This window comes from Tenacibaculum sp. M1.3A (genome assembly GCF_057732375.1).
In genome coordinates this window covers 288,358-346,028 of sequence record NZ_JBYJEF010000003.1, presented here as the reverse complement: position 1 = coordinate 346,028, position 57,671 = coordinate 288,358, and the positions used below count along the sequence as shown (strand labels likewise).

The 57,671-nt window shown below is 32.1% G+C and carries 51 protein-coding genes (2 of these 51 only partly in view); 27 read left to right on the top strand and 24 right to left on the bottom strand.

The features are described 5' to 3' along the window. Positions 1–1,322: the 3' portion of a TonB-dependent receptor gene (locus AC28QF_RS06990; RefSeq protein WP_488200997.1), read on the top strand. It extends 1,276 nt beyond the left edge of the window; only the last 1,322 of its 2,598 coding nucleotides appear in the window; the start codon falls outside the window, past its left edge; it ends in the stop codon at positions 1,320–1,322. A gap of 49 nt (positions 1,323–1,371) precedes the next feature. Here the strand turns inward: AC28QF_RS06990 and AC28QF_RS06985 are convergent, their stop codons facing one another. After that, positions 1,372–2,139, bottom strand: a complete 768-nt coding sequence (locus tag AC28QF_RS06985; protein ID WP_488200998.1) for a UDP-2,3-diacylglucosamine diphosphatase — start codon at positions 2,137–2,139, stop codon at positions 1,372–1,374. 63 nt (positions 2,140–2,202) lie between these two features. Between AC28QF_RS06985 and AC28QF_RS06980 the strand changes: the two genes are divergently transcribed. Continuing rightward, positions 2,203–2,655 (top strand): nucleoside deaminase, encoded by a 453-nt coding sequence (locus AC28QF_RS06980; RefSeq protein ID WP_488200999.1) that lies wholly within the window; start codon positions 2,203–2,205, stop codon positions 2,653–2,655. Positions 2,656–2,692: 37 nt separating this feature from the next. Here the strand turns inward: AC28QF_RS06980 and AC28QF_RS06975 are convergent, their stop codons facing one another. Both AC28QF_RS06975 and AC28QF_RS06970 read right to left on the bottom strand, forming a co-directional pair. Beyond that, positions 2,693–3,193: a methylated-DNA--[protein]-cysteine S-methyltransferase gene (locus tag AC28QF_RS06975; RefSeq protein ID WP_488201000.1), complete on the bottom strand. Its 501-nt coding sequence runs from the start codon at positions 3,191–3,193 to the stop codon at positions 2,693–2,695. After that, the gene (locus AC28QF_RS06970) at positions 3,186–3,950 is read right to left on the bottom strand and encodes a TatD family hydrolase (protein ID WP_488201001.1); all 765 of its coding nucleotides are present in this window, start codon (positions 3,948–3,950) and stop codon (positions 3,186–3,188) included. The genes AC28QF_RS06975 and AC28QF_RS06970 overlap by 8 nt, the downstream gene beginning before the upstream one ends. 110 nt (positions 3,951–4,060) lie before the next feature. Here AC28QF_RS06970 and AC28QF_RS06965 point away from each other — a divergent pair, with 110 nt between their 5' ends. Beyond that, a complete protein-coding gene (locus tag AC28QF_RS06965) occupies positions 4,061–4,543 on the top strand; it encodes a retropepsin-like aspartic protease (RefSeq protein WP_488201002.1) in 483 nt (160 codons plus the stop codon). 209 nt (positions 4,544–4,752) lie between these two features. Further along, complete coding sequence (locus AC28QF_RS06960; RefSeq protein WP_488201003.1) at positions 4,753–4,968, top strand: hypothetical protein; 216 nt, start codon at positions 4,753–4,755, stop codon at positions 4,966–4,968. Between the two features lie 88 nt (positions 4,969–5,056). Here AC28QF_RS06960 and AC28QF_RS06955 read toward each other — a convergent pair whose 3' ends face one another. Together AC28QF_RS06955 and AC28QF_RS06950 are read right to left on the bottom strand one after the other, a co-directional pair. Then, positions 5,057–6,244 (bottom strand): pyridoxal phosphate-dependent aminotransferase, encoded by a 1,188-nt coding sequence (locus AC28QF_RS06955; RefSeq protein ID WP_488201004.1) that lies wholly within the window; start codon positions 6,242–6,244, stop codon positions 5,057–5,059. A 22-nt stretch (positions 6,245–6,266) separates the two neighbouring features. Beyond that, complete coding sequence (locus AC28QF_RS06950) at positions 6,267–7,358, bottom strand: fatty acid desaturase family protein (RefSeq protein WP_488201005.1); 1,092 nt, start codon at positions 7,356–7,358, stop codon at positions 6,267–6,269. A 146-nt stretch (positions 7,359–7,504) separates the two neighbouring features. On the opposite strand from AC28QF_RS06950, the gene rsmG reads away from it, so the two are divergent. After that, entirely contained in the window at positions 7,505–8,134 is a 630-nt protein-coding gene (gene rsmG / locus AC28QF_RS06945; protein WP_488201006.1) for a 16S rRNA (guanine(527)-N(7))-methyltransferase RsmG, read from the top strand. On the opposite strand, the gene AC28QF_RS06940 is transcribed toward rsmG, so the two are convergent. The 10 genes from AC28QF_RS06940 to pruA all read right to left on the bottom strand — a co-directional run bounded on the left by AC28QF_RS06940 (position 8,135) and on the right by pruA (position 22,939). Beyond that, a complete protein-coding gene (locus tag AC28QF_RS06940) occupies positions 8,135–8,737 on the bottom strand; it encodes an arsenate-mycothiol transferase ArsC (RefSeq protein ID WP_488201007.1) in 603 nt (200 codons plus the stop codon). A gap of 18 nt (positions 8,738–8,755) precedes the next feature. Continuing rightward, positions 8,756–9,223, bottom strand: a complete 468-nt coding sequence (locus AC28QF_RS06935) for a DUF6428 family protein (RefSeq protein ID WP_488201008.1) — start codon at positions 9,221–9,223, stop codon at positions 8,756–8,758. A 48-nt stretch (positions 9,224–9,271) separates the two neighbouring features. Next, positions 9,272–9,601, bottom strand: coding sequence for an ArsR/SmtB family transcription factor (locus AC28QF_RS06930; RefSeq protein WP_218772078.1), 330 nt, complete (start codon positions 9,599–9,601; stop codon positions 9,272–9,274). 265 nt (positions 9,602–9,866) lie between these two features. Then, positions 9,867–11,105: a DEAD/DEAH box helicase gene (locus AC28QF_RS06925; RefSeq protein ID WP_488201009.1), complete on the bottom strand. Its 1,239-nt coding sequence runs from the start codon at positions 11,103–11,105 to the stop codon at positions 9,867–9,869. 68 nt (positions 11,106–11,173) lie between these two features. Next, complete coding sequence (gene chrA, locus AC28QF_RS06920; RefSeq protein ID WP_488201010.1) at positions 11,174–12,295, bottom strand: chromate efflux transporter; 1,122 nt, start codon at positions 12,293–12,295, stop codon at positions 11,174–11,176. Positions 12,296–12,330: 35 nt separating this feature from the next. After that, positions 12,331–14,634, bottom strand: coding sequence for a DUF2357 domain-containing protein (locus tag AC28QF_RS06915; protein ID WP_488201011.1), 2,304 nt, complete (start codon positions 14,632–14,634; stop codon positions 12,331–12,333). Positions 14,635–14,637: 3 nt separating this feature from the next. Continuing rightward, positions 14,638–16,932, bottom strand: coding sequence for an MrcB family domain-containing protein (locus AC28QF_RS06910; RefSeq protein WP_488201012.1), 2,295 nt, complete (start codon positions 16,930–16,932; stop codon positions 14,638–14,640). Between the two features lie 196 nt (positions 16,933–17,128). Next, positions 17,129–18,043, bottom strand: coding sequence for a glutaminase (locus AC28QF_RS06905; RefSeq protein ID WP_488201013.1), 915 nt, complete (start codon positions 18,041–18,043; stop codon positions 17,129–17,131). A gap of 294 nt (positions 18,044–18,337) precedes the next feature. Continuing rightward, positions 18,338–21,172 carry a M16 family metallopeptidase gene (locus tag AC28QF_RS06900; protein WP_488201014.1) on the bottom strand — a complete coding sequence of 945 codons (2,835 nt, stop codon included), beginning with the start codon at positions 21,170–21,172 and terminating at the stop codon, positions 18,338–18,340. Between the two features lie 141 nt (positions 21,173–21,313). Next, positions 21,314–22,939, bottom strand: coding sequence for an L-glutamate gamma-semialdehyde dehydrogenase (gene pruA / locus AC28QF_RS06895; RefSeq protein ID WP_488201015.1), 1,626 nt, complete (start codon positions 22,937–22,939; stop codon positions 21,314–21,316). Between the two features lie 196 nt (positions 22,940–23,135). On the opposite strand from pruA, the gene AC28QF_RS06890 reads away from it, so the two are divergent. Further along, positions 23,136–23,846 (top strand): NRDE family protein, encoded by a 711-nt coding sequence (locus AC28QF_RS06890; protein ID WP_488201016.1) that lies wholly within the window; start codon positions 23,136–23,138, stop codon positions 23,844–23,846. On the opposite strand, the gene AC28QF_RS06885 is transcribed toward AC28QF_RS06890, so the two are convergent. The 3 genes from AC28QF_RS06885 to AC28QF_RS06875 are packed head-to-tail and all read right to left on the bottom strand — an operon-like array spanning position 23,824 to position 26,597. Next, entirely contained in the window at positions 23,824–24,939 is a 1,116-nt protein-coding gene (locus AC28QF_RS06885; RefSeq protein ID WP_488201017.1) for a DUF3667 domain-containing protein, read from the bottom strand. The two genes, AC28QF_RS06890 and AC28QF_RS06885, sit on opposite strands and share 23 nt — an antisense overlap. Beyond that, the gene (gene apaG, locus AC28QF_RS06880) at positions 24,939–25,325 is read right to left on the bottom strand and encodes a Co2+/Mg2+ efflux protein ApaG (RefSeq protein WP_488201018.1); all 387 of its coding nucleotides are present in this window, start codon (positions 25,323–25,325) and stop codon (positions 24,939–24,941) included. Before apaG ends, AC28QF_RS06885 begins: the two co-directional genes overlap by 1 nt. A 51-nt stretch (positions 25,326–25,376) precedes the next feature. Next, complete coding sequence (locus AC28QF_RS06875; protein WP_488201019.1) at positions 25,377–26,597, bottom strand: type IX secretion system plug protein; 1,221 nt, start codon at positions 26,595–26,597, stop codon at positions 25,377–25,379. Between the two features lie 157 nt (positions 26,598–26,754). On the opposite strand from AC28QF_RS06875, the gene AC28QF_RS06870 reads away from it, so the two are divergent. The 12 genes from AC28QF_RS06870 (at position 26,755) to AC28QF_RS06815 (ending at position 41,196) form a co-directional block, all read left to right on the top strand. Next, positions 26,755–28,107: a Na(+)-translocating NADH-quinone reductase subunit A gene (locus AC28QF_RS06870; RefSeq protein WP_488201020.1), complete on the top strand. Its 1,353-nt coding sequence runs from the start codon at positions 26,755–26,757 to the stop codon at positions 28,105–28,107. Positions 28,108–28,110: 3 nt separating this feature from the next. Continuing rightward, the gene (locus AC28QF_RS06865) at positions 28,111–29,316 is read left to right on the top strand and encodes an NADH:ubiquinone reductase (Na(+)-transporting) subunit B (protein WP_488201021.1); all 1,206 of its coding nucleotides are present in this window, start codon (positions 28,111–28,113) and stop codon (positions 29,314–29,316) included. Between the two features lie 2 nt (positions 29,317–29,318). Beyond that, positions 29,319–30,059: a Na(+)-translocating NADH-quinone reductase subunit C gene (locus AC28QF_RS06860; RefSeq protein WP_488201022.1), complete on the top strand. Its 741-nt coding sequence runs from the start codon at positions 29,319–29,321 to the stop codon at positions 30,057–30,059. A gap of 2 nt (positions 30,060–30,061) precedes the next feature. Then, positions 30,062–30,706: an NADH:ubiquinone reductase (Na(+)-transporting) subunit D gene (locus tag AC28QF_RS06855; RefSeq protein WP_488201023.1), complete on the top strand. Its 645-nt coding sequence runs from the start codon at positions 30,062–30,064 to the stop codon at positions 30,704–30,706. 31 nt (positions 30,707–30,737) lie between these two features. Next, a complete protein-coding gene (nqrE, locus tag AC28QF_RS06850; RefSeq protein ID WP_488201024.1) occupies positions 30,738–31,496 on the top strand; it encodes an NADH:ubiquinone reductase (Na(+)-transporting) subunit E in 759 nt (252 codons plus the stop codon). After that, a complete protein-coding gene (gene nqrF / locus AC28QF_RS06845) occupies positions 31,496–32,809 on the top strand; it encodes an NADH:ubiquinone reductase (Na(+)-transporting) subunit F (protein ID WP_488201025.1) in 1,314 nt (437 codons plus the stop codon). Before nqrE ends, nqrF begins: the two co-directional genes overlap by 1 nt. Positions 32,810–33,069: 260 nt before the next feature. Beyond that, entirely contained in the window at positions 33,070–34,422 is a 1,353-nt protein-coding gene (locus tag AC28QF_RS06840) for a DEAD/DEAH box helicase (RefSeq protein WP_488201236.1), read from the top strand. Continuing rightward, positions 34,422–34,781, top strand: coding sequence for a Na(+)-translocating NADH-quinone reductase subunit F (locus AC28QF_RS06835; RefSeq protein ID WP_488201026.1), 360 nt, complete (start codon positions 34,422–34,424; stop codon positions 34,779–34,781). Before AC28QF_RS06840 ends, AC28QF_RS06835 begins: the two co-directional genes overlap by 1 nt. Before the next feature lie 624 nt (positions 34,782–35,405). Continuing rightward, positions 35,406–36,611 (top strand): GTPase HflX, encoded by a 1,206-nt coding sequence (gene hflX / locus AC28QF_RS06830; RefSeq protein WP_488201027.1) that lies wholly within the window; start codon positions 35,406–35,408, stop codon positions 36,609–36,611. Between the two features lie 302 nt (positions 36,612–36,913). Further along, positions 36,914–37,594, top strand: a complete 681-nt coding sequence (locus tag AC28QF_RS06825) for an energy transducer TonB (protein ID WP_488201028.1) — start codon at positions 36,914–36,916, stop codon at positions 37,592–37,594. 151 nt (positions 37,595–37,745) lie between these two features. Further along, complete coding sequence (locus tag AC28QF_RS06820; RefSeq protein WP_488201029.1) at positions 37,746–38,477, top strand: energy transducer TonB; 732 nt, start codon at positions 37,746–37,748, stop codon at positions 38,475–38,477. Positions 38,478–38,514: 37 nt separating this feature from the next. Further along, positions 38,515–41,196, top strand: a complete 2,682-nt coding sequence (locus tag AC28QF_RS06815) for a TonB-dependent receptor (protein WP_488201030.1) — start codon at positions 38,515–38,517, stop codon at positions 41,194–41,196. A gap of 321 nt (positions 41,197–41,517) precedes the next feature. Here AC28QF_RS06815 and AC28QF_RS06810 read toward each other — a convergent pair whose 3' ends face one another. From AC28QF_RS06810 to AC28QF_RS06790, 5 genes are all read right to left on the bottom strand, one after another. Next, the gene (locus AC28QF_RS06810) at positions 41,518–42,585 is read right to left on the bottom strand and encodes a CNNM domain-containing protein (protein ID WP_488201031.1); all 1,068 of its coding nucleotides are present in this window, start codon (positions 42,583–42,585) and stop codon (positions 41,518–41,520) included. 89 nt (positions 42,586–42,674) lie between these two features. Next, positions 42,675–43,514, bottom strand: a complete 840-nt coding sequence (locus tag AC28QF_RS06805) for a DUF3078 domain-containing protein (protein ID WP_488201032.1) — start codon at positions 43,512–43,514, stop codon at positions 42,675–42,677. Between the two features lie 92 nt (positions 43,515–43,606). Further along, on the bottom strand, positions 43,607–44,113 hold the full coding sequence (locus tag AC28QF_RS06800; protein ID WP_488201033.1) for a DUF2480 family protein: 507 nt from the start codon (positions 44,111–44,113) through the stop codon (positions 43,607–43,609). A gap of 82 nt (positions 44,114–44,195) precedes the next feature. Continuing rightward, positions 44,196–44,516 carry an iron-sulfur cluster assembly protein gene (locus AC28QF_RS06795; RefSeq protein WP_218772106.1) on the bottom strand — a complete coding sequence of 107 codons (321 nt, stop codon included), beginning with the start codon at positions 44,514–44,516 and terminating at the stop codon, positions 44,196–44,198. Between the two features lie 11 nt (positions 44,517–44,527). Further along, positions 44,528–44,953: a SufE family protein gene (locus AC28QF_RS06790; RefSeq protein ID WP_488201034.1), complete on the bottom strand. Its 426-nt coding sequence runs from the start codon at positions 44,951–44,953 to the stop codon at positions 44,528–44,530. 73 nt (positions 44,954–45,026) lie between these two features. Here AC28QF_RS06790 and AC28QF_RS06785 point away from each other — a divergent pair, with 73 nt between their 5' ends. Continuing rightward, positions 45,027–45,953, top strand: a complete 927-nt coding sequence (locus AC28QF_RS06785; protein WP_488201035.1) for a PfkB family carbohydrate kinase — start codon at positions 45,027–45,029, stop codon at positions 45,951–45,953. Positions 45,954–46,029: 76 nt separating this feature from the next. Continuing rightward, positions 46,030–47,928, top strand: a complete 1,899-nt coding sequence (locus AC28QF_RS06780; protein ID WP_488201036.1) for an amidophosphoribosyltransferase — start codon at positions 46,030–46,032, stop codon at positions 47,926–47,928. 75 nt (positions 47,929–48,003) lie between these two features. Here the strand turns inward: AC28QF_RS06780 and AC28QF_RS06775 are convergent, their stop codons facing one another. Further along, positions 48,004–48,366, bottom strand: coding sequence for an SPOR domain-containing protein (locus tag AC28QF_RS06775; RefSeq protein ID WP_488201037.1), 363 nt, complete (start codon positions 48,364–48,366; stop codon positions 48,004–48,006). Positions 48,367–48,582: 216 nt separating this feature from the next. Between AC28QF_RS06775 and AC28QF_RS06770 the strand changes: the two genes are divergently transcribed. The 7 genes in view from AC28QF_RS06770 to AC28QF_RS06740 are tightly spaced (at most 34 nt apart) and all read left to right on the top strand, a layout consistent with a single transcriptional unit that may run on beyond the window. Beyond that, the gene (locus tag AC28QF_RS06770) at positions 48,583–49,872 is read left to right on the top strand and encodes a c-type cytochrome (RefSeq protein ID WP_488201038.1); all 1,290 of its coding nucleotides are present in this window, start codon (positions 48,583–48,585) and stop codon (positions 49,870–49,872) included. Between the two features lie 31 nt (positions 49,873–49,903). Next, positions 49,904–53,044 (top strand): TAT-variant-translocated molybdopterin oxidoreductase, encoded by a 3,141-nt coding sequence (locus tag AC28QF_RS06765; protein WP_488201039.1) that lies wholly within the window; start codon positions 49,904–49,906, stop codon positions 53,042–53,044. Between the two features lie 27 nt (positions 53,045–53,071). Beyond that, on the top strand, positions 53,072–54,472 hold the full coding sequence (gene nrfD / locus AC28QF_RS06760) for an NrfD/PsrC family molybdoenzyme membrane anchor subunit (RefSeq protein ID WP_488201040.1): 1,401 nt from the start codon (positions 53,072–53,074) through the stop codon (positions 54,470–54,472). After that, on the top strand, positions 54,462–54,992 hold the full coding sequence (locus AC28QF_RS06755; RefSeq protein ID WP_488201041.1) for a DUF3341 domain-containing protein: 531 nt from the start codon (positions 54,462–54,464) through the stop codon (positions 54,990–54,992). The genes nrfD and AC28QF_RS06755 overlap by 11 nt, the downstream gene beginning before the upstream one ends. 9 nt (positions 54,993–55,001) lie before the next feature. Beyond that, positions 55,002–55,550: a c-type cytochrome gene (locus AC28QF_RS06750; protein WP_488201042.1), complete on the top strand. Its 549-nt coding sequence runs from the start codon at positions 55,002–55,004 to the stop codon at positions 55,548–55,550. Positions 55,551–55,572: 22 nt separating this feature from the next. Beyond that, positions 55,573–57,135 (top strand): quinol:cytochrome C oxidoreductase, encoded by a 1,563-nt coding sequence (locus tag AC28QF_RS06745; protein WP_488201043.1) that lies wholly within the window; start codon positions 55,573–55,575, stop codon positions 57,133–57,135. A 34-nt stretch (positions 57,136–57,169) separates the two neighbouring features. Further along, positions 57,170–57,671 carry the 5' portion of a cytochrome c oxidase subunit II gene (locus AC28QF_RS06740; protein WP_488201044.1) on the top strand. 506 nt of this gene lie beyond the right edge of the window, so 502 of the gene's 1,008 nt are visible here — the first part of the coding sequence; the start codon lies at positions 57,170–57,172; the stop codon falls past the right edge of the window.

Genomic DNA, 57,671 nt, shown 5'->3' with positions numbered 1-57,671 from the left:
TAGGAAATACAATAAACCCAAGCTTAGGCGCAAATAGCCCTACTTCTTTTGATGCAGGAGCATATGCATTTAGCAATATTATAGGTAATTTTGATGTAAGCCGTTCATTTGGAGAGGTAAGTGTAGGTTTTGGTTTAGAAGGACGTCAAGAACAATTTGATGTAACTGCTGGACAAGTGGAATCTTATATCAACGGAGGAGCTCAATCTTTTCCAGGGCTACAGCCAGGTAATGCTTTAAGTGAAACAAGAACAAACATTGGAGGATATGCTACTTTAGATTGGGATATTTCTGAAAAGTTCTTAATTGCAGGTGCTGCTCGTCATGAAAATTATTCTGACTTTGGGGGCAATACTTCTTGGAAAGTAAGCTCAAGATATAAATTAGGAGAGGCAGGTGTGTTGCGTGCTTCATATGGTACAGGGTTTAGAGCACCTTCATTACATCAAGTGTATTTAAGTAATGTGCAAACATTGGTTTCTGGAAGTACAATTTCTAATCAAGGAACATTTAACAATGTAAGTCCAGTAATTAAAGACTTAGGAGTTGCTTCATTATTTGCTGAAACATCTAAAAGTTTCTCTGCCGGTTTAACAGTAAAAGCATCTAGAGATTTTACAATTTCGTTAGATTATTATAATATTATAGTTGAAGATAGAGTTGTGTTTTCTGGTGAAATTGGAGGAACAGATGATAATGGAAACCCGAATGCAGCAGTACAACAAATACTAGATGACAATAGTGTAACAAGTATTAAGTTTTTTATTAATGCAGCAGACACTAAAACTCAAGGTTTTGATTATTCTATGCGTTATAAAAATATTGATTTTGCTTCAGGGAAATTGGGAGTTAATTTAGCGGTAAACATAAATAGTACAAAATTAGAAGGGGAGGTAAAAACACCGACTAAATTATCAGGATACAAAAATGCTATTTTTAACAGAAAAGAGCAATCAAGAATTATTAGTGCTAGACCAAGCACAAAGTTTTTATTCGGAGCAGATTATAAAATTAATAAGTTTACTGCGAATTTAAATAACACGTATTTTGGAGAAGTAACATGGCAACATGCTGTTGACCCTGGAAAAGATCAAACATTTGGAGGAAAAATTGTAACTGATTTATCTTTCGGGTATGAGTTCTCAGATATGATTTCTTTCACAGCACAAGTAAATAATTTATTTGATGTTTATCCAGATGAGATAGATACCAAAGGAGATGTTGTTACTGATTTAGGTGGGCGTTTTAGATATCCATGGGAAGTGAATCAATTTGGATTTAGCGGAACAATTTTTAAAGCTGGATTAACTTTTAAATTCTAAAAGAAAATTATTTTTTAACTAAAAAGACACCTTTTAAAGGTGTCTTTTTTTATGAGTTATATTCTTTTAAAGAGAGTTTTTTATTTTCAAAAACACCATAGGTAAAATATTGTACCCAATCACCAGTGTTTATGTATGTACTGTTTTCTTTTAGTTTAATTTCTAAAGGAAGATGACGGTGACCGAAAATAAAATAATCATAATGTTTCGTTTTTAATTTGCGTTTGCAATATTGAACTAACCATTCTTTATCTTCTCCTAAAAACTTAAAATCATCATCGCCAGAAATCATTTTGTTTTTAACCGACATGTATTGTCCTAATCGAACTCCTAAATCTGGATGTAACCAACGAAATAACCATTTAAAAGGTTTAAAAGTAAATACTTTTTTCATGCGCTTGTAGCCCTTGTCTTCAGGTCCCAAACCATCGCCATGCCCAATTAAGAGTGTTTTTTTGTTTATAGAAAACTCTTGTGGACTATGAAATACAGGGATGTTTAATTCCTTTTCAAAATAATCTGCCATCCATAAATCGTGATTTCCTACGAAGAAATAAATCGGAATTCCGCTATCTTTAATTTCTGCTAACTTCCCTAAAACACGTACAAATCCTTTTGGGACTACGGTTTTATATTCAAACCAAAAATCAAATAAATCACCTAACAAAAAAATAGCTTCAGCATCTTCTTTAACCTCATTTAACCAACGAACAAATTTTTGCTCTCTAGGAAAACTAGCTTCGGCAGTTGGTGCGCCTAAATGTTGATCAGAAGCGAAATAAACTTTTTTATTTTTGGTGGTGTTGATAGAAATCAAAATTGTAATTTTTGGTAAAAATAACTAATTTGAGCTACTTTTGTAGAAAACACTAGTAATACCATGGAAATAAATCCGTTTGACGATACTTATTTTATGAAAAAAGCGTTGCAAGAAGCTGAAACTGCTTTTGATAAAGGAGAAGTTCCTGTAGGTGCCGTGGTGGTTTTTAAAGATCAAATAATAGCAAGAGCTCATAACTTAACAGAAATGTTAAATGATGTAACTGCGCATGCCGAAATGCAAGCTTTTACTGCAGCTGCGGATTTTTTAGGAGGTAAATATTTAAAAGATTGTGTACTATACGTTACGTTAGAACCTTGCCAGATGTGCGCAGGCGCAAGTTATTGGACACAAATAGGTAAGATAGTATACGGTGCTAGTGAGCCAAAATTAGGTTTTAGTGTATTGCAAACAAAACTACATCCGAAAACGAAAGTAGTAACAGGTGTTCTAGAAGATGAGTGTAGTTTGTTGTTAAAGAAATTCTTTGTTGAAAAGCGTAACTTGAATTAACAGATAACTTCACTACGTTCGTAATGACAATTGTAATTTAAAACAAGGATTGTTGTTTGCAACCGCTTTCATGTTCTAATAACCATTTTTTACGCCATATTCCGCCAGCATATCCTGTTAAAGAGCCATCTGAGCCAATAACTCGGTGACAGGGAATGATAATCCAAATTGGATTTTTGCCGTTGGCAGACGCTACGGCTCTAATAGCTTTTGGGTCACCAATTTGTTTGGTTTGCTTTAAATAAGTAGTGCTTTTATTAAAAGGAATATTTAATAATTCATTCCAAACCTTTTGTTGAAACTCTGTGCCTTGCGGATTCAATTTTAGATTAAAATTAGTTCTTGTTCCTGCAAAATATTCTTCTAATTGTGTTACGCAATTTTGCAAACAAGTTGGAGTGTTTTTAGTTTCTGTCATTTCGAGCAGAGTCGATAATTCATTATCTAAAACAGAAATACTTTGAATTCCGTTTTCGTTCCCCACAATTTTTGCGGTTCCTATAGGTGTTTTATAATATGTTGTTTGTAAATCAGACACCAAAAATATCTTTTGAATTCTGAGTGGTAATTTCAGCAATTTCATTGAAAGTTAACCCGTAAATATCAACCAACTTGTCAACTATATTTGTAATGTATGAAGTTTCGTTACGTTTTCCTCGGTAGGGAGTTGGCGCTAAATACGGTGAGTCGGTTTCTAAAACGATATGTTTAATGTCAATTTCATTTAAAAATTTATCTATTTTTCCGTTTTTAAAAGTTGCAACTCCGCCAATTCCTAATTTCATGTTGTATGAAATGGCTTTTTTAGCTTGCTCTAAATTTCCTGTAAAACAGTGAAAAATACCGAATAAATCAGCACCTTTTTCACTTTCTAACACTTCAAAAATTTCATCAAAGGCATCACGGCAATGAATTACAATAGGTGATTTTTTTTCTTTTGCCCATTGAATTTGAGTCCTGAAAACTTCTTGCTGTTGGGTTAAAAATGTTTTATCCCAAAATAAATCGATTCCGATTTCGCCAATGGCATAAAAATTACGTTTATCAATCCATTCTCTTACATGTGCCAGTTCCTCTTTATAATTTTCTTTAACAGAAGTAGGATGTAGGCCCATCATTAAAAACACTTCTTTCGGGTAGTTTTTTTCTAAATCGAGCATTCGCGCTGTATAAGAACTATCTATGGCAGGAATAAAAAAGCGAGAAACACCAGCTTCTTTTGCACGCTGCATCATTTCGTTTCTGTCTTCGTCGAACTGTTCTGAATATAAATGAGTGTGAGTATCGGTAATCATTTTTGTTTTTATTTGCTATTGCGATTGAAACGAAGCAATCTGAATATTGAGATTACTTCACTTTGTTCGTAATGACGTATGTTTGTATATATGTTACAAAAGTACAAGAAATGGCAAGTCTGAAAAAAATATTAAAGAAAAAGAAATACATTAAAATAAAACTTAAAAAAATAGTCACCAATCATTTAGAACTCAAGGCTGAAATAAATGGTGTTAAGGGGAAGTTTATTTTAGATACTGGCGCATCAAATTCGTGTGTTGGACTAGATTTAATTGAGCGTTTTAAGTTAATATCCGAAGATAGTGAAGTGAAAGCTGCTGGAGCAGGAGCAACTGATATGGAAACAAGAAAATCGGAAAATAACTCGTTGAAAATCGGAAAATGGAAAACGAATCAATGTAATTTGGTTTTGTTTGATTTAACACATGTAAACACAGCCTTAACATTACATAAAGCTAAAAAGGTAGACGGAATTATTGGTGCAGATATTTTAGAAAGTGGAAAAGCCTTTATTGATTATGATGATAAAGTATTGTACTTAAAAAAGTTAAAGAAATCGAAAGAAGAGGCGTTATTTAAGATTCCGTTTTAGAATTAAATTAGTTAAAAAGTGTTAAAATTTAAAAACGTAATTTGAATATTTAAATTGCGTTTATTGGTTTATGTAAACCATCATTATTGATTTTTTTGTTCAGAAATGTGGTTTTTTAAGTGTTGTTTTTATAAGTTAGATGAAACTGTAGCTGTAACATTTTATCCTGACTTCCGTCGAATTAGTGTAGTCAATTAAAATCAACAACCATGAAATCAATAGCAAGTAATTTAGTCGTAGAAAGAGGAATTTTAACATCAGTTTATAAACAAGAAATAAGAGCTAATATAAATTCGATGAAGATAGAATCTTTATTTAGAATTAAAAATAAATTAAGAACTAGTAACACTAACTTGTATAGTGAAACGGCTACTATTTTAAAGGTTGCTATGTTTGTAGTAGCTTTAGTTGTAATTGTTTTTTAAAAGTAAAAATCTCACAACGTGATGTTATGAGATTTTTAAAATTTATAGCATACTATAAAGAAATTAGGTCACTTTGTTCGTAATGATGTTACGATAATACTTCTTTAATTCTCTTTACAGCTTCGCGTAATTGTAATTCAGAAGCAGCATACGATAAACGAACACAGTTTGGTGCGCCAAAAGCTTCACCAGTAACGGTTGCAACATTTGCTTCTTCTAATAATAACATAGAAAAATCGTTTGCATTTTTAATTTCGGTTTCTTTGATAGTTTTTCCGAAGAAAGCAGAAATATCTGGAAAAACATAAAAAGCACCTTCAGGTACGTTTAGTTTAAATCCGTCTATTTCTCCTAATAAACCTAAAATCATATCTCTACGAGTTTTAAATTCATCAACCATATATTGTACTTTAACAGGCTCTGCTAAAACAGCTGTAATTGCAGCACGTTGCGCGATACAGTTTGTTCCTGATGTAATTTGACCTTGCATTTTAGTACACGCCTTAGCAATCCACTCAGGAGCGCCAATAAAACCAATTCTCCATCCTGTCATAGCAAATGCTTTTGCCAAACCGTTCACGGTAATAGTACGATCGAACATGTTTTCGATAGCTGCAAAACTAAATGGTTTTGTTCCGTAATTAATATGTTCGTAAATTTCGTCAGATAAAATATATATCTGCGGATATTTCTCTAAGACTAGGGCTAAAGCACGGTATTCTGCCTCACTATAAATAGTTCCACTTGGATTATTTGGTGAGTTAAAGAAAATCATTTTTGTTTTAGGAGTAATCGCTGCTTCTAATTGTGCCGGAGTAATTTTAAAATCACTATCGATAGAAGAAGGAATTTCAACAAATTTAGCTTCACATAAAGTTGCAATTGCTGAATAACTTACCCAATACGGAGCAGGTAATAAAACCTCGTCACCCGGGTTTAATAAAACCTGTGCAATATTTGCAATAGATTGTTTTGCACCTGTTGATACTACAATTTGGTTTGGGTTATATGTTAAATCATTGTCTCGCTTAAATTTTACACAGATAGCTTCCTTTAGCTCTACATATCCATCAACTGGCGTATACGAGTTGTAATTTTGATTGATAGCTTCAATAGCTGCATCTTTAATAAAATCAGGAGTGTTAAAATCAGGTTCTCCTAAACTTAAACTAATAATATCTCTACCAGCTGCTTTTAATTCTCTTGCTTTAGCAGCCATTGCTAAAGTTTGTGATATTGGTAAGCTGTTAATTCTGTTTGATAATGCGTTTGACATTGTGTTGTTAGTTGTGTGTTGTTTATGCTAGTTGAGGTTCTTTACCTAAATAACTTAATTGTTTAAAGTGCTCGGCAAGCGCTTTTGTCATTGTTTTATATTCGTTGTAAGGTAAGTTAAACTCTTGCGCTGTTTCTTTTACAATTTTAGCTAATTTGTTATAATGAACATGCGAAATATGTGGAAAAATATGATGTTCTACCTGATGATTTAATCCGCCAGTATAAAAGTTAACTAACCAGTTTTTAGGTGCAAAATTAGAGGTTGTATATAGTTGGTGAACTGCCCAAGTATGTTCTAAATTTCCTTCTTTATCAGGTAAAGGCATTTTTGTATTTGGTACAACGTGTGCTAATTGAAAAACAACACTTAAAATCATACCAGCTGTATAATGCATAATAAAAAAACCAAGTAAAACTTTCCACCAAGCAATATTTACCACCACTAAAGGCAATACAATCCATAGAGAATAATACACTACTTTAGAGATCACTAACTTTGTCCATTCTACTTTAGGGTTCGGGAATTTACCGTACGATAATTTACGTTTTAAATAGCTACTCATTTGTTTAAAATCGGTAGTTATAGCCCAGTTAATAGTTAATAATCCATATAAAAATATAGAATAAAATTTTTGAAACTTATGTATTGGTAACCATTTTGAGTGTTTAGAAAAACGGATAATTCTTCCTGCATCAATATCTTCATCATGCCCTTTAACGTTGGTAAACGTATGGTGTAATACATTGTGTTGTACTTTCCAGTTATACACATTTCCTGCTAAAATGTAAATACTACTTCCCATTAATTTATTCAACCATTTTTTGCTCGAAAATGATTCGTGATTAGCATCGTGCATTACATTCATACCAACACCAGCCATACCAATACCGGTAATTGTTATAAGTAATAGCATTACCCATTGTGGCATTGTTACAGTTAAAATTAAAATAAAAGGGATTAAAAAGGTTGCAAACATGATAATTGCTTTAGAATATAACTTCCAATTACCTGTACGCTTAATGTTATTTTCTTTAAAATACGAGTTAACACGCTTATTTAGAGTTCTAAAAAACTTAGCGTTATCTATTCTCGAGAAGTTTACTGTCTTCATTTATTGTATATTAGGGATCGCAAAAATAAACGTTTTTACCCGATGGTTATTGCTTAGTGGCAAATTTTTAACAATAAACATATCTTTTGATAGATAATTAACTATTACGAATTAGTTTTTTACTTTTGCAACGAAAAAAATAATCAATGGAACTTATAAAAAAATACTTTACCGATTTAACTGAAACACAGTTAGAACAGTTCTCTAAACTACAAGAATTGTACGAGGATTGGAACTTAAAAATTAACGTGGTTTCGCGTAAAGATATTGATGAATTGTACTTACGACACGTATTACATTCATTAGGAATAGCAAAGGTTATGCAGTTTAAGCCAGGTTCTAAAGTGATGGATGTTGGTACAGGTGGAGGTTTCCCCGGTATTCCGTTGGCAATTTTATTTCCTGAAACGCAGTTTCATTTAGTAGATTCTATTGGTAAGAAAATAAAAGTAGTAAACGAAGTAGCTGAAGGTTTAGGTTTGCAAAACGTTAAAACTACAAATGGTCGTGTTGAGGAAGTAAAAGACACGTATGATTTTATTGTAAGTAGAGCAGTAGCGCAAATGGAAACTTTTGTTGGATGGACGAAAGGAAAAATTTCTAAAAAACAAAACCACGATTTAAAAAACGGTATTCTGTATTTAAAAGGTGGTGATTTAACTGAAGAGTTAGAGAAATATACATCTGCAACTACTTATGATTTACCAGATTTCTTTGAAGAAGAGTTCTTTGAAACTAAAAAAGTTGTCCATTTAGGAATGAAATTTAAAGCATAATTACTTTATAGCAGAAAAAACATAATACATTTCTGCAGCAATTTGTAGACTACGCTCTAAATATTTTTCTTTTTCTTGCGGAGTATTATCATATATTTTAGGGTCTTCAAAAGTAATTGGGACCCTTTTTTCTGCTCCAGAAATAAACGGACAACCATCATCTGCTTGTGAACATGTCATGATTGCACAAAACGCTGAAACTGGATTAAAGTCATTATCATATTTTTTAGAAAAACCGATTATAGCAGGCAAGTTATCACTGTATTTAATAGCATAAACAGGGTTTGTGTTTGCTGATAAAGATTCTATTTTAAATCCGTTATCTCTTAATGTTGCAACAATTGTACTATTTAGGTTTGTAGCTTCGGTACCGCCCGAATAACTATTTACAAAAGAAACCGTATAATAATGCGCCATAGTTTGCGCCCAAACTTGCGCTAAATGACTTCGCCTTGAGTTATGAGTACATATAAAATTAAGATTTATAGGCTCTTTCTTAGTCGCTTTTTCTTGAATGTATTGTAGTAAAGGATTCAATATTTCTTTTCTTTCTTCGGAAACAAAAGGTAAATCCAATATTGTTTTATTTATCGATGGATACATTTTTATCAATTTATAAAATTAACAACAACCTGATTCTGATGAGCAAGCGTTTTGTTCTTGAATTTCTGATAATTTCATTTTAGGCTTTTCTTGAGGAATACCACAATTATCTTTTGCCAAGCAATCTGTTTTTGTTGCTGTTAATACGAAGTTTGTTCCGTTAAAATCTAATCCGTATTTACCAATTGTAGCTCCTTGATATTCTACTTCAATATCTAAATCAGCAATATTTAATACTTTTTCAGACAGCTCAATAATATGTGTTAATTTTTCTGGATGCAATCTGTGGTCATAATCATCTGCTTCCCATAACTGAAAGTTTGCTACTTCTTCGTTTCTTACAGTTCCGCCACAATCGATAAAATTTTTAGTTACACGCCCAACTTCTGTTACGTGAAAATGGTTTGGAACTAAATCGCCATTTGGTAATTGAAAAGCAATTGTTTTTAAGGATGCTAAATGTTTTTTAATTTCTGATAATTTCATGTCTTTTTATTTTAATTGTAATATTACGATGGATTAATGTAAATTTTTTTAACAGCAATTATTCGATTCGCTATCGAGGTTTAAAAAGTTGTTTAATAAAGATTTTATGGTTGTCCAATTCTCTTGATCAATACAATAACAAACACTGGTTCCTTCAATATTACCTTTTATCAACTTTAAATTTTTCAACTCTTTTAAATGCTGAGAAATGGTAGGTTGCGCCAAACCGATTTCATTTACTAAATCGCCACAAACACACGAATTAATTTTAAATAAGTGTTGTAAAATAGCAATACGAGCAGGATGGCCTAGCACTTTAGCTATTTTAGCAAGATCGTTTTGCTGTGGTGTAAATTTTTCTGATTTGGTAACTCCCATTGCTTAATTATTATATTGCAATATTACGATTAATAATTGATTTAAAACAAAATGCTCCGATAATATTTTGTTATCGGAGCATTTTGTTACTTTATAAACAGCAATTATAAGTATACAATTACTGCTAAATATTTAGTTAATCTTGTCAATTCGAGCAGAGTTTAGAATGTATCGAGACTAAGAATAGTTCTCGACTTCGCTCGAACAGACATCATAATATAAAACTATAGCTGTTTAGCGTAATATATTTTTAACTCTTAAGATATTAATACCAACGCTTTTTCTTCTTTTTAGAAGCGTCAGACTTTCGTCCTTTTTTATTTTTACTTATGGTATTCGGTTGTTTTATGTGTTTTGGTTTTACTAAAAGAAACGGGTGATCTTCAATGATTTTTATTGGTCTCTTTAAAAATTCCTGAATTCCTTTTATGTAGCTAGTTTCATCGGCACTACAAAAAGAAAATGCGATACCCGATTTTCCTGCTCTACCAGTTCTACCAATTCGGTGAACGTAGGTTTCAGGTACATTTGGTATATCTACATTAATAACAGCATCAATTTTATGAATATCAATACCACGAGCGGCAACATCCGTAGCAATTAAAATATTAGCTTTATTGTTTTTAAAATCTTCAATAGCTTGGTTACGTAAAATTTGTGTTTTATCTCCGTGAACACTCGTTACTTTGTAGCCGTTTTTTATAAGTGTTTGCTCTAATTTATCAACACCAAATTTGGTACGTCTAAAAATAAGAATACGACCTTGAATCGTGTTGCGTAATAAATGCAAACATAAATCTACCTTATGTTTTTTAGGCGTGTAGTATAATAACTGCCCAATTTTGTTAACCGTATTATCAGTAGGAATCACGTTAACTGTTTCTGGCTTATATAACATTTGTTTAGCCAAATCACTCACTTTTTCGGGCATGGTTGCCGAGCATAAAAGTGTTTGTTTTTTACGCGGACATAAGGCTTCAATCTTTTTTACATCTTGAATAAAACCCATGTCTAACATTAAATCAGCTTCATCTAAAACAAAAGTTTTTAAGGTCGTTAAATCTACACTTCCTTGTTCATGTAAATCGATTAAACGACCAGGAGTTGCTACTAATACATCTACTCCTTTTACTAAAGTCTCTTTTTGTGCTTTTGTTGATATTCCTCCGTATACAACGCCAGTAAGTATATTTGTATGTTTCGCGTAGGTGTTAAAGCTTTCTTCAATTTGTATGGCCAATTCTCTGGTAGGACTTACAACTAAGGCTTTTATTTTTTTAGGACCTCTTTCAGGAACTAAAGCTAATTCTTGCGCTAAATTATGAATAATAGGCAATGCAAAAGCTGCGGTTTTACCCGATCCTGTTTGCGAACCAACAATTACATCTTTTTTATCTATCACTAACGGAATCACTTTTTGCTGTACTAAGGTAGCTGTGTGATATTTTTCTTCGCTTAATGCTTTTAAAATAGATGGATTAAGATGTAAGTCTGAAAATTGCATTGATTATTTTTTTTGCAAAGATACTCTAAATCAAACAATATAAGTTCGATTAATGTGCTAGCAAAAATCTAAAAAAAAGTTAATGCAAAACCAAGTATAGATCCTCCTAAAACGATAAAAGCACTGTTTAGTTTTTTAAAACCAAAAACAACAATTAAACTCACAATAGCAATAACAATTGTTCGCCAATCTATTAAAGTGTCTTTAGCCATGTTTATACAAACAGCTATAATTAAAGCTACAGCAGCAACATTTACAGCATCTAAAATAGCGCGAATAATAGTAGATTTTCTCATTTTTGGCATTAGTGGATTCAACACCAAAACAAAAACGAAAGAAGGTAAAAATATACCCAAAGTTGCTACAATTGCGCCCGTTATTCCGTTTAATTGCCATCCGATAAAAGTAGCGGTAGATAAAACAGGCCCGGGAGTAATTTGCCCCACAGCAACAGCATCAATTAAAGCTTGGCGCGTTAACCAACCATTAGCCACTAATTCGGAGTCTAAAAAGGCAAATAATACATAACCACTACCGTATAATATCGCTCCGATTTTTAAGAAAGTTAAAAGAATTTTTATATTGCTTAAGTTGGCAAATTCGCTTGCTTGAAATAGTAATAGCGGAACAAAACTATTTAAATTATTTTTGTTTTGCTTAAAAAAGTACAAGCCTAAACCTAAAAGACCACAACCAAAAAGCGTTATGATTTCATTGACTCCTAATAGGCAAACCACTAAAGCAATGGCTCCTAAAACAGCCAATTCGGTATTTTTAATTGCTTTTTTACCGAGCCTGTAACCTGCCATTATAATAATAGCAATTACTGCTGGTTTTATACCGTAAATAAAAGGCTCCACTTTTGGTAACTGCCCATATTCTTGATACAACCAGGCAAAAACGGAGGTAATAACTACCGCCGGAAAAATAAATGAAAAGCCTGCAACAATTAATCCTTTCCAACCAGCTTTTTCATGACCGCAATGCATGGTCATTTCTGTAGAGTTTGGCCCAGGAATTAAATTAGTAGCTCCTATAAGATCTAAAAAATGCTCTTGCGTCATCCATTTTCTCTTCTTTACCACTTCATCTTCCATCATGGCAATATGTGCGGCAGGACCACCAAAAGCGATGCTCCCTAATTTAAAAAAGAGTTTTGCTATTTCTTTTAAATCGTTTTTTTGAGACATTTTTGGGTTGTTGTAGGTTTAGATTATATGCGAAATTAATCATTGTATTTTACTTGCATTAATTCAGTTAGAGATACTGTAAAAGGCTCTCCGGCAGCTGAGCGAATGTTTTTACCTTCAATTGTTTTTTTATATTGCTCTAAATTTTTAAAATTCCATTTCATGTTCTTGAAAATTTCTAAGTCTTTAGAGTTTTGTTCAAATTCATATATCAAGTAATGCTCTTTTTTAGCTTCAGGATGTCCTAATTCAGCTAAGTGTTCTCTTGAAAAAACACGAATTCCTTCTTTTAGTTGATACAAAATAGTCGCTTTTGATTTACCACTTTCACGTAATAGTAAAAATTTAGCATTAACTACTTTGGGTAAAAAAACTAAAGAGCCTCTTTCGTCATTCATTCTAAAATTATATTTAGAATTGTCTTTATACCAATTTAAACGCTTATTATTTTTTGCAAAACCAACTAACACATAAGTATCATCAGGTATTAGCTTTTTGCCTTTAATATATTCAGGTATCGGTTCATTTATAATATTTGGAGAGTCATTTTTATGAATGTTGTATGATTTTGAAGCAATGTTTTCACGCTGGGAAGCATTGTTTAAAAAGTGACTCAATACTTCTTTTAAAAAGTTTTCTAAATGAATAGTTTCACTACTGTTCTCTGATGGTTTAATAGGGAAAGCACCTAGCCCTGGTAAAACTTCGTGAAAACCTTTTAAACGCTTGTTCGTGTCTCCAGGATAAAGAACATAAGCACCGCTAGTTCTTCTTATGGCATCTTTATAAGCGTGCATTTTTAATAAATCTGCATTTTTATAAATACCTTTTAAATTGGCTTTCTTTTCATTGTTTAGATGTTCTTCATCTTGGTTGCCTTCAATTATTTGGTTTATGTTGGCAATTTTGTATTTCGCATCAAAATGAATATGAACTATTTGTTCTTTTTCTTCCGCTTCATTTTCATTTAAGTTGGTTGGCCAAATAGATAAAGTATAATCTGGTCTTAACGTAGTTGTCCAACTTCCTGCTTTCGAAATGTTATCGTTTCCAACAAAACTTCTATTGTAATTAAAACGAATATTTAAATCTCTGTGTTCTTTTGTGTAATTTCCTTTAAGAGCTGTAAACTTGCCTTGTTTTAATTGTAGGTTTAAATTATTCGAGTTTGAAACAATTAATTTTTCTAATTCTTTTGGTTCAATTTCAAAGATTGATTTTAATACATCTAAAAGTTTGAAAAATAACCAATATTCATAAAGTGTAGCAATGTCTTTTTTGCCTCCACTATAAACATCTTCTCCGCCATCCCAAATTAACTTAGCTGCTAAATCAAATTTTAACCAAACTTTTAATATTTCTCTATAACCTTCTTTTTTTTGTAAAGTAGGACTATTTAGTTTTAAAGTAGTTGGTCTTGATATTTCTTTAAAAAGAGAATGTTGTAGGTGGTTTTCTAATTTTTCAGTTACAACATTCGCTTCATATTTTAATCTTTCACCTGCATTTGGATGATTGCCAATGTCCATGCAGAATTTAGAAAAAGTTTCGAGCGCATGTTTAATAAAACGGTTCTCGGAAGTGTCTACACTTTCTATTTTCTTATAAGAGCTAATTTTAGTAGCTACAGATTTTAATTTAGATGAATAAAGTGAATGGTTAGATGATAATTTAGTTCTATTGTTAGAATTAATTAGTTGTTTAATTTCATTGTTTCTAAAACGTTTTATCTTTCTTACATCAGTTTCTTCTGCTTCTTCTGTCCACTTTGTAGTAGGAGAGCTGATAATTCTGTGAATAGCATCTTCAAATTCTTCCGAATTGATAATTGATTTTACAAAAGCAAACCTTTGGTATAAAGTTTTATTATCCGCATTGAAGTCTGTTTCAAAAGAATGACTAACAGGAGAATTAGCTTGTAATATTAGGTCGGTACATTTTTCTGTAATAGAATTTAACATGTACTGATAGTCCTTTCTATAACCTGTTTTGGTTGATTGAACTTCTAATTTTTGCTCCCACTTTTTATTTGGTTCATTTGTGTTGAAAATTTCAAGAGAAAGTGTCCCCACAAAAATATTAGGAGAAATACGACCAATATGTTCGTTTCTAGCTCGTTTTTGAACAATGTTTTCTTGGTCATTACAAGTTAAACGATAGTCTTTATTCGAGAATTCATAATCATAAAAACAACCTTCTTTTAACTGAAATAGGGGTTCATTCGTATATTGATTGTTTTCATCAATTTCAATATCTGTTTCTTTTTTAGCATCAATGTAAAGAATAAGATTCTTTTCTATATGTGCTAAATCAATCTCTATGTTTTTTACTTTTTGCATAAATTAAGCTTCGGCATAACTAGCAAAACCGTTATCAATAGCACCCTTATACATTCTTGTTATTTTTTCTAAGGATAATGGATATAAAACACCTTCTTTTAAAACTAATTCACCATGAACTTCTTGATATAATTTAAAATCTTCATTTTCAAAGATGTCTTTTTTAACATCTATATCCTTAACACAAATATTACCTAATGTTTCTAAAATCGGGCACAGTTTTCGTCTTGAGCCATGTAGTTTTGGTAATAATTTCTGCATTACAGCAATGTCTATTTTTTCATTTTCTGAAATTTCTTCATTTATTACAGTTAATTGTTGGTATAATCTATGAATCTCCATTCCTGTTCTATAGCCAAATTCAGCACCTGTTTTCTGTAATTGACCAAAGAAATTAACCAAAGTATCATTTAAATCATCAGTATTAATTTCTTCAAATTCGTTGTTTTTTGTAGTTTTAATAAAATCAGCAGCCATATTAGCTCCTTTAGACTCTAATTTCCTTATGTCAATTTGGTTGGGTGATTTTAAAAAATTACTAATCTCTTCTTCTGTTACTCTAAATTCTATAGCATTAGCTCTATCCAGTACTTTTGGGCTAAACATATAGGTTGTTTCATCTATATTAACCGTACCGACTACAAATAAATTTTTTGGCCAACTTAACTCAAAAGGAACGCCTGTCTTTTCTTGTTCTTTGTCAGAATGTAGTTTGAACTTATCTTTAGATTCCATTAAACTTAAAAAATCAGCAAAATAACGTTCTACATGACTCAAATTCATTTCGTCTAATATTAAGAAGTAAGGCTTGTTTTTATTTTCTTCTTTATTAGCTTCAATAATTAACTGTAAAGCACCATTTTCTGGTAAAATATATTCCTCTGGGTTTAGTGCATTTACATAACCTAGTAAAGGTTCTCTGTTTGTCCAATCTGCCCCAACGGGTACAATACAATATTGTGTTGAGTCTTCACATATCCATTGAGCAAAGCTTTGTGCTAATTTAGTTTTACCAGAACCAGATAAACCACTTAATAATACAAATGGTTTGGTAACGAGGGATGAAATATACCTTGTAACTAGTTGATTGGAGTATTTTAGGTTGGCGGTTGTACAATCTTGGTGTAAGGTTGAAATATTGAAATTTGTTTGAGAAATTACCTGTAAACCTTTTTTTAAATCTATAGATTGATATTGTTCTATAATCTGATTCAAATCAGTATTCAAAATTTTATCATCAGGAAGGTTATTAGTGTCGTAAGTTTTGAAAATAAATGAATCTCCGTATCTATCAGGTTTGCTTAACGAATTTTCACTAAAAAACTCTTTAATCATGACTGGGTTATTTATTTTCCATTCGACTTGTGGTTTTTTTGTTTCGCTAATTCCGTATGCTAAAATAAGTTTATTCTCATTTTTATAATATAAATAAACAGGATAGATACCTTCACTAGTGGTGAATGGCTTCTTTAAGAAGGAAATCCAAGGAATTCTAGCAGATACACCTTGTCCAAAACTTACTTTGACCTTTGTACCAAGATAATCTTTTTTGTAATGTTTTGTTTTTAAATCATTTGTTTTTGCTTGTGATAAAAAATCGATTAATTGCCCAGAATACACGGTAGAATTATTTTTTTTAGTACTATCTGTCCATTCCCAGGCTTTGTAAGATAATTCATAGAAAGGAACATCAGTTTTAAATTTAATTTTTTCAAGTAAGTTTATATATTCTGAATATGTATTGAAGCTAGGATCAATTTTTAGAACTTCATGAATATAAGGTTTTGTTGGCCCATTAATGGGTAAGTATTTGATAGGGTCAATGTAGAAAAGTGCCTCTGTTAATTTGGTTTTACCAACACTTCTAATTTTTAAAACATCTTCAAAATCAATATTGTCTATCTTTTTATTTAACGCTTTATTAAAAAACGCCCATAATCTAGAGACTTCGTTATTAACTCTTTGATATTTATAAGGAAACAACCATACTTTTTGTGCTTGAGCAGAAGGTAATCCTTTTTCGTCAGAAGGTATTTTTGCGCCTATTTTTTTTGCGATTTCTTGTAAATAATTAAGTCTTCTATCAGTACCATATTTATAAATGTAGCAGAAGAATGTAAATGGATCAATTTCACTTAATTCAATATCATGTTCTCCATCAAGTTCTTTATCATTAAATGGAGTTATTCCAACTGATTTAAGTAAATCAATTAATTCAGTTTGAGAGTCTTCTTTTTGTTTTAAAAACTCAGTTATTTGTTTGTGTGTTTCTACCCAACTAAATTTATTTTTACTCATTCTCTTTCTTCTTTGTGGCTTGTCTCTTTTTTTTTAAACGGCTTATGTTTAACTATTATTTAATAATCTGTCAGCAATTTACAAAAGTTCACTGAATAGTAGTGGAAATAGTCATTGTTATATCTTAAAATTTATATGGTATTATAAAAGGTTAAGCATGGTGTTTGATTGTTAAGTTCTAATAATACCTTCTCTACTAAAAAATAGATTCCTCGGTCATGGTTGTAAAGCGTTCTAAAAAGTTCATTCCTTTGTAAGAATTTCCTTTTTCGTTTAATTTCGGGCTCCAAACCACGATGCTATATTCGTTTGGTAGTATGGCTATAATACCACCACCAACACCACTTTTACCGGCTAAGCCAACTTTAAAAGCAAACTCACCAGATTCGTCGTAAAAACCGCAGGTTTGCATCAATGCATTTATTCTTTTCGATTGAGATTTTGTTAATATCTGTTTGTTGTTATGTGGCGCTTTTCCGTTGTTGGCTAAAAACAAAAACAAGTCAGAAAGATGCTCGCAACTTAACTCTAAAGAACATAAATCGAAATAAAAGTCGAGCACCTCATTGGGGTCGTTTTTAATATTCCCAAGAGATTTAATGAAGTTACAGAGCGCAATATTTCTATAACCTACAGATTTTTCTGAAGCAGCTATTTTAGCGGAATAACTAATGTCGTTATTCGCAGAGAGACTTTTAATAAAGGCAAGCAAATCTTCTTTTGGGTTTTTTAGATTACTAATAAGAATATCACAAATAACCATGGCACCAGCATTTATAAAAGGATTTCTTGGTATTCCGTTATCGCTTTCTAATTGCACAAGCGAATTAAATGCTGTACCAGAAGGCTCAACATCTAAGCGTTCCCAAATGTTACCATCAAATATTTTATAAGCTAAACAGAGCGACAGTACTTTAGCCATACTTTGTATAGAAAACTTTTCTTTATAATCTCCTAAACCATATTTTAAAGAAGATGTTGTAGAGATATGAACGCCAAACTTATCGGCATCTATAGTTGCTAATTCAGGAATATAGGAAGCTAGTTCTCCTTGATCATCAATAGTATTAACCTTTAAGAAAACTTCTTGGATTATTTTTTTATAATTCATTTTATGAAAATAGGTGGTTTACAAAGCTAGTAGAAAATAATGGCAATTAAAGAAAAAAGCAACCTCAAATGAGATTGCTTTTTTTATAATGTAGTATAATTTACACGCTGTTTTTAATAGCTCTTTGTAATGTCAGTTCGAGTGATTTTTGAGAAAAAATAATATCGAGAACTAATTTAGAAACTAAAAGGATGTTTCTCGATATAAATCCTACTCATTTTAATCGTTAAATTTACTCGAATTGACAAAAATTCATCAAAAGGAACAACGATTTTTAAATAGCGCTATTTATTCTTAAAGTTTAATTTCTTCTTTGGTTTTGTTTAGTAAAACAGGTTTTCCGAAACCTAGTTCATTTAAACGGTCTAATTGCGTTTCTGCATCTCCTACAAATAACCAAATCATTTTATTAGGATTCACATATTTTTTTGCCAATTCCTGTACTTTTTCAATAGTCATTTCATTTACAATTTTCTCTCTGTCTTTAACATAGTCGGCACTTAAATTGTATGTGCTAATGTTTTCTAACATGTTTAGTTTTGCACCCATGGTTTCAAAACGACGAGCGTTACTTTTAATTAAAAAACCTTTGGTTGTTGCTAAATCTTTCTCTGAGAAATTAGTTGGGTATTCGGTAACAATTTTTTTAACTGCTTGCGCCGATTCTAAGGTAACATTGGTTCTTACTCTACTAAAAATTGTAAAAGGACCGGCCTCTTTTGTTCCAGAAAATTGAGAGTAAATACCGTATGTATAACCTTTTCCTTCTCTTAACTCTTGTGTTAATTGAGATGCAAAACCACCACCACCAAGAATGTAATTCATAACCGTTGCTGGATAATAATCTTCATCGGTTACTGCTAAAGCTGGTGCGCCAAAACTAATTACCGATTGTTTTGCTTTTGGTACGTCGTAAAAATAAACAGTTGGCTTATTAGGAGCTTCTGGAGTTTTAAAAACCGGAATAGTTACTTCTTTCGCAGCCCATTTAGTGGTTAAGTTATTTAAAGAAGCTACTGCTTTTTCTTGATTTACATCACCAACAATATGCATTTTTGCTACAGAAGGAGAAATGTAATTTGAATAGTATGATTTTAAATCATCTAAGGCAATTTTCTCTACTGAAGCAATAGTTCCTAAGGTGTTTTTAGAACGGATATTCTCTTTTCCGTAAATCAATTCATTATATACATTTCGTGTTACCGTAGTTGGGTTTGCTTCTTGCTGACGTAAATTACCTACAACCGATTTTTTAATCAATTCAAATTCTGTTACATCCCAACGTGGCTCTAGCAACATTTCTTCAACCAAGTTGATAGTTTCCGTATAGTTTTTAGCCAATGTAGTACCGCTCATGGTAATGTTTTCTTTAGATGAATACACACTAATAGAAGCACCTAATTCTTGAATAGCTTCTTCTAACTGCGCCACGGTTTTGTTTTTTGTACCACGGTTCATTATACGAGCAGTTAAGTTGGCAACACCTAATTTATCCATTTTTTCTAATAACTGACCACCATCAATTACCAAGTTAAAACGAACTAAAGGAACCTCACTGTTTTCAATTCCGAAAACTTTAATTCCGTTTGCTAATTCATCATTCCAAACATTTGGTACACTTAAAGCAGGCGATTTACCATAAACAGGTTCGGTTGCTCTAGCTATTTTAGAAGGTGTTTTTTCGTATTCAGCAGCAATTTTAGCATCGAAGTTTTCTTCAGCTCCAGTAATGATTTTTTCTTCTTTTATAATTGCTTCTTTAGCACCTTTTAATGCAAGTTTTGCCATTCCTTTAGGTACAAAACTAGTTGCGATGAAGTTTTTATCTTTAATATAGGTATTGTAAACACGCATTACATCTTCTTTGGTAACGTTTAAGGTTAAATCAATTTCTTTATTGATGAACCCAGGATCACCCGCATAGGTGTTGTAAGAAGCTAAGTTTGTTCCTTTTCCTAATACGCTAGATAAGCTATTGTAAAAACTAGTTTCTAAACCTGCCTTAATTCTGCTTAAATCCTTATCAGAAATACCTGTTTCTTCAAAGTTTTTAAACGCTGTGTTAATTCCGTCATTAATAGCATTTAAATCAACATTATTAAACCCACGGATACTTAATTGCGATTGTCCTGCTAATTCAGATGACCAGTTCCACATACTTGTGTTTGCGGTAAGTTTTAAATCATCTACTAAAACCTTATTTAAAGGTGCTTTTTTTCCTTGTGATAAATAGTCTGTTAAAATATCTAGGGCATACGAATCTTTATGGTATAATTCAACTGTTGGCCAAGCAAGTGTTAGCATTGGTAATCGTGCAAAATTATCTTCAAAATATAAAGATTTTGTTTCTGCAACATTTCCTGATTTTTTAGCTAAAGGCGTAATTTCTTCACCTCTAGGAATCTCGTTAAAATATTTACGAACCCATTCTTTTGCTTTCGCAGGATCAAAATCTCCTGATAAAACTAAAGTAGCATTGTTAGGAACGTACCATTTCTTAAAAAAGGTTTTTACATCGCTTAAAGTAGCATTTTGTAAATGTTCTAACGAGCCAATTACTTGCCAGTTGTAAGGATGATCTTTCGCGTATAAATTACGATCGATAATTTGCTGATTAAATCCGTACGGACGGTTATCAACACTTTGTCTTTTTTCGTTTTTAACGACTTGTTTTTCTTTTGCTAAAACAGGTTCTGTAACGGTGTTTATAAACCAACCTAATTTATCGGCTTCTGCCCAAATCATTTTTTCTAAGGCATCATTTGGTACGGTTTGTAAATAATTTGTTCTATCTCTTGATGTTGATCCGTTTGCTCCAGAACCACCAATTCGTGCGCTCATTTTATCTAAACCACCTTTACCAAGGTTTTCGGATTCTAAGAATAGTAAGTGTTCAAATAAATGTGCAAAACCAGTTCTTCCTTCAATTTCTCTGGCAGAACCAACGTGAACCATCAATTCTACGGCAACCACAGGATCCGATTTATCGGTATGTAAAACTACTTGAAGACCGTTTTCTAATTCAAATTTTTCAAAAGGAACATTTAAGGAAGTTTTCTTCTCTTTTTGTTCTGTATTACAGGCAATAAAGAATATTGCAGCTGTAAATAGTAGCACTTTTTTTATCATTGTTTATATGTGTTGATTTTTGATGCTGATAAAGATACATAATAATGAAAATGCATATTGTTAAATTAATGCTAGAATTTATGGCAAAGAAAAACCTCACCAGAATCTGATGAGGTTTTAAAACACTATATATTTATTTTCTTATCCTAAGAAAGGGTATTTATAATCTGTAGGCGATACTAATGTTTCTTTTATTAAGCGAACAGATGTCCAACGTAATAAGTTTTGTGCAGAACCTGCTTTGTCATTTGTTCCTGATGCTCTTGCACCACCAAATGGTTGCTGACCAACAACTGCACCTGAAGGCTTGTCGTTAATGTAAAAGTTTCCAGCAGCATTTTCTAATGCTTTAGATGCTTTTTCAACAATATATCTGTCTGTAGAAAAGATAGCTCCAGTTAATGCATATTCAGAAGTTTCATCTACTAATTTTAAGGAAGCTTCCCACTCAGCATCTTCGTAAACATAAACTGTCATTACAGGACCAAATAATTCTGTATGCATGGTTGCATATTTAGGCGATGTAGTAACAATTACAGTAGGCTCAATAAAGTAACCTACAGATTTATCGTAGTTTCCACCAATAATAATTTCTGCATCTTTATCAGCTTTGGCTGCATCTATATAGCTTGCAATTTTATCAAAAGAACCTTCGTGAATAACAGCATTTACAAAGTTAGAGGTGTCTTCTGGAGAACCCATTTTTAATTCACCTACTTGTGCCGTTAAATGTTTTTTAACATCTGGCCAAAGTGAAGCAGGAATGTAAGAACGAGAAGCCGCAGAACATTTTTGACCTTGGTATTCGAAAGCACCTCTTGTCATTGCTGTCGCAACTTGTAATGGGTTAGAAGAGTTGTGAACCCAAATGAAATCTTTTCCACCAGTTTCTCCAACAATTCTTGGGTATGTTTTATAAGTATGAATATTGTTACCAATTTGTTTCCATAATTCTTTAAAAACATGTGTAGATCCTGTAAAATGTAATCCAGAGAAATCTGGAGACGCTAAAACAGTATCAGAAATCATAACAGGATCTCCGTACACTACGTTAATTACACCATCAGGTAAACCAGCTTCTTTAAATAAATCTACAATTACTTGTGCAGAATATGCTTGGTGGTCAGATGGTTTCCAAACAACAACATTACCCATTAAGGCAGCTGATGCTGGTAAGTTTGCAGCAATAGACGTAAAGTTAAATGGAGAAATTGCATAGATAAAACCTTCTAAAGGTCTGTATTCAACCCTGTTCCATACTCCTGGAGACGATGTTGGCTGATCTTTAAAAATATCAGTCATATATTCTACGTTAAAACGGAAGAAATCAATCATTTCACAAGCAGCATCAATTTCTGCTTGAAACACGTTTTTAGATTGTGCAATCATTGTGGCAGCATTCATTCTTGCTCTATAAGGTCCTGCTAATAATTCAGCAGCCTTCAAGAAAATAGAAGCTCTTTCCATCCAACTAACGTTAGACCATGCTTCTCTTGCTGCTAATGCAGTTGAAATTGCAGTATCTACGTTTGATTTATCTGCGGTATGATATTGACCAACTACATGTTTATGATCATGTGGTGGTGTGATGTTTTTTGTATTACCGGTTCTAACTTCTTTACCGTTAATGTACATAGGTACATCAAGGTTGCTGTTAAACATCGATTTGTATGTTGCTAATAATTCTTCTCTTTCTGGAGATCCAGGAGCATACCCTTTTACAGGTTCGTTTACTGCTTTTGGAACATTAAAAAATCCTCTTGTCATTTTAGTATGTTGTTTGTATGTTTAAAAAATATTTTTAATTAAAAGCTAAAAAACAAAATCTAATGCCATTAATTTGCAATGATTATATTGTTGCTTTAATCAAAAAAGCTATAATTATTATAAGGAACAAAGTTAGCATTTATTTTAAGAATTACTAAGTTGTTTTTACATCTCATTTATCAAAAAATAATACAATATGTGTACGGTAACTTATTTGCCTTTAGGTGGTCAGGATTTTATATTAACATCAAATAGAGATGAAGACCCAAAAAGAAAAACGATTGCTCCAAAAGAATATGATGAAGAGGGAGTAAAATTAACATATCCAAAAGATGAACTTGCTGGGGGAACGTGGATTGGCTTATCTGATAAAAAACGATTAATTTGTTTGCTAAACGGTGGTTTTGAAAAGCACAAACGAGCAGATAGTTATAGGTTAAGTAGAGGTGTAATTGTAAAACAACTATTAAAGGTTGATAACCCTGTGGAAATTATAAATCATTTTAATTTTGAAGGAATTGAGCCTTTTACGATTGTTTTAGTTGATTGGGAAAAGAACTTAAATGCTTATGAGTTGGTTTGGGATGGTGAGAAAAAGCATTTTCAGAAATTAGATAATGCCCCAAAAATATGGTCGTCATCTACATTATATACTGAAGAGGTGAAGGAATTACGACGTGATTGGTTTGTTGATTGGCAAACGGAAAATCCTGTTTTTAAGCAAGAAAGTATAATTGCTTTTCATAAAGATGAAACCAAAGGAAATAAAGAGATTTCATTAAAAATGAAACGCCCTCAGGTAGAAACGGTAAGTGTTACTTCTGTACAAAAAACAGCAGAAGAAGTTACGGTTAGTTATATGGATGTTTTAAATAAAAAGATTTCTAATACAACGCAAAAGCAATAAATGAAATTATAATAGAGCCTATTAAAGCAAGCGTAAAAAACACAAAGTTTGCCATAATATATTTCACAAAAGTTTTAAAATAGCCCTGACCATAAAACTTTTTCATTGCCATAAATAAATAGATGGTAAATAGCAATAAGAAAAGACCTAATAAAAATTCAGCTTCTTTAAAATAACCGATTAAATAAAATGCTGAAGAGAGTAAAAAGAAGACTGTTTGGGTGTGAAAAACAAAAACTAAATGTTCTACATAGGTAAATTTTCTTCGGATGTAAATGATTCTTAAGAACAGTGTAAAAAGTGGTAGTAAGATAAACAAGGCTATCGACGCATACGATAATATCTGACGATAAAATTTATCTGTTTCTCCTCTTTTTGATAAAAATGAGCTTAAAACTTCGGTGCGTGAATAGAAGAATCTATTGGTGAAAGTTTTTTCCATTTCTAAACTATCCAATGCTTTATTTATCTCAATTTCTGGATGTTTTTTTTGAAATTTAATAATTTTAGAAAGTTGGTTAGAGTTGTCAAATCCAATATTTACTATTGGTTGTTTAGCATTTCCGTCAATTTTTAAAGAATCAATTTTTTGCTTAACTAAATTAACTTTAATAGAGTCTTGCTCGTTAATTTCTTTAAATATTTCTTTTTGAATCGAGTCTAAATCTACCTCTAATGCTTTTATGCCGTTTTCATCAAATTTTATTTGTGATGTGGTGTTTTCAGAAACAGTACCGCTTTGCAATTCGTTAAATTTATCATAGCTTTCGGTAATTCCTATAATTAAAAAGAACAAAACAGAAACGGTTAAGTAAAATCGAAAAGGATTAGAATAACGATCTCTTTTTCCGTTGATATAATCTTTAGATACTTTTCCGGGTTTTATTAAAAGTGGAACCAATGTTCTCCAAAATTTAGCATCCCAAGAAAAGAAACCCGCAAATACTTCGCGAATAAAACTGGCTAATGTAATTTTTTTACCTTTATTTTTTTGTCCACATTCTGGGCAAAATTTTTCGTTTTGAGAAAAAGGATATCCGCAATTTAAGCAATTAGGTTCTCTTATAATTGCAATCTTGGTTTTCTTAGCCATTAGTTTAAAGTAGGAGTAGTAGTTAGTTGAAATGTTGGTATAATTACCAGAAATTCTTCTAAAGTATCTGGGTTAATCATTTTGTAATTTCCTTTCATAGCGCCTGCTGTAGAAAGTAAAAAACAGTTAGATCGGTAATTGTAGGTTTCGTTAGGTTTAAGAACAGGAGTTTCTCCAATAACGCCTTCGCCTTCTACATATTCGGTGTTGTTAAGAGAATCGAAAATTATCCAAAAACGTTCTAAAAGTTTTACGGTGTCTTTTGAGTTGTTTTCAATAAAAACATAATAGCTAAAAGAATAATATTGTTGATAGCCACGATAAATTAAACCATTAAATGTGGTCTTGATAGATATTTTTATGCCTTTTGTTATTTGTTGAAACATCGTATAAATATAAACTTTTTTAGGTTTTTAGTCAATTATTTTAAAGGTAAATTACCTGTTTTGATTTAAATAACCGTTTCCTACGCCTATAACTCTGTCGTAAATTCCGCCAAAAGGTTTGTAGTAAACGATCACAGTGTATTCATTTTCTGTCTGATAAAAAGAGCCGTCTACTTCATTTAAATCAATCATATTATTTTTATCTAAAGTAGCATAACTGTAATTGTAAAATCCTTGTTTGAATTTAATTTCGGCGTAATATCTTTCGTCAACAGCATTGTATTTCATTTTGTTTTCGTTTGATAATTGATAGTTGTTAAAAGCTCCGTATACAAATACTTCTTTGTTATCAAAAGGCTCAAAAGCATCTAAAGAAAAATGAAGCATTGAGTAATCGGCTTCAGTTTTAGGGTCATTTGCTTCTAAAGTTCTAACAACAAACTGTCCGTTAATATCAGGATTGTAAGTGTAAATCTTATCAACTCTTTGTTCATCAGTATATAAATAACTGTGGTAGATGTCTTTTCTCTCGGTTTTCGCAATGTTTAAACTTGTACTGCGAATGTGTTTGCTATCAAAATTTAAAAATTCATTTCCTCCCCAGAAATCTGTTTTAAGAGTGTGATTGTATAATAATTGTTGAGGTTTTATAAATTGAGGTTGAATATTGTTAATAACGGTTGCCCAATTATGATTTTGAAATAAAGAAATATTAATTTCTTGGTTTGGATTGTTAATTACCAATTCTGGATGATTTATAGAGAATTGAACTGTTTGTTTTTGCATGTTGTGTTTGGTATCTCTACTTCTAAAAACAGCCACACCAACAGCAGTAATATCTTCATAAAAAACACAACGTCTAGAAAATACTACTTCGTAATCATCATTTAAAACAGAAAGTAGATAGTTGCCACTTTTCGTAATAATGGTATTCTGATTTGGTATTTCAACAGTGTAATGCGTGTAAGGCTGCAAAGTGTTAAAAGAGTTGGAAATATTAATGATCTCATTTTCATTAAATCCGTTTATATACTGATTGGAAGTTAGATTGCTTGGTTTCCAATCATGCGTCATATGCTCAACCTTATACTTATATTCTTTGTTATCGGCATCTAAATCATCAAAAGATAATTTTAAAACCTCACCTAATCTCACAATTGCAGAATACTGATTTGTATTGTGCTTAGGTTGTAATTGAATTGTTTTAATATTTTGGGCATTTACATTTATGTATAACGCACTGAATAGGAAGATTACAAGATGTTTTATCATAAATGCAAAGGTATCAAAATGTAGACCAAAGACAAATATTTATTTAGAATAGATATAAATAAAGAACTATCGAAAAGATAAAAATGTAAATACTTACCCGAAAAAATGAAAATCTGTAAATTTGCTTGTTTTTAGAAAATCAATTTAATCAGTTCCTATGTCAAAAGACATCCGTATTAAGAAAGGCTTGGACATCAAGCTCGTTGGCGACGCAGAGCAAATCACTACTGAACTTTCGTTGGGTAGCGTATTTGTAATTAAGCCTAGCGATTTTCATGGCGTTATTCCAAAAATTTTAGCAAAAGAAGGTACCGAAGTAAAAGCAGGTGAAGCACTTTTTTATTCAAAAAGTGATGAGCGTATTTTATTTCCTAGTCCGGTAAGTGGTAAAGTTACAGAAATCGTTCGTGGAGACAGAAGAAAAGTTTTAGCATTTAAAATCACTGCTGATGCACAGCAGCAATACAAAGATTTTGGTAAAAAAGATATTGATGCAATGTCTGGTGAAGAAGTGAAAAATCACTTATTTGCTTCAGGTTGTTGGCCATTTGTAAAGCAACGTCCTTACGATGTTGTTGCAAATCCGAATCAAGCTCCAAAAGCAATTTTTGTATCTGCATACGCAAGTGCACCTTTAGCAGCAGATTATGATTATGCACTAAAAGGTAAAGAAGCTGAATTACAGGCTGCTTTAACTGCGTTAACAAAGTTAACAGCGGGTAAAGTACATGTTTCAATTGCAAAAGACTCAATGTTATCTCCGTTTAAAGAGCTAAAAGGGGTTGAATTGCACCATGTTTCTGGTCCGCATCCTGTTGGTAATGTAAGTACTCAAATAGCACAAATTAATCCTATTAATAAAGGAGAAGTTGTGTGGGTGGTTACTCCGCAAGATTTAGTGGTAATCGGAGAATTATTGTTAACAGGTAAGTTTAACGCAAAGCGCACAATTGCTTTAGCAGGAGCTAAATTTAACAAGCCACAATACGTTACTGCATTAGCGGGAGCAAGTATTGCTGATTTGGTAAAAGGAAATTTAGATGCTGATAATGCGCGTGTAATTAGTGGTAACGTGTTAAGCGGAACGCAGGTTGGCGAAGAAGGGTATTTAGGATACTACGAAAATATAGTAACTGCAATTCCTGAAGGAGACGATTATGAATTTTTTGGATGGAATAAGCCAGTTTTTGATAAGGTTTCTACTTCTAGAGCATTTACGTTCTCTTGGTTAACACCAAAGAAAAAATACGACTTAAATACGAATACAAACGGTGAGCACAGAGCATTTGTGGTTACAGGATCGTACGAAGAAGTATTTCCGTTAGATATCTATCCGATGCAATTATTAAAAGCGAGTATGTACAAAGATCTTGACGAAATGGAAGGATTAGGAGCTTACGAAGTTGCACCAGAAGATTTCGCTTTAACAGAATTTATTTGTGTATCTAAACAACCTCACCAGAAGATAATTCGTGAAGGATTAGATTTAATGAGAGAAGAACTAGGATAAGATATGGGCTTAAAACAAAACTTACATAATTTAAAAGAAAAATATAAAGGTACTAAGATGGCACCTGCGTTTAACGCAATCCACACCTTTTTATATTTACCTAATGAGACAACTCACGGAGGAACTCATATAAAGGCGGCCGATGATTTAAAACGTACAATGAACATAGTTATTATGGCATTAGTACCGTGTTTAATCTTCGGGATGTTCAATGCAGGTTATCAACATAACGCTGCTATTAACGGATTTACAGAAGGAATGTCTTTCTTTAGTGGAGACTTCTGGAATATGGATAATTTCTTAATCGGTTTAGTTAAAATTTTACCATTAGTAATTGTATCATATGTGGTTGGTTTAGCTGTTGAATTTGTTTTCGCAGTAATCAAAGGTCACGAAGTAGAAGAAGGGTATTTAGTAACAGGTATGTTAGTACCGTTAATTGTACCAATCGATTTACCTTTATGGATGCTAAGTGTAGCCGTAATTTTCGGTGTAGTAATCGGTAAAGAAGTTTTTGGGGGTACAGGAATGAATATCTTAAACCCAGCATTAACAATACGTGCATTTTTATTCTTCGCATACCCAACTTGGATGTCGGGAGATAAAGTATGGGTAGAAGGCGCAAGAGAATTGGCAGGAACTGCTGATGCTATTTCAGGTGAAACAGTTTTAGGAAGCTTAGCGCAATCACAACCATTAACACATTCAGTTTCTGATATGTTTTTCGGATTTATTCCAGGATCAGTAGGAGAAACATCAACATTATTAATTTTATTAGGAGGCCTTTTCTTAATTTTTACAAAGATAGGAAGTTGGAGAATTATGTTATCTGCAGTAATCGGAGCCTTAGTAATGGGATTCATCTTTAATCAGGTAGTTGATTTAGGATGGATTGGTGAAACAAGTAAGTTTTACGGATTAATGAGTTTAGACTTTTGGAAGCATTTATTAATTGGAGGTTTTGCATTTGGTGCCGTTTATATGGCAACTGATCCTGTATCAGCATCGCAAACCAACAAAGGAAAATGGATTTACGGTTTCTTTATCGGATTTATTTCGATTATGATACGTGTATTCAATCCAGCTTATCCAGAAGGAGTAATGTTAGCTATTTTATTAATGAACGTTTTTGCTCCAACAATTGACCACTATGTGGTTCAAGGAAATGTAAAGAGAAGATTAAAACGTGCTAAAGTTAAAACTGCCTAATTATGAGTAAGAAAACAGACAGTAATGGATATACGCTACTTTTTGCCATTGCTATGGTATTAATAGTAGGTGCGTTGTTAGCTTTTACAGCTTCATCGCTTCGCCCAAGAATAGATGCTAATAAACGTATCGAAAAGCAACAAAATATTTTGTATGCTATGGGTGTAAATGATAATGATGAAAGCAGTGCAGTTTTTGTTTCTAAAGACAAAGTAGCTGACGAGTTTTCAAAATACATCAAAAAACAATTAGTTATCGAAGGTGATAAAACTACTGAAGATGCTGAGGCGTATTTAATTGATGTAAAAAAGCAACAAACAGCTGCAAAAGCAGGAAAAGTAAGAAAATTACCATTATTTGTTGGTGAAAAAGACGGTAAAGCGTTTTATATAGCACCAATTAGAGGTAAAGGATTATGGGATGCTATTTGGGCATACGTTGCAATGGATAAAAACATGGTAGTTCAGGGTGCTTTTTTCGATCATAAAGGAGAAACGCCAGGTTTAGGAGCAAATATTAAGCAACGCTATTTTATGGATGATTTTATTGGAGAAGATTTAATGAACAACGGTTCTTTTAAAGGAATCACGGTTTCTAAATCAAACAACGATCCGAAGAACAAAGATAAAAATGATAACGAGGTAGATGCAATTGCAGGAGCAACCATTACAGGTGATGGTGTTGCAGCAATGATTAAATCTGAATTAGGTTTATACGTGCCTTACTTTAAAACATTGAAATAAATATGGGACTTTTATCAAAAAAAGACGCAGTATTAATTACAGATCCGTTATTAGATAACAATCCAATTACGATTCAAGTATTAGGTATCTGTTCAGCATTAGCAATTACAGCAGAGCTTAAAGCTTCTATAGTAATGGCAGTTTCTGTATTATTTGTATTAGGTATAGGAAACGTAGTAATCTCTTTAATGAGAAATATTATTCCATCAAAAATTAGAATTATTGTACAGTTAATCGTAGTTGCTGCTTTAGTAATTATTGTTGATTTAGTATTAAAAGCATTTCAATACGAGCTAAGTAAAACATTATCCGTTTTTGTAGGGTTAATTATTACCAACTGTATTATTATGGGGCGTTTTGAGGCTTTTGCTTTAGGAAATGGACCATGGAGAGCTTTCTTAGATGGAATTGGAAACTCATTAGGTTACGGTGCTATTTTAATTGCAGTAGGTTTCTTTAGAGAATTATTAGGTTCTGGTACTTTATTAGGATTTAAAGTTTTAGGAGATCCTATTGAATTAACAGGATTGTATGCTTTCGGATATGAAAATAACGGTTTCATGTTATTATCACCAATGGCATTAATTGTTGTAGGTATTATTATTTGGATACAGCGTAGTAAAAACAAAGCATTAATTGAAGACTAACCTTGTTAGTAATCATTAAAAATATAGAAAAATGGAACATTTAGAATTATTTTTCAAGTCGATATTTATTGATAACATGGTATTTGCAACCTTCTTAGGAATGTGTTCTTACCTAGCAGTATCTAAAAAAGTAACAACAGCAGTAGGTTTAGGAGCTGCAGTTATTTTTGTATTAGCTGTAACAGTACCTATCAACTGGTTATTAGATCAATATTTATTACAACCAGGAGCATTAACTTGGTTAGGAGAAGAATATGCAGATTACGATTTAAGTTTCTTATCATTTATCATGTTCATTGCAACTATTGCAACCATGGTACAATTAGTAGAAATTATTGTAGAGAAGTTTGCACCAGCATTGTATAACTCTTTAGGTATTTTCTTACCATTAATTGCAGTAAACTGTGCAATTTTAGGAGGATCTTTATTTATGCAATCTCGTGAAATTCCTACTTTAGGTTTATCATTAACCTATGGTATTGGTTCAGGAATTGGATGGTTTTTAGCAATTGTTGCCATTGCAGCAATTCGTGAAAAAATTAGATATTCATCTGTACCACCAGCATTAAGAGGATTAGGAATTACTTTTATCATTACAGGTTTAATGGCAATAGGATTCATGAGCTTTGGAGGTATGTTAACAGGAGGTGATGATGAAGTGAAGAAAGAAGAAGCTCCTAAAACATCAGTTGTTACTCCTAAATTAGTAGAGAAGGAAGCTGTAAAGGAAGAAGCAGAAAAAGAAGAAGCTGAAAAATTAGCTGATAACCCTAAAAAAATTATAGAATAATGGTATTTTTAGAAGTAAGTACAGGAGGTACAGTAGCTGTAACAGTTATATCTTTTTTAATAATCTTATTAATTTTAGTAGGATTGTTATTATTTGTAAAACAAAAACTAGCACCATCAGGACCCGTAAAAATTACAATTAACGGTGATAAAACAATCGAAGTTGCCTCAGGAGGTACATTATTATCTACTTTAGGTAATGAGAAAATTTTCTTACCATCAGCTTGTGGTGGAGGTGGATCTTGTGTGCAGTGTGAATGTCACGTAAACTCTGGTGGAGGTGAAGCTTTGCCTACAGAAACGCCACACTTTACGCGTAAAGAATTAGCAGCAGGAGTACGTTTATCTTGTCAGGTAAAAGTAAAACAAGACATGGATATTTCTATTCCAGAAGAAATTTTCGGAATTAAGAAATGGGAAGCAGTAGTTGTAAGAAACTATAACGTAGCAACATTTATTAAAGAATTTGTAGTTGAAATTCCAGAAGATATGGGCTACAAAGCAGGTGGTTATATTCAAATTGAAATTCCAAACTGTGAAATAAAATATGCTGACATGGATATTACTGCGCACCCAGAAGAGCATGATACACCAGATAAGTTTGAAGCTGAATGGAATAAATTCGGATTAAGACCATTGGTAATGAAAAATACAGAAACTGTAGAAAGAGCATATTCTATGGCTTCTTACCCAGCAGAAGGAAGAGAAATTATGTTAAATGTACGTATTGCAACACCTCCTTTTGATAGAGTAAAAGGTGGATGGATGGATGTAAATCCAGGAGTTGCATCTTCTTACATTTTTAACTTAAAGAAAGGAGATAAGTGTACTATTTCAGGACCTTATGGTGAATTCTTTATTAATGAATCTGATGCAGAAATGTTATATGTGGGTGGTGGAGCAGGTATGGCGCCAATGCGTTCTCACTTATATCACTTATTCAGAACTTTAAAAACTGGTAGAAAAGTTACGTATTGGTACGGTGGTCGTTCTAAGGCTGAATTATTCTATATAGAACACTTTAGAGCTTTAGAAAAAGATTTTCCAAACTTTAAGTTTTACATTGCATTATCTGATCCAACAGAAGCGGATAACTGGAAAGTTAAGAAAGATATAAATGATGAGTTAGGAGATGGATTTGTAGGGTTTATTCACAATTGTGTAATAGAAAACTACTTAAATCATCATGAAGCACCAGAAGACTTAGAATTATATTTCTGTGGTCCACCATTAATGAACAATGCCGTTCAGAAAATGGGAGAAGATTTTGGTCTTGCCGATGAGAACATACGTTTTGATGATTTTGGAGGATAAAAACTCAATGTCATTACGAGGATAGAAACGACGTGGTAATCTTTTTTGTAAATAAACAGATTGCTTCACTTTGTTCGCAATGACCAAAAGTATAAAAAAACCGATACAGAAATGTATCGGTTTTTTACTTTCTATATCGTCATTATTATGAATAAGAATTGAGTAAGAAGATAAATTAAAACTTTTACATTCTGTCAAAGTAATATACTTGTGGTATTTGGGGATAGAAAGCGTACCTTTGCGGCAAATTACTGTAAATGATTACTTTTCAAGATTTAGATTTATCAAATCCATTACAAAACGCAATTCAAGAATTAGGTTTTGTACATCCAACACCAATTCAAGAAGAAGCTTTTCCGATTATTCGATCGGGTAAAGATGTTGTAGGTATTGCACAAACAGGTACAGGTAAAACGTTTGCCTATATGTTACCTATACTTCGTGATTTAAAATTTTCGAAGCAAGTACACCCCAGAGTTTTAGTTGTTGTACCAACACGTGAATTAGTAGTTCAGGTTGTTAATGAAATTGAAAAGCTTTCAGAATTTATGAGCTTGCATACCGTTGGTGTGTTTGGAGGTATTCCTTTAAGTAGGCACAAAGAAGCTGTTGCGCAAGGTGCAGATGTTATTGTAGCTACTCCAGGACGTTTGTATGATTTAGCGGTAAGTAACATGTTAAAACTTAGATCAATTCAGAAATTAGTGATTGATGAAGTTGATGTAATGCTAGATTTAGGATTTAGGTTTCAATTATTAAATATTTTTGATTTATTACCGGAGCGTCGTCAAAATATCATGTTTTCTGCAACAATGACAGAAGATGTTGAAGCTTTGATTGATGATTTTTTTACAGCTCCTAAAAAGATTTTTATTGCTGTAAGTGGTACTCCGCTAGATAATATACAGCAAATTAGTTACGATGTACCTAATTTTTATACAAAGGTTAATTTACTAAAAGAATTACTATATAATAAAGACGAATATAGTAAAGTATTAGTTTTTGCGCCGAATAAAAGAAATGCGGATAGATTATTTGAATGTGTAAAAGAAGAATTTCCTTCAGAGACTTGTGTAATTCACTCTAATAAAACGCAAAACTATCGTATGCGTTCTATCGAGCAATTTAATATTGGTGAAAAGCGAATTTTAATAGCTACCGATGTTATTGCTCGTGGATTGGATTTAGAAGAAGTTACGCACGTAATAAACTTTAACACCCCACATTTTCCTGAAAATTATATGCACAGAATTGGTCGTACAGGTCGTGCAGAACATGAAGGAAAAACAATTCTTTTTTCAACTGAAAAAGAGCAAGAAGCAAAAGTTAGAATAGAGGAATTGATGAATTATGTAATTCCGAAAGCTGAAATTCCTGAGCAAGTTGAAATCACCAAACAATTAACAGAAGAAGAGCGTCCGAAAGAAGAAGGAGAACGAGATAAGAATAGAACTTCTTTAGAATATGTTCCTGGTCCTGCTTTTCACGAGAAGAGTGAAAAAAATAGCAAAACAAACCAAGGAGGATCTTATCGTAGAGAGATTGCAAAAAAATATAAGAAACCAAAGACAAAGGGAGATAAAAACTTTAACCTACGACGCAAGAGAAAATAATGCAGGCACTTACAAAGCAAGAACTTCATAATTTAGGGATGAATATTGTAGGTAAAAAACTGCAAGAAATGGGTTATGAATTTGTGGCTATTAATAGCGAACTTAAAAAACACCCGCAATTTGTTTTATTTAAAAAAGGAGAGCCTACCATTTTCGTTTTAGTAAAAACCACAAATAATATTCAGTCGCCAGAAGAATATGATGTTTTATGGATGGAAACATTTAAAGAACATGCTAAAAAGCAAAATGCTAAAATATGGTTTGCTGGTATAGGTATTGCAAATTCAGAGAGTGTAGAATTGCCTATATTTAAAGATAAACCTTATTATATAGCGTTTAACGATTTTATAAAAATATAATCACCATATCATAATTTGAAGATTAATTTGAAGATTAATTTTAGAGGTGTATTTTATAGGTTATGTTTCTGATATCAAGGTTTTTATAGTTTGTTTTTGCTAGATAGGTTGTGATTTCTGTAAAAAAAGAGAATATAATTAACCAATCATACATGATTTTATGTAATACACACATTGTTAGGTGGTTATATATGTGTTAGTTAATCAAGTTTGTATATTTGTAGTGGGGAAATTAAAAACTACAATTATGAAAAAACAATTATTTAAGGGGATTCAAAACTTTTTTAGAAACATTTTAGAGCAACTAGCCGAATTTGGTAAAGGAGCAGGTTATGCAATTAACCATTAATTAAAACATAGTTTTGAAGAAAAACACTCGCTTTAAGAAAGGCGAGTGTTTTTTTTATGTTTAATTTTTAATAGTCAAATTCTAATGATAAAATATGTAGGTGATTTAGATATTTGTTGCAGTGATTAATAGTCGTTGACTATGTAACATCTATTGCTTATAAATAGATGTTGTTTCATTAAAAATAATATTTGAGAATCTGGTACCAGAATTAAAAAAAAGTATCAGAGGTAATTTAGATTTCTTAAGTTGATAAATTTGTACTTTTGCAAGCTATGGTAGAAACACGTGAAGCAATATCAGAAAAAGCGGTTTTAATTGGTATTATAACCCAGCATCAAAACGAAAAACAGTCTGATGAATATTTAGACGAGTTAGAATTTTTAACTTTAACTGCAGGAGGTGTTGCTGTAAAGCGCTTTGTGCAAAAGATGGAGAAGCCGAATCCTAAAACTTTTTTAGGAACAGGTAAATTAGAAGAGGTAAGAGCATATATAGAATCTCATGGTATTGGTACCGCAATTTTCGATGACGAACTATCACCTGCGCAATTAAGAAATATAGAAAACGAATTAGATTGTAAAGTATTAGATAGAACAAATTTAATTCTAGATATTTTTGCAGGAAGAGCTCAAACCAGTTCTGCGAAAGCACAGGTAGAGCTGGCGCAATGTCAATATTTATTGCCTAGATTAACAAGACTTTGGACACACCTTGATAAACAAAAAGGTGGAATTGGGATGCGTGGACCTGGTGAAACAGAAATTGAAACAGATCGCCGTATCATTAGAGAGAAGATTACTTTGTTAAAGAAAAAATTGGCAACCATTGATAGACAAATGGCAGTTCAGAGAAAAAACAGAGGTAAAATGGTGCGTGTATCATTGGTTGGTTATACCAATGTTGGTAAGTCAACATTAATGAATGTAATCAGTAAAAGTGATGTTTTTGCAGAAAACAAACTATTTGCAACTCTAGATACTACGGTAAGAAAGGTTGTAATAAAAAACATTCCTTTTTTAATGACAGATACTGTTGGATTTATTAGAAAATTACCAACACAATTAGTAGAGTCATTTAAATCTACTTTAGACGAGGTTCGCGAATCAGACTTATTATTACATGTAGTAGATATTTGTCACCCAAATTTTGAAGATCATATAGCATCCGTAAATAAAATTTTAGACGAGATAGGTTGTTCAAATAAACCAACCCTTATGGTTTTTAATAAGATTGATGCTTATACCCATGAGACAATTGAAGAAGATGATTTAATTACTGAGAAATCAAAGATTCATTATACACTTGACGATTGGAAAAAGACATGGATGAATGATTTAGGAGAAGAAAGTCTTTTTATATCAGCTTTAAATAAAGATAATTTAGAAGATTTTAAAGAAAAAGTTTATGAAGAAGTAAAAAAGATACATATTCAACGGTTTCCTTATAATAATTTTTTGTATCAAGATGATTTAGAGTAAGTTAAAATATGTTTTTAGATAAAAAAGAATAAGAATTTTTGATACTTATTCTTTTTTTCTTATATTTATATTCTATTAGAAGATAACATAAAATAATATTTTAACATTTTACCCCCCTAAAAATGAAAAATAATAAACCCACCCACCGCCTTGGTTTGTCAAAAATCGTAGTTGATAACACCATTCATAGTCAAATTTCAATCACATATTCTTATTTAATATTTTAGATTAATTCAGCTTGATAATATGCTGTGTTTTTAAAATACAGGATTATTATCTCTGCTTCTTAAAAAAGAAATGAGATGAAAAAACTAACAATAATAGCATTGTTTATTTTCTGTGTACAGCAAATTTCTTCTCAAGAATTGTGTATGCCTGAAGAGAAGACATTAATTGATGTTAATGTTCTTGATAATAATAAATGTGAGATATCGGAAAATAAACCGAAAGAAAAGACCTCTAAAGATATTCAAATGTCAAGTAAGAGGTATTTGAAAAAACGAGTATTTCTAAATCAAACTGTATATTCTGCAAGTAACTTAGAATCAAAAGCACTTACAAACATAACAGCTGCAAATAAAGTAGATGATAAATTACTGGCGGTTTTAATTAAAGAACCAAAAGTAGAGGAGATTTCATTTGATGTTGTAGAGAAGATACCCTTATTTATTACTTGTAAAGAAAGTGATTTAAATAAGGTTGATTGTTTTAATTATGAAATGCAAAAACACATAATTAATAATTTTATGTATCCTAAAAAAGCATTAGAAAAAGAGATAGAAGGTAGTCTTGAGGTTAGTTTCACTATTGATGCAAATGGAGAGATTAGTAAGATTGAAGTTCAAGGGGATGATAATAATGGTATATTAAAGAAAGAAGCAAAAAGAATCGTTTTATTATTACCTAAATTCATGCCTGGTGAGCATAATGGAAATAAGATAGCTGTTTCTTATAAATTCCCGATGAACTTTACTTTAGATTAAAATAATAATAGCCTATAAAATATATAGGGTTTTCCTGTTTTTTATACTTTAACATTTTTTTATAAAAAAAAATAAATATATTTGTAGGCTAATTCAGCTTATATGTATATTTCGTTTAAGTGTTTGATTTAGATTGTAATACCCCAATATTATGAAAAAGTTATTATTAATTATATTGATATGTGCTTTCCCAATAGGCATAATGGCACAACAAGAGGTTTGTGAGACACCAGATGAAGCGGAGCTAGATTTAAATAGTATCAGTGTAACTAAATGTACTATTAAAGAAAAAGACAAGAAAAATAAAAAGACGAGACAAATTACAGTAAAGGTCTCGGCAAGTAGAAGATACCTTAAAAAAAGAGAACCTATTAAAAAACAAAAAGCAGCAGGTCTTGGAACTTTAAGTGTTGCTAAAGTTGAGAAAACAACAGAACAAATAGCAGTTGTTAAGCCAGTAGAATCTTTAAAAAATAATATCGAAGATATTAAAAACAAGATGTCTGCAGAAGAATTAAGAAGTGCCTCGAAGTTTAGTACAGTCGATAAAATTCCTTTATTTAACTCTTGTAAAAATGTTAAAAAAGGAGAACAAGTAGATTGTTTTAATGAGCAAATGATAAATCACATCTCTAAGCATTTTAGGTACCCAAGTACTGCAATTAAAGAATCTATTCAGGGAGAAGTATGGGTTCGTTTTGTGATTGATAAAAATGGAGAGGTTAAAAATATTAAAACTTTAGGACCTAAAAACGGAGAGATATTAAATAGAGAAGCAGTTAGAGTAGTTTCTAAATTATCTCAATTTACACCTGCCAAAAAAGATGGTGGTCGTGTTTCTGTAAAATATGGTTTTCCTATCGCATTTGCTCTAGAAGAGTAATTTTTATAAATTAGAACAATCAATAAAACCAAATAACATGCTTAAAAAACTACTATTAATTTTTTTTGTTACTAGCAGTATTGCTTTATCAGCACAAGTTGCAGTAACAGGAAAAGTTTATGATGAGTACTTAGAGCCTTTTCCTAGTGCTTTAATAAATTCATTACAAGGTAAGACAACGTCAGATATTGATGGTAATTTTACGTTACCAGTAAAATCTGGCTTTCCTTTTTCAATTCAGGTTTCTGCTTTTGGGTATAAAACTGAAACTATAGAGATTACCTCTAAAGATCAAGAATTAAATATCATTTTAAAAGAAAATACAAGCTTAGATGAAGTAGTGATTTCTGCCTCAAGATCTCCAGAACGAGTTATTGAATCGCCAGTAACTATTGAAAGATTAGGTATTAATGATATTAAAAAAGGAACTTCAATTTCTTTTTATGATGGTGTAACCAACTTAAAAGGTATAACCTCTAGAGAAGCAAGTTACGGATTTAAATCTGTGAACTCACGTGGTTTTTCTAGTTTTGATAATACAAGGTTTGTTCAATTAGTAGATGGAGTAGAAACTTCTATACCAGCGCTAAACTTCTCTGCAGGTAACATTGTAGGTTTATCAGAATTAGACGTAAAAGATGTTGAAATATTACCAGGAGCTTCTTCTGCCTTATATGGTGCAAACGCATTTAATGGTATTTTATTAATGCGAAGTAAAAATCCTTTTAAATATGATGGGATTAGTGCATATTTTAAAACGGGTTTTATTGAGCAAGAACAATCAGGATCTGATCAGTTTTATGATGTAGGTATTAGAATGGCTCATAAATTTAGTGATTATTTTGCTGCAAAAGTCAATTTAACAGTTTACAAAGCTGAAGAATGGCATGCAAATGATGATTCAAATACAACAGGTGTTGGAGGTGTCGTTATTGCAGGAAATAGAAATGATACACCAGATTACGATGGTGTAAATTTTTATGGAGATGAAGCTACTTTTACTTTTCCAGGAATTGGTAAAGTAAGTAGAACGGGATATGCAGAGGGTGATTTATACGATTACGATGGTTACGGATTAAAATTTGATGGATCATTACATTTTAGACCAATGGGTAATGATAAACTAGAAATAGTTTATAACTCTCGTTTTTCAAAAGGTAATAATTTATATCAAGCAGCAAATAGATTTTCTCAGGAAGACTATTATGTAGAGCAACACAAATTAGAGGTATTAGGTAAAAACTTTTTTGTGCGTGGATACTTTAATGGTAATGATGGAGGAGATAGAACACATGATGTAAGGTTTTTAGGTCTTGCTTTAAACTCTAAATATAATGATAATAGAACTTGGTTCGGTGAATATAGGACTGCTTTTGTAGGAGGTGTTCCAGGAGTAACTCCAGGTAATGATGCATCAGCAAGAGCTTTTGCTGATAGAAATAGGTTACAGCCAGGAACTGCTGCTTTTAAGCAGGCATTAGATGAAGCTGTTACAACACCTATATCACAGGGTGGAGCAGGAGTTAAAGATGAAACAAGTTTTTACCATGTAGATGCAAATTATAATTTTAGAGACTTAATTAAGTGGGGTGAAATACAAATTGGTGGTTCATACCGTAAGTTTAATATTAACTCTCAAGGAACTTTATTTACTGATGAAAATAGTCCTATCGAATTTGATATGTATGGTGTTTATTCACAAATACAAAAGAAATTTTTAGATGATCGTTTAAAGTTTACAGGGTCTGTTCGTTATGATAAATCATCTAATTTTGAAGGGGATTTTTCTCCAAGGGTAGCATTAAATTATTCAATTAAAGAAAATAAGATATTAAGAGTTTCATACCAAACAGGTTTTAGAACCCCTAGTACAATAGAGCAGTATTTCGGATTAAGATCTGGGCCTAGTAAGTTTCTTTTAGGTACATCTTTAGATAATATAGAGCGTTTCTCTGCGCAAGTATTAAACAATGATGGTACAACAAATACGATTACTGGTGCGCAAGTATTCGAAAAAGCATTTGTATTAGATAATGGGGCTTATGTAAGTGTAACACCTACAGCTATTAAGCCAGAAAGAGTATCTTCATACGAATTGGGATATAGAAGTATAGTGAACATCAGTGATACAAAAATTCTAGAATTAGATGTAAATGGTTATTATAACCAATATGAAAATTTTGTGGCGACTAAAAATGTAATTGTTCCTAATTATGGGGATACTATTCTTACAGGCCCTCTTGGTGGTCCAGTTGACGCGACAGAATTTGCATTAAACTCTAATACAACCGCAGACGTACAGTCATACGGAATAGGAGTGGGTGTTAATACAAAACTGTTTAGAGCATTTGATTTTGGTATAAATTACACATTGAGTAAATTAGTTTTTGACCAAGAAGAAGATACAGAATTCGAACCAGGTTTTAACACACCAGAGCATCAAGTAAAAGTGATGTTTGGAAACGAAAACTTATTTAGCAATTTCGGATTTAATGTAAACGCTAGATGGCAGAATGAATTTTTATGGCAGTCTGGTTTCTTAAGCGGAAACGTTGATAGTAGAACAGTATTAGACGCACAAATTAATTATAGAATCCCTTCTTTAAAATCAAGACTTAAAGTTGGTGGTACTAACTTAACAAGAAAAGAGTATAATGTAGCGCCAGGATCTGGATTAATAGGTTCTATGTATTACGTTTCTTGGACGATAAATGATTAATTAGAAATAATACAATTATATAAAAAGGGAGTGGTTTAAATCACTCCCTTTTTTTTGCTTTTATTTTGTATTGTTATTGCAAGAAAATAGCTTCAAGTTGTATTATCCATTAGTTAAAAAGATGATTACTGTCCCTTGTAATTAACTATAAATGTTACCCACGTAATTATAACTTCTTTGATTAACTTATGGTATAGTAAAGGATGCATAAATATAGTATATGTGCATTTCAGTTTTTAAATAACAAAAAAACCAGAGATGTAAATCTCTGGTTTAATTATTTATAGTTGTATGTATTGTTGATTTAACTTGTTTTTAGGATTACTTCTTTTCTAAATTATTTATAATGCCTAAGCGCTTTTTCCAATTCTTTCTAGCTAAGCTTTGTAAGTTAGCTACATTGTCGCTTTCATCCATAATTTCGTAGCCTAATAAGGTTTCTATTACGTCTTCTTGAGTTATTAAGCCGCTTACAGAGCCATACTCATCAACAATTAAAGCTAAGTGCTCTCTTTGTTCAATTAACTTCTTAAATAAGCCTGGGATGGATAAATCTCTATCAGCAATAATAATATCTCTTTTAATTGATTTTAATGGATCACTACCTTTTTTATCTATTAAAGCTAATAAAAGTTGATCTTTTAATATGTACCCAGTTATGTTATCCGGATTGTTAGAGAATACTGGGATTCTAGAAAAATTTAATAATTTATTATTTTTAAAAAAAGATTCAATAGATTCGTTTTCATCAGCAATTTTAATAACCGTACGGGGTGTCATAATGTGTTTTGCCTGAATATCTTTAAAATTAAGCATATTCCGTATTACATTACTTTCATTTTGTTGAAAAACACCTTCTTGTTCAGCAATGTCAGTCATTGCGGTGAAATCTTCCCTGCTTAAAATACTCTCACCATGACCACCTTTTTCGCCAATCAATTTAGTAGTAAGTTGAAGTACCCATAAAATACCTGTCCATTTTAATGGGAATATCATTACTTTTAATGCAGTTGTAGTAAAGCTAGCAAGTTGTTTCCAATAAGTTGCGCCGATTGTTTTTGGAATGATTTCTGACGCAACTAAAATTAATATTGTCATTGCAGCAGAAACGATAAAAACACCATAACCATCATCATTAAATATCTTTTTAGCCTCAGTACCAACCAATATTGCTCCTACAGTATGCGCAAGAGTGTTTAATGTAAGAATTGCGATTAAAGGTTTATCAACATCTTTTTTTAATGTTTCTAGTTGAGTAGCAAAACCAACACTTTCTTTCTTTTTTACATTAACAAAAGTTGGCGTTACACTCAGTAAAACAGCCTCTAATATGGAGCATATGAAAGAGAAAAATATAGATACTGTTGCGTATATTAATAGTAAAGTCATTCTTTTTAAATTTTAAGCAAAAGTAAGCAAAAAAGAAAACCTTAAAGAGATGACTCTTTAAGGTTTTCTTTTTTTTGAATAGTTATTTTTTAGAAGCCATAGTTTACACCTAATCCAAAGACTTCTTTTGTTTGAAATCCTTCAAAAGCATTATCGTCATAAATAGCTTGCATAGATAAATTGGCAGATAAATATTTATTTACCTTCATAACTATGTTTAAGGTGTAATCAATATCAACATTTTGAGCATCTTCTAAATAGTTGCTATATAAATTTAAAATATTTTCTACACTTACATTTTTCATGACTTCTACTTTATAGTATCCACTAATAGAAGCACCTAATTCATACCTTGTACTTTCACCTTGCTCTACACCAAAAGCCGGTCCAAGATCAGTTAAATGAGAATGGACTAAAATTAGTTTAGAAGTTGCAGGAGCGAAATTAACTTTTAGCTTGTCAGATTTTTTCCATAACATACCAGGACCTATTTGAAAATAAGCTGGAGAGAAAAAATGTGAGGTCTGCACTCCATCAACATCAGTTGATGACATTTGCGTTTTAAAATTTAAAAAAGCTGAGTAATACCAGTATTTAGATGCTTTTTTACCAACAAGAGAGTTTAGCTCTAAACGATCATCTGTTTTCTGAATGTCTTCTTTTTTTATTTTTGTTAATCCGTAAGAAGCAATTAACTTATTATCCCAAGTCCAATCATTTTTAGTGTAGTTAAAGTCGTAATTCAAGCTTAAAGTTCCTGAAATGTTATTTACACCACCAGCTAACCAGTTGTTAAATGCAGATTGATTGAATAAAAAAGAGATGTTACCTTCTTTTTTCCATCCATCTATATTTTCTTCTTTTTTCTCTTCTTGAGCATTCATTGATAATGCACCAAATAATACAGCGACTGCTAATAGTTTTTTCATTGATTTTATTTTTATTTTTTTTGAGATAAAATATCTCTTAACTTTTTTTTAGACAAGATTATTTTAAAAAGTCACTTAATTTATAAATTAATTTACTTTTTTCTAAATAACGGAACAGTTGAACAAGCTTCACCAAACATGATGTTTTTTGCAATAGGTTGTAGTTTTTGGATTAAAAAGGTATAGGCAGATGCTGGTATCGGTTTGTTTGTACAGCCTTTAATGATTACAGGTTTTCCTTGATATTGTGTACCATCTAGTTTATTAATTAATTCTTGGTAAATAGTAGTTTCTAACAACTCTAAATTACCAACCACTATCTTTTTAGCAAATTCACACAAATGAGCTGTTAATAATAAGTAAGCCCATGAAGGTATAATAGCATCCGAAGAACATGTTAAAGCAATATAAGTGTCTTTATATTGCGACCAATCATGATTTTTAACTTGTTCTCTAAAATCTTTCTCACGAAGAATTAATTCTTCATATAACCAACTTTTAATATCAAAAACAATACGTTGCCCTTTCGGATAATAATCTTCAAGGTCAATAGTAATTAATTTACTGGTTGCAATTTTATTTATAATTTCTTCAGCCATCTATTTTGAAACGTCATTGCTAATAGAAATGAAGCAATCTTTTAACAGATAGTTTCGTTCTTGTTTGCAATGACAAATTTATTTAAAGCATTCCTAATTCTAACTTAGCCTCTTCGCTCATCATTTCTTGAGTCCATGTAGGATCGAAAGTAATTTCTACTTCACAAGCGTTAATTTCTTTTAACGACTTTACTTTCTCTTCAATATCAACAGGTAAACTTTCTGCTACTGGGCAGTTAGGTGAAGTTAAAGTCATTAAAATTTTAGCATTGTATTCTTCAGAAACAAATACATCATAAATTAATCCTAACTCGTATATATCTACAGGAATTTCAGGATCGTATATTGTTTTTAAAACACCAACAATTTTATCTCCTAATACTTCTAATTCTTTATCGTTCATAATCTACTTCTTTATTTTATTAGTTTAGATTGCTGTGCAATCGCATACATTTTTATTTGCTTTACCATAGAAACTAAACCGTTTGCTCTGGTTGGACTTAAATGTTCTTTTAAGCCAATTTCATCAATAAAATCGGTTTTAGCTTCAATAATTGCTTGTGGAGTTTGGTTAGAATACACTCTTAATAATAATGCTACAATTCCCTTAGTTAAAATGGCATCACTGTCGGCAGTAAAACTAATAGTGTCTTCTTGTAATTCAGAATACAACCACACTTTAGATTGACAACCTTTAATTAAATTTTCATCTAATTTATACGTGTCGTTTATTAAAGGTAAAGATTTTCCTAAGTCAATTATATATTCATAACGTCCCATCCAGTCATCAAACATAGAAAACTCATCAATAATTTCTTCTTGTATTTCTTTGATAGTCATTTTTTAAAACTATTTTTGCAGTGTCTAAGGACACTTTATTTAAAAGAGCAAAATTACAGTAAAAAAATAAGAAATGAGTAAATTATTAGCAGTTGGTACCGTAGCTTTTGACGCTATAGAAACACCTTTTGGTAAAACAGATAAGATATTAGGAGGTTCAGGAACTTTTGTAGGTTTAGCAGCATCTCAATTTGGTGTTAAAACAGGCGTTGTTTCTGTTGTTGGTGGAGATTTTCCGAAGTCATATTTAGATATGATGAACAATAAAGGAATTAATACTGATGGTATTGAAGTTGTTAAAGAAGGTAAAACTTTTTTTTGGAGCGGTAAATATCATAATGACATGAATTCTCGTGATACTTTAATTACAGAGTTAAATGTATTAGAGCATTTTCAGCCAGTTGTACCAGAAGCGTTTAAAGATGCAGGTATTGTTATGTTAGGTAATTTACACCCATTAACACAGGCATCAGTTTTAGATCAAATGACCGAAAGACCTAAATTAGTAGTGTTAGATACTATGAATTTTTGGATGGACATTGCTTTAGCTGATTTACATACCGTTTTAAAACGTGTAGATGTTATTACAATTAATGATGAAGAAGCACGTCAGTTAAGTGGTGAGTATTCGTTGGTTAATGCAGCTAAGAAAATTCATGAAATGGGTCCTAAATATGTAGTGATTAAAAAAGGAGAACACGGAGCTTTATTATTTAATGAAGGTAAAATGTTCTTTGCGCCAGCATTGCCATTAGCAGATGTTTTTGATCCTACAGGAGCAGGAGATACTTTTGCAGGAGGTTTTTGTGGGTATTTAGCAAAAACTGAAGATATTTCGTTTGAGAATATGAAAAACGGAATTATATACGGGTCTAATTTAGCTTCGTTCTGTGTAGAGAAATTTGGTACACAGCGAATGGAGGAATTAACAAAGGACGAAGTGCAAACACGCTTGCAGTCTTTTAAAGAATTAACACAATTTGATATTGAGTTATCATAAATAAAAAAATCCGCGCTTTTTGCTGCGGATTTTTTTTTGCAACAAAACAACAACAACACAATTAAATATTTTTCAAATGAGTGACGCTATAAAGCACGAATGTGGTATTGCCATGGTTAGATTATTAAAACCATTACAATATTATAAAGATAAATACGGAACTGCATTTTATGGTGTAAATAAAATGTACTTGTTAATGGAAAAGCAACATAACCGTGGGCAAGATGGCGCAGGGTTAGCTAGTATTAAATTTAATGTAGCACCAGGAACAAGGTATATTAGTAGAATACGATCTAACCAATCACAACCTATTCAGGATATTTTTGGAAAGATAAACGAAAGAATTGCAGGTGTTTTAGAAGAAAATCCAGCTAAAACAAATGATATCAAGTGGCAAGAAGAAAATGTACCGTATTTAGGTAACCTTTTTTTAGGACACGTTCGTTATGGTACTTTTGGTAAAAATTCGATAGAAAGTGTACATCCTTTTTTACGTCAAAGAAACTGGAAACATCAAAACTTAATTGTTGCAGGTAATTTTAACATGACCAACTCTAAACAGTTGTTAAACGATTTGGTAGATTTAGGTCAGCACCCAAAAGAGTTTACAGATACTGTAACTGTTATGGAAAAAATCGGACATTTCTTAGAGGATGAAGTTTCTGATTTGTATGTTAAAGCCAAAGAGAAAGGTTATAGTAAAAAAGATGCTTCTGGTTATATAGAAGAGAATTTAAATATTCAAAACATACTACAACGCTCTGCGAAAAATTGGGATGGTGGTTATGCTATGGCTGGTCTATTAGGTCATGGAGATGCGTTTGTGTTAAGAGATCCATCAGCAATCAGACCCGCTTTTTATTATCAAGATGATGAAGTAGTTGTTGTAGCGTCTGAACGTCCGGCAATTCAAACAGTTTTTAATGTGCCTATTGATAAAATTAAAGAGATCGATAGAGGTCATGCTTTAATTATTAAAAAGAATGGCGAAACATCAATGTCGCCAGTTTTAGAACAACGCCCAAAGAAATCATGTTCTTTTGAGCGTATTTATTTCTCTAGAGGAAGTGATGCTTCAATTTATGAAGAACGTAAAAATCTAGGAAAATATGTTTTTCCAGAAGTTTTAAAATCTATCGATAACGATATAGAAAATGCTGTTTTTTCATACATACCAAACACGGCAGAAACATCATTTTTCGGAATGATGGAAGCGGCTGAAGATGTTTTAAATCAGCAAAAAACAGCAGCTATTTTAGCTGGTGATGGTAAGTTAACGAAAGAAGAAGTTATAGAGATATTATCAAAAAGACCACGGTTCGAAAAAATTGCTATTAAAGACGCAAAGCTTAGAACTTTTATTACAGATGATAGCAGTCGTAATGATTTGGTGGCCCATGTTTACGATGTTACATATGGAGTTGTAAAAGAAACTGATAATTTAGTAATTATTGATGATAGTATTGTGCGTGGTACAACTTTAAAGAAAAGTATCATAAAAATATTAGATCGTTTAAATCCGAAGAAAATAGTGGTAGTTTCTTCAGCGCCTCAAATTCGTTATCCAGATTGTTATGGTATCGATATGGCAAAAATCAATGATTTTATAGCTTTTAAAGCAACATTAGAATTGTTGAAAGAAACAAACCAATATCATATTATAGATACGGTATATGCAAAGTGTAAAAAACAAGAAGTTAGTGAAGACAAAGATGTTGTAAATTATGTAAAAGAAATTTATGCGCCTTTTACAGATGAGCAAATCTCAGCTAAAATTGCACAAATGCTAAAAACACCAGAAATTAAATCAGAGGTAGAAGTTATTTTTCAGCCTGTTAGTGGTTTGCACAAAGCATGTCCTGATAATTTAGGAGATTGGTATTTTACAGGAGATTACCCAACAGATGGTGGTAATCGTGTGGTAAACCAAGCTTTTATTAATTTTTATGAAGGAAGTGACAAACGAGCTTATTAAAAAAAGTCCTTAAATTAAAAGTGTAAAAAAAGCGAAATCAATTGATTTCGCTTTTTTGTATTTTGCTATTTAAATTTATAGCGGAATAACAATCGCTCCGTTAAATTGTTCTCTTATTTTATTTAAAGACCTGTCTGCCTCTAGTCTTGTTTTGTAGTTGCCAATTTGTACTTTCCACTCAGGAGATTTGTAAACTAATTTCGTGTAAACACCTGGGTATTCAACCTGGAATCTACTTCGTAAACTTTTTGCTTTTCTCTCTAAGCCGTTGTATAGCTGAATCCTATAGCCTGTCCCGTTGTGCTTGTTGTATTGTCTTTTTTTATTGATTAGTGCAATAATATCTTTATTTTTAGTAATATTATCTTGAGCATTACTATTAAAAACACCAATAACAAGACCTAAAATTAAACTTAGTATAATGCTTCTTTTTTTCATTTTATTAAAACTTTTTACAAAAGTAACGACTTGCAATTTAATAGATTGTCTACGTTAGTTATTTAGAATAAATATAAATTATAAATTAGCAATCTCTTAACTTTTCACAATTTAGACAGAAGTAGTACTTTTGTATAAGTTTCTAATTTGCTGCTTTCAGAATAGCATTGTAGAAAAAAAAGTGCCAAAACAGATACAAAACTTATATTTAACAGTATGAAAAGTGTGAAACATCACAGTAAATTAACCCAAAAACTCGTAAAGAGTTTAGCTTTCTTTTTAGTTTTATTTATAAGCTTTTCAGCATTTTCTCAAGATGTTGATGAAGCTCGCCAGAAAGAAGGGAAGAAATTATTTAAATCTTTATGTGCTTCATGTCACAAGTTAGACAAGAAACTTGTTGGGCCTAAGTTAGGTGGAGTTGAAGAAAGAAGAGAGAACGATTGGTTAAAGTCTTGGATTAAAGACAATGCAGCGTTAAGAGCTTCTGGTGATAAAGATGCAATTGCAATTTTCGAAGAGTATAAAGGTTCTAATATGACCGCTTTTCCTCAGTTAACAGATCAGAATATCGATGATATTCTTTATTACACAACTGTTGGTGAGATTGCTAAGCCAGGTCAAATAGCAGTAGCTGCAGCTGGTACAGAGAAAGGAGATTCGCCAAGATGGTTGTTGTATGTTTTAGCAGCAGCTATTATTGTAGCTTTTTTAATTATTGCTAATTTATTAAAAACAATTAGTGAGTTAAAAGGAGCACCTAAAACACCTGGTATGCTTGGTCAATCGGCTGAGTTATGGGCAGGTATTAAAAAGAATACTTTTTTACATGTTTTAGCTGTTATTTTTGGAGCTTTAATTGGAATTTACATCTTATTCGGAACCTTGTTTCAAGTAGGTGTTGATGAAGGTTATCAGCCAATACAGCCTATCGCATTTTCTCATAAAATTCATGCAGGTGATAATAAGATTGATTGTCAATACTGTCACTCATCAGCAAAGCATAGTAAGCATTCAGGTATTCCTTCTGTAAATGTTTGTATGAATTGTCATAAAAATATTTCTGAAGTAGCAGATGATACTAAAGTGGTTATGGATGATCATACTTTAGTAAAGTCAGATTTAGATAAAGAAATAGCTAAGATTTATGAAGCAGCTGGTTGGGATGCTGAAAACTTAGAATATACTGGTAATACGAAACCTGTAAAATGGGTTAGAGTACATAACTTACCGGATTTTGCATACTTTAATCACTCGCAACACGTAACTGTAGGAGGAGTCGCTTGTCAGAAATGTCACGGTCCTGTAGAAGAAATGGAAGAAGTATATCAATACTCTCCATTAACAATGGGTTGGTGTATAGATTGTCATAAAACAACGAAGGTTGATTTAAAGGGTAATGAGTATTATGCTAAAATTCATAAAGAATTAGCGGCAAAGTATGGTGTTGATCAAGTTACAATTGCTCAACTAGGAGGAAAAGAGTGTGGTAAGTGCCACTATTAATCAATTAGAAAGTAGAAAAACACGTATATAAATGGCTTCAAACAAAAAATACTGGCAAAGTGTTGAAGAACTTAAAGGTAGTTCTGTTGTTGAAACGCTGCGTAATAATGAGTTTGTACAAGATATTCCTACAGATGAGTTTTTAGGTGATAAAGAAACATTAGAAACATCATCTACATCACGTAGAGATTTCTTAAAATACGTTGGGTTTACAACAGCAGCTGCATCATTAGCTGCTTGTGAAGGTCCCGTAAGAAAATCAATCCCTTATGTAGTGCAACCGAATGATATCGTTGTAGGTGTTGCTGATTGGTATGCAACTACAATTGCTGATGGTTTTGATTTTGCAAACGTATTAGTAAAAACACGCGAAGGTCGTCCTATTCTTGTAATGCCTAATAAGCAAGCAGGAGGAGAAACAAATGCACGTACTCAAGCATCTGTTTTATCATTATATGATAGCGAATTACGTTTAAAAGAACCTAAAAAAGGAGAAGCTGAAATTTCTTGGGCAGACGCCGATAAAGAAATTGTAGCTAAACTTAATGAATTAAAAGAAGCAAACGAATCAGTAGTTTTATTAACAGGTACTTTAGCGAGTCCTTCTACTGAAAAAGTAATTGCTGATTTTACTGCAGTATATCCAAACGTTAAGCACGTTGTTTATGATGCAATTTCAGAAAGTGCAACTGCCGATGCTTTTGAAGCAATGTACGGTAAACGCGCTGTGCCTAACTACGATTTTAGTAAAGCAGAAGTTATTGTTTCTGTAGGTGCTGATTTTATTGGTGACTGGCAAGGTGGATATGAGAAGTCTTATGCAGATGGGCGTAGAGCTGATTCTGGTAGAATGTCTTACCATGTTCAAATAGAAAGTAATATGTCTTTAGCAGGGGCAAATGCTGATAAAAGAATGGTTGTAAAGCCTTCTGATCAAGTATATGCTTTGGTTAATTTATATAATTCTGTAACAGGAGAATCACTTCCATCTAAAGCAACTAAGTTTGATGCAGAAATTAAAAAGCTAGCTATCGATTTAAAGAAAGCAGGTTCAAAAGGAGTTGTAGTTACAGGTTTAAATGATAAAAACGCTCAGTTAATTGCTTTTGCAATTAATGAGAAATTAAATAGTGAGATTTTCGATACTAAAGCGGTTAATTTAACGCGTCAAGGTAACGATACTCAAGTGGCTGAATTAGTTGCAGATATTAAAAGTGGTAAGGTTAAAGGTTTAGTTACTTATAACACAAATCCTTTATATACATTAGCAAATGCATCTGAATTAGCAGAAGGAATTAAAAAATTAAAATTATCTGTTGCAATAGCTACTCAGAATGATGTAACAGCTAAGGCAACACAATATACATTACCAGCACCTCATAACTTAGAAAGTTGGGGTGATGTTACGATAACAGCAGGTACTTATAGTTTAATGCAGCCTACTATTTCTCCGTTATTTAATACACGTCAGTTACAAGATGTGTTATTAAAATGGTCTGGTAGTTCTGTAAACTATTACGATACTTTAAAAGAATTTTGGAGCACTACTGTTTTAGCAGGTGCATCATGGAATCAAGCATTACATGATGGTTTCTTTAAGTCAGAAATGATGTTAGAAGAAGAAGCTTTTGAAACTTCAGTAGTTATAACTGCTTCTGCTGCTGAATTAGTTAAAGCAGCAAGCGCATCTTCAGGTTTCGAATTAAACTTATATTCATCAACTGCATTAGGTGATGGTAAACAAGCGAATAACCCTTGGTTACAAGAATTGCCAGATCCTATTACTCGTGCATCATGGGATAACTACTTAACCGTTTCTATGGCTGATGCTAGAGAATTAGGTTTTGAAAACCCAGTAAAAGATAACGGAGCAATTAATGGTAACTACGCTAGCGTAACAGTAAATGGAGTAACAATTAAGAGTGTTCCTGTGATGATTCAACCAGGTCAAGCAAAAGGATCTGTTGGTTTAGCATTAGGTTATGGTAGAACTGAAGGTTTAAAAGAAGAGATGCAAGTTGGTGTCAACGCGTATCCTTTCTTAAAAGATGGTAACAACGTACAATATAATGTTGCTATCGAGAAAACTTCAGGATGGCATAAGTTTGCTTGTACTCAGGTACAAAGTACACTTGCAGGTCGTCATGATATCTTAAAAGAAGCTACATTACAGCAAGTAAATAATAAAAATTTAGATCCAAAACATACTTGGAACAAACCAGCAATGGTTTCTTATGACCACCAAGAAACAGCGGCTAGTAAAATAGACTTATGGGATGATCATAATCGTGAAGTTGGTCACCACTTTAATCTATCTATCGATTTAACATCTTGTACAGGATGTGGGGCATGTGTCGTAGCATGTCATGCAGAAAATAATGTGCCAGTTGTAGGTAAAGACGAAGTAAGAGTAGGTAGAGATATGCACTGGTTGCGTATTGATCGTTATTATTCTTCTACGGTTGTAGATAAGCAACATGAAGCTTCAATGACTATTGAAGAATTCAGATCAGAGAATCCTAATTTAGCGAATAAAGACGTTGAAAGAAAGTATACAGAAAGAGTTTTAGAATTAAGTAAAGGTGATTTATTTGACGCTTTAGAAAATTCTGCTGAAAACCCAGAAGTAGCTTTCCAACCAATGATGTGTCAGCACTGTAATCACGCACCATGTGAAACAGTTTGTCCGGTTGCAGCAACATCTCATGGTCGTCAAGGTCAAAATCAAATGGCATATAACAGATGTGTTGGTACAAGATATTGTGCAAACAACTGTCCATATAGAGTTCGTCGTTTCAACTGGTTTAATTATGCTGAAAACAATGAATTCGATTTCAACATGAACAACGAATACGGTAAGATGGTTTTAAACCCAGATGTAGTAGTTCGTTCTCGTGGAGTTATGGAAAAATGTTCTATGTGTATTCAAATGACTCAAGCAACTATCTTAAAAGCTAAAAAAGAAGGTAGAGCTGTAAATAAAGACGAATTTGAAACAGCATGTTCATCAGCTTGTTCTACAGGAGCAATGGTGTTTGGAGATGTTAACAATTCTGAAGATGCAGTAGCAGCATTAAAAGAAGATAGTAGAGCTTTCCATGTTTTAGACTATATTGGTACAAAACCAAATGTAGTTTACCAAGTAAAAGTTAGAAATACAAACGAAGCTTAATAATATAATTAATAAGTATATAGATTTATGTCGTCTCATTACGAATCATCTTATAGAGAACCTTTAGTGTTGGGTAACAAAAGTTACCATGATATCACTGAAGACATTGCAAAACCTATTGAGGGTAAAGCAAATCAAAATTGGTATATCGCATTTTATATCTCTTTAGCAGCAATGTTATGGGGATTTGGATGTATTTTCTACACAGTCGGTACAGGTATCGGTGTGTGGGGATTAAGTAAAAACATTGGTTGGGCGTGGGATATTACCAACTTTGTATGGTGGGTAGGTATTGGTCACGCTGGAACATTAATTTCGGCAGTACTACTATTATTCCGTCAAAAATGGAGAATGGCAATTAACCGTTCGGCAGAAGCGATGACAATCTTTGCGGTTTTTCAAGCAGGATTATTTCCAATTATCCACATGGGACGTCCATGGAATGGATATTGGGTGTTACCAATGCCAAACCAATTTGGTTCGTTATGGGTAAACTTTAACTCGCCATTACTATGGGATGTATTTGCAATATCAACCTATTTATCTGTATCATTAGTTTTCTGGTGGACAGGTTTATTACCAGATTTTGCAATGATTCGTGATAGAGCAGTAAAGCCTTTTCAAAAGAAAATTTACGCTTTATTATCTTTCGGATGGTCTGGTAGAGCAAAAGATTGGCAACGTTTCGAAGAAGTATCTTTAGTGTTAGCGGGTTTAGCAACACCATTAGTACTTTCTGTACACACAATTGTATCTATGGATTTTGCTACTTCTATTAACCCAGGATGGCACTCTACTATATTTCCACCTTACTTCGTAGCTGGAGCAATCTTTTCAGGATTTGCAATGGTACAAACCTTATTAGGTATTATGCGTAAGGTTACTAATATGGAAGCTTATATTACACGTTTACACGTTGAATATATGAATATCGTAATCCTTTTAACAGGTGGTATTGTAGCTGTAGCGTATGCAACAGAATTCTTTATTGCATGGTATACGGGTTCACCTTATGAAAACTATACTTACTTATCATTTGGAGCTGAAGCAGGACCTTACGGATGGGCATTTTGGGCACTTTTATGGTGTAACATTATCTTGCCGCAATTATTATGGATTAAGAAATTAAGAAGAAGTTTTATCTTCTCTTTTATTATCTCAATCGTAATTAATATAGGTATGTGGTTTGAGCGTTTCGATATTATCGCAATTGTATTAAGTAAAGGACATTTACCATCTACATGGTGGCGTTTCGAGCCAACATTTGTTGATGTGGGTATCTTTGTAGGAACTATTGGGTTTTTCTTTGTATTATTCTTATTATATGCAAGAACATTCCCAGTAATAGCACAAGCAGAAGTTAAGACAATCTTGAAATCTTCAGGAGAGAACTATAAAAAAATAAGAGAGAAGAACAATGAGCACTAATAAAGTAATTCACGCATTTTATAATGATGATGATATCTTAATGGATGCCGTTAAGAAAATCAAAGGAGAACATCATCACCACATCGAAGAAGTATTTTGTCCATTTCCTGTTCACGGACTAGACAAAGCATTAGGATTAGCACCAACGCGTTTAGCAATTACTGCATTCTTTTACGGAATTACAGGTTTATGCTTTGCAATTTGGATGACTAATTATATGATGATTCAAGATTGGCCACAAGACATTGGTGGTAAGCCTAACTTTAGTTGGTTTACAAATATGCCAGCCTTTGTACCAATTATGTTTGAATTAACAGTGTTTTTTGCAGCCCACTTAATGGTAATTACTTTTTATATGAGAAGTAGAATATGGCCATTTAAAGAAGCCGAAAATCCAGATCCAAGAACAACAGATGATCATTTTTTAATGGAGATTCCTGTTCATGGTAATGAAGACGAGTTAAAAGCATTGGTTGAATCAACTGGAGCTGTAGAGATTAATATAGTAGAAAAGCACTAATAAAGAGATATGAAAAGTTTTGTAAAAATAATCGTCGCTTTAGTTGTAATAACAAGTGTTATTTCATGTGGTGATAAACGTACACCTCAATTACAATACATGCCAGATATGTATGTTTCTATTCCTTATGATGCGAATGGAGATACGGGAATCTTTAATAATACTTCAGATATATTACCAGTAGCAGGTACTGTAAGTAGAAATGGTATAGTAGCTTACGACATTCCTAATACAAACGAAGGGTATGAATTAGCAAAAGTAGAATTAAAGAATCCTTTAGAAACCACCGAAAAGAACTTATCAAAAGGTAAAGAGCTATACACAATTTATTGTGCTACTTGCCATGGTAAAAAAGGAGATGGTAATGGAGTTTTATCTCAAAGAGATAAGTTTAATGGTATACCTAACTATAAAGATAGAGACTTAACGCCAGGTAATATTTATCATGTACTTATGTACGGTAAAAATTTAATGGGTTCTCATTCAGGTCAATTACAGTACAAAGAGCGTTGGCAAGTTGTGCAGTATGTAGAGAAATTAAGAAGCGAATTAAAATAAGTATATAATAGATAGTTAAGATATGTACAAGTTTTCAGGAAAATTAAAAATGCTTGCTATTATTTTAATGGCTGTAGGACTTATAGGAACTGTTTATAGTTTTTATAGTGCACCTAAAACATTAGAAGAAGCAAAAGAAATTTTAGCAAATCAGCACGGTGCTCATCATGGAGATCATGCTGTTGCTGATTCTCATAAAGCAACAACTCACGTTGAAAACGCTAAAGAAGAAGCACACGCTACAACAGAAACACATGAGAAAGAAAATCATGCTTCTGATAGTACAACTGTTCAAACAGAAAATACTGAAGTTGCACATGTAGCAGATTCAACAAATGCAAAACATAAAGAAGAAGTAAAAGAACAGCATGCTGATGCAGCTGTAAAACATACAGATGCTACACAAGCACACGGAGAAAGCCATGAAGATGCACATGCAGAACATGCTTTTCATCAAATGCAAAACCGTCCTTGGGCAGCTTTTTTTGTTGCTTTAATGTTCTTTTTAGGAGTTACATTATTAGTATTAGCTTTTTATGCAATACAAAGAGTAGCCCAAGCAGGTTGGTCTATCGTATTATTTAGAGTAATGGAAGCAATTACAGCTAATTTACACTATGTAAGTGCTATAATGTTAGTATTTTTAATTGCTACTTTTATGCATATGAATCATTTATTTCCTTGGATGGGCGAAGGTGTTTTTGATCCTAAAAGTCCTAATTATGATGCTGTAGTAGATGGAAAAAAATGGTTTTTAAATACACCAGGTTGGTTAATTAGAAGTATCTTTTATTTAACTGTTTGGAATGTATATCGTTTCTTCATCAGAAAAGGCTCTATAGAACAAGATAATGGAGACTTAAAGTTACATAAGAGAAACTATAATATTTCTGTAGTTTTCTTATTCTTGTTTATGATTACAGAATCTATGATGTCGTGGGATTGGATTATGGGTATTGACCCTCACTGGTTCTCTACTTTATTTGCATGGTATGTTTTAGCAACTTTCTTAGTATCTGCATTAACAGTTATTGCTTTTGTAACTATATATTTAAGAGCAAAAGGTCATTTACCATTTGTAAACGATAGTCATATTCATGATTTAGCAAAGTATATGTTTGGTTTTTCAGTATTCTGGACTTACTTATGGTTTGCACAGTTTATGTTAATTTGGTATGCAGATATTCCTGAAGAAACAACTTATTTCTTATTGCGTTTCAATGAATATAAAGTTCCATTTTTGGCAATGGTAGTTATGAACTTTATCTTTCCAATATTATTATTAATCAATAGCGATTTTAAAAGCGTTCCTTGGTTTGTAACAATTGGAGGAGTTGTAATATTAGCAGGTCATTATTTAGATTTATTCGTAATGATTATGCCAGGAACAGTTGGTGCACAGTACGGTTTTGGAATTGGAGAAATAAGTGGAATTTTATTCTTCTTAGGTTTATTTATATATGCTACCTTTAGCGCGTTTGCAAAAGCGAATACATTGGCAAAAGGAAATCCGTTCTTACACGAAAGTGAAACACACCATTACTATAACATCGAACACAGAGGTGAAGGTAGTAACGACCATTAATAATTATAATTAATAAACAAATAGTTTAGATAATATGCTCGCTTTATTTTATATTTTCATAGCAATTGCAATAGGAGTTAGTTTCTGGCAAATTACTCGTATAATGAATTTTCGTTCTGTAATAGCTACAGATAAAGACAATGAAACACAAGGTAAATTAGCTATCGGATTCCTAGTAATCCTTTATGCAATGATGGTTTATTGTTTAATAGCAATGAATGTAATAATGTTACCAGAATCTGCTTCTATAGAAGGAGAACATGATGATAATTTATTTAGTATTACATTTTGGTTAATTGGTGTTGTACAATTTGCAATGCAATTCTTAATTTTCTTCTTCACTTATAAGTATAGAGGGAAAAAAGGAAACAAAGCATTGTTTTATGCTGATAGTCATAAGTTAGAATTAATATGGACAGTTATTCCAGCAGTAACAATTGTAATCTTAATTGGTTATGGTTTATGGGCTTGGAATAATATTATGTATGTTGGTGATGACGAAAACCCAATAGAAATTGAAGTATATTCAAGACAAT

Excerpts from the sequence above, each read along its gene's own strand:
- AC28QF_RS06980 (WP_488200999.1), top strand. The coding sequence starts at position 2,203 with ATGGAAATAAATCCGTTTGACGATACTTATTTTATGAAAAAAGCGTTG.
- AC28QF_RS06970 (WP_488201001.1), bottom strand. The coding sequence starts at position 3,950 with ATGATTACCGATACTCACACTCATTTATATTCAGAACAGTTCGACGAA.
- AC28QF_RS06965 (WP_488201002.1), top strand. The coding sequence starts at position 4,061 with ATGGCAAGTCTGAAAAAAATATTAAAGAAAAAGAAATACATTAAAATA.
- AC28QF_RS06960 (WP_488201003.1), top strand. The coding sequence starts at position 4,753 with ATGAAATCAATAGCAAGTAATTTAGTCGTAGAAAGAGGAATTTTAACA.
- AC28QF_RS06955 (WP_488201004.1), bottom strand. The coding sequence starts at position 6,244 with ATGTCAAACGCATTATCAAACAGAATTAACAGCTTACCAATATCACAA.
- AC28QF_RS06950 (WP_488201005.1), bottom strand. The coding sequence starts at position 7,358 with ATGAAGACAGTAAACTTCTCGAGAATAGATAACGCTAAGTTTTTTAGA.
- rsmG (WP_488201006.1), top strand. The coding sequence starts at position 7,505 with ATGGAACTTATAAAAAAATACTTTACCGATTTAACTGAAACACAGTTA.
- AC28QF_RS06940 (WP_488201007.1), bottom strand. The coding sequence starts at position 8,737 with ATGTATCCATCGATAAATAAAACAATATTGGATTTACCTTTTGTTTCC.
- AC28QF_RS06935 (WP_488201008.1), bottom strand. The coding sequence starts at position 9,223 with ATGAAATTATCAGAAATTAAAAAACATTTAGCATCCTTAAAAACAATT.
- AC28QF_RS06930 (WP_218772078.1), bottom strand. The coding sequence starts at position 9,601 with ATGGGAGTTACCAAATCAGAAAAATTTACACCACAGCAAAACGATCTT.
- AC28QF_RS06925 (WP_488201009.1), bottom strand. The coding sequence starts at position 11,105 with ATGCAATTTTCAGACTTACATCTTAATCCATCTATTTTAAAAGCATTA.
- chrA (WP_488201010.1), bottom strand. The coding sequence starts at position 12,295 with ATGTCTCAAAAAAACGATTTAAAAGAAATAGCAAAACTCTTTTTTAAA.
- AC28QF_RS06915 (WP_488201011.1), bottom strand. The coding sequence starts at position 14,634 with ATGCAAAAAGTAAAAAACATAGAGATTGATTTAGCACATATAGAAAAG.
- AC28QF_RS06910 (WP_488201012.1), bottom strand. The coding sequence starts at position 16,932 with ATGAGTAAAAATAAATTTAGTTGGGTAGAAACACACAAACAAATAACT.
- AC28QF_RS06905 (WP_488201013.1), bottom strand. The coding sequence starts at position 18,043 with ATGAATTATAAAAAAATAATCCAAGAAGTTTTCTTAAAGGTTAATACT.
- AC28QF_RS06900 (WP_488201014.1), bottom strand. The coding sequence starts at position 21,172 with ATGATAAAAAAAGTGCTACTATTTACAGCTGCAATATTCTTTATTGCC.
- pruA (WP_488201015.1), bottom strand. The coding sequence starts at position 22,939 with ATGACAAGAGGATTTTTTAATGTTCCAAAAGCAGTAAACGAACCTGTA.
- AC28QF_RS06890 (WP_488201016.1), top strand. The coding sequence starts at position 23,136 with ATGTGTACGGTAACTTATTTGCCTTTAGGTGGTCAGGATTTTATATTA.
- AC28QF_RS06885 (WP_488201017.1), bottom strand. The coding sequence starts at position 24,939 with ATGGCTAAGAAAACCAAGATTGCAATTATAAGAGAACCTAATTGCTTA.
- apaG (WP_488201018.1), bottom strand. The coding sequence starts at position 25,325 with ATGTTTCAACAAATAACAAAAGGCATAAAAATATCTATCAAGACCACA.
- AC28QF_RS06875 (WP_488201019.1), bottom strand. The coding sequence starts at position 26,597 with ATGATAAAACATCTTGTAATCTTCCTATTCAGTGCGTTATACATAAAT.
- AC28QF_RS06870 (WP_488201020.1), top strand. The coding sequence starts at position 26,755 with ATGTCAAAAGACATCCGTATTAAGAAAGGCTTGGACATCAAGCTCGTT.
- AC28QF_RS06865 (WP_488201021.1), top strand. The coding sequence starts at position 28,111 with ATGGGCTTAAAACAAAACTTACATAATTTAAAAGAAAAATATAAAGGT.
- AC28QF_RS06860 (WP_488201022.1), top strand. The coding sequence starts at position 29,319 with ATGAGTAAGAAAACAGACAGTAATGGATATACGCTACTTTTTGCCATT.
- AC28QF_RS06855 (WP_488201023.1), top strand. The coding sequence starts at position 30,062 with ATGGGACTTTTATCAAAAAAAGACGCAGTATTAATTACAGATCCGTTA.
- nqrE (WP_488201024.1), top strand. The coding sequence starts at position 30,738 with ATGGAACATTTAGAATTATTTTTCAAGTCGATATTTATTGATAACATG.
- nqrF (WP_488201025.1), top strand. The coding sequence starts at position 31,496 with ATGGTATTTTTAGAAGTAAGTACAGGAGGTACAGTAGCTGTAACAGTT.
- AC28QF_RS06835 (WP_488201026.1), top strand. The coding sequence starts at position 34,422 with ATGCAGGCACTTACAAAGCAAGAACTTCATAATTTAGGGATGAATATT.
- hflX (WP_488201027.1), top strand. The coding sequence starts at position 35,406 with ATGGTAGAAACACGTGAAGCAATATCAGAAAAAGCGGTTTTAATTGGT.
- AC28QF_RS06825 (WP_488201028.1), top strand. The coding sequence starts at position 36,914 with ATGAAAAAACTAACAATAATAGCATTGTTTATTTTCTGTGTACAGCAA.
- AC28QF_RS06820 (WP_488201029.1), top strand. The coding sequence starts at position 37,746 with ATGAAAAAGTTATTATTAATTATATTGATATGTGCTTTCCCAATAGGC.
- AC28QF_RS06815 (WP_488201030.1), top strand. The coding sequence starts at position 38,515 with ATGCTTAAAAAACTACTATTAATTTTTTTTGTTACTAGCAGTATTGCT.
- AC28QF_RS06810 (WP_488201031.1), bottom strand. The coding sequence starts at position 42,585 with ATGACTTTACTATTAATATACGCAACAGTATCTATATTTTTCTCTTTC.
- AC28QF_RS06805 (WP_488201032.1), bottom strand. The coding sequence starts at position 43,514 with ATGAAAAAACTATTAGCAGTCGCTGTATTATTTGGTGCATTATCAATG.
- AC28QF_RS06800 (WP_488201033.1), bottom strand. The coding sequence starts at position 44,113 with ATGGCTGAAGAAATTATAAATAAAATTGCAACCAGTAAATTAATTACT.
- AC28QF_RS06795 (WP_218772106.1), bottom strand. The coding sequence starts at position 44,516 with ATGAACGATAAAGAATTAGAAGTATTAGGAGATAAAATTGTTGGTGTT.
- AC28QF_RS06790 (WP_488201034.1), bottom strand. The coding sequence starts at position 44,953 with ATGACTATCAAAGAAATACAAGAAGAAATTATTGATGAGTTTTCTATG.
- AC28QF_RS06785 (WP_488201035.1), top strand. The coding sequence starts at position 45,027 with ATGAGTAAATTATTAGCAGTTGGTACCGTAGCTTTTGACGCTATAGAA.
- AC28QF_RS06780 (WP_488201036.1), top strand. The coding sequence starts at position 46,030 with ATGAGTGACGCTATAAAGCACGAATGTGGTATTGCCATGGTTAGATTA.
- AC28QF_RS06775 (WP_488201037.1), bottom strand. The coding sequence starts at position 48,366 with ATGAAAAAAAGAAGCATTATACTAAGTTTAATTTTAGGTCTTGTTATT.
- AC28QF_RS06770 (WP_488201038.1), top strand. The coding sequence starts at position 48,583 with ATGAAAAGTGTGAAACATCACAGTAAATTAACCCAAAAACTCGTAAAG.
- AC28QF_RS06765 (WP_488201039.1), top strand. The coding sequence starts at position 49,904 with ATGGCTTCAAACAAAAAATACTGGCAAAGTGTTGAAGAACTTAAAGGT.
- nrfD (WP_488201040.1), top strand. The coding sequence starts at position 53,072 with ATGTCGTCTCATTACGAATCATCTTATAGAGAACCTTTAGTGTTGGGT.
- AC28QF_RS06755 (WP_488201041.1), top strand. The coding sequence starts at position 54,462 with ATGAGCACTAATAAAGTAATTCACGCATTTTATAATGATGATGATATC.
- AC28QF_RS06750 (WP_488201042.1), top strand. The coding sequence starts at position 55,002 with ATGAAAAGTTTTGTAAAAATAATCGTCGCTTTAGTTGTAATAACAAGT.
- AC28QF_RS06745 (WP_488201043.1), top strand. The coding sequence starts at position 55,573 with ATGTACAAGTTTTCAGGAAAATTAAAAATGCTTGCTATTATTTTAATG.